65 protein-coding genes and 2 tRNA genes (2 of these 67 cut by a window edge) are annotated in these 55,428 nt (G+C 55.0%); 54 read left to right on the top strand and 13 right to left on the bottom strand.

All coding sequences use genetic code 11. The features are described 5' to 3' along the window. From H6853_08145 to H6853_08125, 5 genes are all read left to right on the top strand, one after another. Positions 1–39, top strand: the end of a protein-coding gene (locus H6853_08145; GenBank protein USO03480.1) for a L,D-transpeptidase family protein. 1,716 nt of this gene lie to the left of the window's left edge; 39 of the gene's 1,755 nt are visible here — the last part of the coding sequence; the start codon falls outside the window, past its left edge; the stop codon is at positions 37–39. 108 nt (positions 40–147) lie between these two features. After that, positions 148–759 carry a DUF882 domain-containing protein gene (locus H6853_08140; protein ID USO03479.1) on the top strand — a complete coding sequence of 204 codons (612 nt, stop codon included), beginning with the start codon at positions 148–150 and terminating at the stop codon, positions 757–759. Between the two features lie 56 nt (positions 760–815). Then, the gene (folK, locus tag H6853_08135) at positions 816–1,310 is read left to right on the top strand and encodes a 2-amino-4-hydroxy-6-hydroxymethyldihydropteridine diphosphokinase (GenBank protein ID USO03478.1); all 495 of its coding nucleotides are present in this window, start codon (positions 816–818) and stop codon (positions 1,308–1,310) included. Next, the gene (gene folP, locus H6853_08130) at positions 1,303–2,115 is read left to right on the top strand and encodes a dihydropteroate synthase (GenBank protein ID USO03477.1); all 813 of its coding nucleotides are present in this window, start codon (positions 1,303–1,305) and stop codon (positions 2,113–2,115) included. Before folK ends, folP begins: the two co-directional genes overlap by 8 nt. 56 nt (positions 2,116–2,171) lie before the next feature. Next, on the top strand, positions 2,172–2,927 hold the full coding sequence (locus H6853_08125) for a hypothetical protein (protein USO03476.1): 756 nt from the start codon (positions 2,172–2,174) through the stop codon (positions 2,925–2,927). A 3-nt stretch (positions 2,928–2,930) separates the two neighbouring features. Here the strand turns inward: H6853_08125 and H6853_08120 are convergent, their stop codons facing one another. Beyond that, complete coding sequence (locus tag H6853_08120) at positions 2,931–3,707, bottom strand: DUF108 domain-containing protein (GenBank protein ID USO03475.1); 777 nt, start codon at positions 3,705–3,707, stop codon at positions 2,931–2,933. 103 nt (positions 3,708–3,810) lie between these two features. Between H6853_08120 and recO the strand changes: the two genes are divergently transcribed. Further along, positions 3,811–4,569 carry a DNA repair protein RecO gene (gene recO / locus H6853_08115; protein ID USO03474.1) on the top strand — a complete coding sequence of 253 codons (759 nt, stop codon included), beginning with the start codon at positions 3,811–3,813 and terminating at the stop codon, positions 4,567–4,569. 104 nt (positions 4,570–4,673) lie between these two features. Further along, positions 4,674–6,911, top strand: a complete 2,238-nt coding sequence (parC, locus tag H6853_08110; GenBank protein ID USO03473.1) for a DNA topoisomerase IV subunit A — start codon at positions 4,674–4,676, stop codon at positions 6,909–6,911. A 16-nt stretch (positions 6,912–6,927) separates the two neighbouring features. Here the strand turns inward: parC and H6853_08105 are convergent, their stop codons facing one another. The 4 genes from H6853_08105 to hemB all read right to left on the bottom strand — a co-directional run bounded on the left by H6853_08105 (position 6,928) and on the right by hemB (position 10,817). Continuing rightward, complete coding sequence (locus H6853_08105) at positions 6,928–7,590, bottom strand: class I SAM-dependent methyltransferase (GenBank protein ID USO03472.1); 663 nt, start codon at positions 7,588–7,590, stop codon at positions 6,928–6,930. A gap of 89 nt (positions 7,591–7,679) precedes the next feature. Then, positions 7,680–8,672, bottom strand: a complete 993-nt coding sequence (gene motB, locus H6853_08100; GenBank protein ID USO03471.1) for a flagellar motor protein MotB — start codon at positions 8,670–8,672, stop codon at positions 7,680–7,682. A gap of 3 nt (positions 8,673–8,675) precedes the next feature. Beyond that, positions 8,676–9,569: a flagellar motor stator protein MotA gene (gene motA / locus H6853_08095; protein ID USO03470.1), complete on the bottom strand. Its 894-nt coding sequence runs from the start codon at positions 9,567–9,569 to the stop codon at positions 8,676–8,678. Positions 9,570–9,722: 153 nt separating this feature from the next. Further along, entirely contained in the window at positions 9,723–10,817 is a 1,095-nt protein-coding gene (hemB, locus tag H6853_08090; GenBank protein USO03469.1) for a porphobilinogen synthase, read from the bottom strand. Between the two features lie 198 nt (positions 10,818–11,015). Here hemB and H6853_08085 point away from each other — a divergent pair, with 198 nt between their 5' ends. Further along, positions 11,016–11,486: a winged helix-turn-helix transcriptional regulator gene (locus H6853_08085; protein USO03468.1), complete on the top strand. Its 471-nt coding sequence runs from the start codon at positions 11,016–11,018 to the stop codon at positions 11,484–11,486. Here H6853_08085 and H6853_08080 read toward each other — a convergent pair. Then, positions 11,458–11,937: a hypothetical protein gene (locus H6853_08080; protein USO03467.1), complete on the bottom strand. Its 480-nt coding sequence runs from the start codon at positions 11,935–11,937 to the stop codon at positions 11,458–11,460. The two genes, H6853_08085 and H6853_08080, sit on opposite strands and share 29 nt — an antisense overlap. 192 nt (positions 11,938–12,129) lie before the next feature. Here H6853_08080 and H6853_08075 point away from each other — a divergent pair, with 192 nt between their 5' ends. Then, a complete protein-coding gene (locus tag H6853_08075) occupies positions 12,130–13,086 on the top strand; it encodes a hypothetical protein (protein ID USO03466.1) in 957 nt (318 codons plus the stop codon). On the opposite strand, the gene H6853_08070 is transcribed toward H6853_08075, so the two are convergent. Further along, on the bottom strand, positions 13,087–14,268 hold the full coding sequence (locus tag H6853_08070) for an acyl-CoA dehydrogenase (GenBank protein ID USO03465.1): 1,182 nt from the start codon (positions 14,266–14,268) through the stop codon (positions 13,087–13,089). A 16-nt stretch (positions 14,269–14,284) separates the two neighbouring features. On the opposite strand from H6853_08070, the gene H6853_08065 reads away from it, so the two are divergent. From H6853_08065 to H6853_08015, 11 genes are all read left to right on the top strand, one after another. Further along, positions 14,285–14,488 carry a hypothetical protein gene (locus tag H6853_08065; protein USO04647.1) on the top strand — a complete coding sequence of 68 codons (204 nt, stop codon included), beginning with the start codon at positions 14,285–14,287 and terminating at the stop codon, positions 14,486–14,488. Positions 14,489–14,511: 23 nt separating this feature from the next. Then, positions 14,512–14,955: a ribose 5-phosphate isomerase B gene (gene rpiB / locus H6853_08060; protein ID USO03464.1), complete on the top strand. Its 444-nt coding sequence runs from the start codon at positions 14,512–14,514 to the stop codon at positions 14,953–14,955. A 20-nt stretch (positions 14,956–14,975) separates the two neighbouring features. Continuing rightward, entirely contained in the window at positions 14,976–16,265 is a 1,290-nt protein-coding gene (locus H6853_08055) for a serine hydroxymethyltransferase (protein USO04646.1), read from the top strand. A gap of 10 nt (positions 16,266–16,275) precedes the next feature. Next, positions 16,276–16,755, top strand: coding sequence for a transcriptional repressor NrdR (gene nrdR / locus H6853_08050; protein ID USO03463.1), 480 nt, complete (start codon positions 16,276–16,278; stop codon positions 16,753–16,755). Between the two features lie 39 nt (positions 16,756–16,794). After that, positions 16,795–17,871 carry a bifunctional diaminohydroxyphosphoribosylaminopyrimidine deaminase/5-amino-6-(5-phosphoribosylamino)uracil reductase RibD gene (ribD, locus tag H6853_08045; GenBank protein ID USO04645.1) on the top strand — a complete coding sequence of 359 codons (1,077 nt, stop codon included), beginning with the start codon at positions 16,795–16,797 and terminating at the stop codon, positions 17,869–17,871. A 10-nt stretch (positions 17,872–17,881) separates the two neighbouring features. Further along, positions 17,882–18,481: a riboflavin synthase gene (locus H6853_08040; GenBank protein ID USO03462.1), complete on the top strand. Its 600-nt coding sequence runs from the start codon at positions 17,882–17,884 to the stop codon at positions 18,479–18,481. After that, positions 18,478–19,614, top strand: a complete 1,137-nt coding sequence (gene ribB / locus H6853_08035) for a 3,4-dihydroxy-2-butanone-4-phosphate synthase (protein USO03461.1) — start codon at positions 18,478–18,480, stop codon at positions 19,612–19,614. The genes H6853_08040 and ribB overlap by 4 nt, the downstream gene beginning before the upstream one ends. After that, complete coding sequence (locus tag H6853_08030; GenBank protein USO03460.1) at positions 19,611–20,102, top strand: 6,7-dimethyl-8-ribityllumazine synthase; 492 nt, start codon at positions 19,611–19,613, stop codon at positions 20,100–20,102. Before ribB ends, H6853_08030 begins: the two co-directional genes overlap by 4 nt. Position 20,103: 1 nt before the next feature. After that, complete coding sequence (nusB, locus tag H6853_08025; protein ID USO03459.1) at positions 20,104–20,568, top strand: transcription antitermination factor NusB; 465 nt, start codon at positions 20,104–20,106, stop codon at positions 20,566–20,568. 104 nt (positions 20,569–20,672) lie between these two features. Continuing rightward, positions 20,673–21,167, top strand: a complete 495-nt coding sequence (locus tag H6853_08020; protein USO03458.1) for a flagellar basal body-associated FliL family protein — start codon at positions 20,673–20,675, stop codon at positions 21,165–21,167. A 242-nt stretch (positions 21,168–21,409) separates the two neighbouring features. After that, positions 21,410–23,509 (top strand): sodium-translocating pyrophosphatase, encoded by a 2,100-nt coding sequence (locus tag H6853_08015; GenBank protein ID USO03457.1) that lies wholly within the window; start codon positions 21,410–21,412, stop codon positions 23,507–23,509. Between the two features lie 162 nt (positions 23,510–23,671). Here the strand turns inward: H6853_08015 and H6853_08010 are convergent, their stop codons facing one another. After that, positions 23,672–24,163 carry a hypothetical protein gene (locus tag H6853_08010; GenBank protein ID USO03456.1) on the bottom strand — a complete coding sequence of 164 codons (492 nt, stop codon included), beginning with the start codon at positions 24,161–24,163 and terminating at the stop codon, positions 23,672–23,674. Positions 24,164–24,236: 73 nt separating this feature from the next. Beyond that, positions 24,237–24,701, bottom strand: coding sequence for an outer membrane protein assembly factor BamE (locus H6853_08005; protein USO03455.1), 465 nt, complete (start codon positions 24,699–24,701; stop codon positions 24,237–24,239). Positions 24,702–24,757: 56 nt separating this feature from the next. Here H6853_08005 and H6853_08000 point away from each other — a divergent pair, with 56 nt between their 5' ends. From H6853_08000 to H6853_07970, 7 genes are all read left to right on the top strand, one after another. Then, on the top strand, positions 24,758–25,267 hold the full coding sequence (locus H6853_08000) for a ubiquinol-cytochrome C chaperone family protein (protein ID USO03454.1): 510 nt from the start codon (positions 24,758–24,760) through the stop codon (positions 25,265–25,267). Continuing rightward, positions 25,260–25,850, top strand: coding sequence for a DUF177 domain-containing protein (locus H6853_07995; GenBank protein USO03453.1), 591 nt, complete (start codon positions 25,260–25,262; stop codon positions 25,848–25,850). Before H6853_08000 ends, H6853_07995 begins: the two co-directional genes overlap by 8 nt. A 74-nt stretch (positions 25,851–25,924) precedes the next feature. Beyond that, entirely contained in the window at positions 25,925–26,104 is a 180-nt protein-coding gene (locus H6853_07990; protein USO03452.1) for a 50S ribosomal protein L32, read from the top strand. A 94-nt stretch (positions 26,105–26,198) separates the two neighbouring features. Next, complete coding sequence (plsX, locus tag H6853_07985; GenBank protein ID USO03451.1) at positions 26,199–27,251, top strand: phosphate acyltransferase PlsX; 1,053 nt, start codon at positions 26,199–26,201, stop codon at positions 27,249–27,251. Between the two features lie 20 nt (positions 27,252–27,271). After that, positions 27,272–28,222 (top strand): ketoacyl-ACP synthase III, encoded by a 951-nt coding sequence (locus H6853_07980; protein USO04644.1) that lies wholly within the window; start codon positions 27,272–27,274, stop codon positions 28,220–28,222. Between the two features lie 117 nt (positions 28,223–28,339). After that, positions 28,340–28,663 (top strand): integration host factor subunit alpha, encoded by a 324-nt coding sequence (locus tag H6853_07975; protein ID USO03450.1) that lies wholly within the window; start codon positions 28,340–28,342, stop codon positions 28,661–28,663. A 142-nt stretch (positions 28,664–28,805) separates the two neighbouring features. Next, positions 28,806–29,258, top strand: coding sequence for a MerR family transcriptional regulator (locus H6853_07970; GenBank protein ID USO04643.1), 453 nt, complete (start codon positions 28,806–28,808; stop codon positions 29,256–29,258). 56 nt (positions 29,259–29,314) lie between these two features. On the opposite strand, the gene H6853_07965 is transcribed toward H6853_07970, so the two are convergent. After that, positions 29,315–29,572: a hypothetical protein gene (locus H6853_07965; protein ID USO03449.1), complete on the bottom strand. Its 258-nt coding sequence runs from the start codon at positions 29,570–29,572 to the stop codon at positions 29,315–29,317. A gap of 153 nt (positions 29,573–29,725) precedes the next feature. On the opposite strand from H6853_07965, the gene H6853_07960 reads away from it, so the two are divergent. The 9 genes from H6853_07960 (at position 29,726) to H6853_07920 (ending at position 35,349) form a co-directional block, all read left to right on the top strand. After that, positions 29,726–29,803 (top strand) — tRNA-Pro (locus tag H6853_07960). A 78-nt stretch (positions 29,804–29,881) separates the two neighbouring features. After that, positions 29,882–30,199, top strand: a complete 318-nt coding sequence (locus H6853_07955; protein ID USO03448.1) for a divalent-cation tolerance protein CutA — start codon at positions 29,882–29,884, stop codon at positions 30,197–30,199. A 111-nt stretch (positions 30,200–30,310) separates the two neighbouring features. Then, positions 30,311–30,772, top strand: coding sequence for a 50S ribosomal protein L13 (rplM, locus tag H6853_07950; protein ID USO03447.1), 462 nt, complete (start codon positions 30,311–30,313; stop codon positions 30,770–30,772). 84 nt (positions 30,773–30,856) lie between these two features. Beyond that, positions 30,857–31,312: a 30S ribosomal protein S9 gene (gene rpsI / locus H6853_07945; GenBank protein USO04642.1), complete on the top strand. Its 456-nt coding sequence runs from the start codon at positions 30,857–30,859 to the stop codon at positions 31,310–31,312. 132 nt (positions 31,313–31,444) lie between these two features. Then, positions 31,445–32,110 (top strand): hypothetical protein, encoded by a 666-nt coding sequence (locus tag H6853_07940; GenBank protein ID USO03446.1) that lies wholly within the window; start codon positions 31,445–31,447, stop codon positions 32,108–32,110. An 18-nt stretch (positions 32,111–32,128) separates the two neighbouring features. Further along, a complete protein-coding gene (locus H6853_07935) occupies positions 32,129–32,794 on the top strand; it encodes a hypothetical protein (GenBank protein ID USO03445.1) in 666 nt (221 codons plus the stop codon). A 104-nt stretch (positions 32,795–32,898) separates the two neighbouring features. Next, a complete protein-coding gene (locus H6853_07930; protein USO03444.1) occupies positions 32,899–33,963 on the top strand; it encodes an aldo/keto reductase in 1,065 nt (354 codons plus the stop codon). A 77-nt stretch (positions 33,964–34,040) separates the two neighbouring features. After that, positions 34,041–34,700 (top strand): hypothetical protein, encoded by a 660-nt coding sequence (locus tag H6853_07925; protein USO03443.1) that lies wholly within the window; start codon positions 34,041–34,043, stop codon positions 34,698–34,700. A 139-nt stretch (positions 34,701–34,839) separates the two neighbouring features. Further along, on the top strand, positions 34,840–35,349 hold the full coding sequence (locus H6853_07920) for a gamma carbonic anhydrase family protein (GenBank protein USO03442.1): 510 nt from the start codon (positions 34,840–34,842) through the stop codon (positions 35,347–35,349). On the opposite strand, the gene phaC is transcribed toward H6853_07920, so the two are convergent. After that, positions 35,346–37,145, bottom strand: coding sequence for a class I poly(R)-hydroxyalkanoic acid synthase (gene phaC, locus H6853_07915; GenBank protein USO03441.1), 1,800 nt, complete (start codon positions 37,143–37,145; stop codon positions 35,346–35,348). The two genes, H6853_07920 and phaC, sit on opposite strands and share 4 nt — an antisense overlap. Before the next feature lie 113 nt (positions 37,146–37,258). Between phaC and H6853_07910 the strand changes: the two genes are divergently transcribed. From H6853_07910 to H6853_07885, 6 genes are all read left to right on the top strand, one after another. Continuing rightward, positions 37,259–37,942, top strand: coding sequence for an OmpA family protein (locus H6853_07910; protein ID USO03440.1), 684 nt, complete (start codon positions 37,259–37,261; stop codon positions 37,940–37,942). Beyond that, entirely contained in the window at positions 37,942–39,234 is a 1,293-nt protein-coding gene (locus H6853_07905; protein USO03439.1) for a homoserine dehydrogenase, read from the top strand. Before H6853_07910 ends, H6853_07905 begins: the two co-directional genes overlap by 1 nt. Positions 39,235–39,338: 104 nt before the next feature. Continuing rightward, complete coding sequence (gene glpX, locus H6853_07900; protein USO04641.1) at positions 39,339–40,313, top strand: class II fructose-bisphosphatase; 975 nt, start codon at positions 39,339–39,341, stop codon at positions 40,311–40,313. Between the two features lie 32 nt (positions 40,314–40,345). Then, on the top strand, positions 40,346–42,172 hold the full coding sequence (gene recJ / locus H6853_07895) for a single-stranded-DNA-specific exonuclease RecJ (protein USO03438.1): 1,827 nt from the start codon (positions 40,346–40,348) through the stop codon (positions 42,170–42,172). 114 nt (positions 42,173–42,286) lie between these two features. Beyond that, positions 42,287–43,408, top strand: a complete 1,122-nt coding sequence (gene ald, locus H6853_07890) for an alanine dehydrogenase (GenBank protein ID USO04640.1) — start codon at positions 42,287–42,289, stop codon at positions 43,406–43,408. A gap of 86 nt (positions 43,409–43,494) precedes the next feature. Continuing rightward, a tRNA-Asp gene (locus tag H6853_07885) sits at positions 43,495–43,571 on the top strand. 220 nt (positions 43,572–43,791) lie between these two features. On the opposite strand, the gene H6853_07880 is transcribed toward H6853_07885, so the two are convergent. Next, positions 43,792–44,454 (bottom strand): hypothetical protein, encoded by a 663-nt coding sequence (locus H6853_07880; protein USO03437.1) that lies wholly within the window; start codon positions 44,452–44,454, stop codon positions 43,792–43,794. 165 nt (positions 44,455–44,619) lie between these two features. On the opposite strand from H6853_07880, the gene H6853_07875 reads away from it, so the two are divergent. The 7 genes from H6853_07875 (at position 44,620) to nuoF (ending at position 50,144) form a co-directional block, all read left to right on the top strand. After that, positions 44,620–44,991 carry an NADH-quinone oxidoreductase subunit A gene (locus tag H6853_07875; GenBank protein USO03436.1) on the top strand — a complete coding sequence of 124 codons (372 nt, stop codon included), beginning with the start codon at positions 44,620–44,622 and terminating at the stop codon, positions 44,989–44,991. Between the two features lie 64 nt (positions 44,992–45,055). Continuing rightward, positions 45,056–45,571, top strand: coding sequence for an NADH-quinone oxidoreductase subunit B (locus tag H6853_07870; protein ID USO04639.1), 516 nt, complete (start codon positions 45,056–45,058; stop codon positions 45,569–45,571). A 74-nt stretch (positions 45,572–45,645) separates the two neighbouring features. Beyond that, on the top strand, positions 45,646–46,245 hold the full coding sequence (locus H6853_07865; GenBank protein USO03435.1) for a twin-arginine translocation signal domain-containing protein: 600 nt from the start codon (positions 45,646–45,648) through the stop codon (positions 46,243–46,245). An 86-nt stretch (positions 46,246–46,331) separates the two neighbouring features. Continuing rightward, complete coding sequence (locus H6853_07860; protein USO03434.1) at positions 46,332–46,991, top strand: NADH-quinone oxidoreductase subunit C; 660 nt, start codon at positions 46,332–46,334, stop codon at positions 46,989–46,991. After that, on the top strand, positions 46,984–48,207 hold the full coding sequence (locus H6853_07855; protein ID USO03433.1) for an NADH-quinone oxidoreductase subunit D: 1,224 nt from the start codon (positions 46,984–46,986) through the stop codon (positions 48,205–48,207). The genes H6853_07860 and H6853_07855 overlap by 8 nt, the downstream gene beginning before the upstream one ends. Continuing rightward, positions 48,204–48,857: an NADH-quinone oxidoreductase subunit NuoE gene (nuoE, locus tag H6853_07850; protein ID USO03432.1), complete on the top strand. Its 654-nt coding sequence runs from the start codon at positions 48,204–48,206 to the stop codon at positions 48,855–48,857. The genes H6853_07855 and nuoE overlap by 4 nt, the downstream gene beginning before the upstream one ends. Beyond that, positions 48,858–50,144, top strand: a complete 1,287-nt coding sequence (nuoF, locus tag H6853_07845) for an NADH-quinone oxidoreductase subunit NuoF (protein ID USO03431.1) — start codon at positions 48,858–48,860, stop codon at positions 50,142–50,144. A gap of 199 nt (positions 50,145–50,343) precedes the next feature. Here nuoF and H6853_07840 read toward each other — a convergent pair whose 3' ends face one another. Continuing rightward, entirely contained in the window at positions 50,344–51,747 is a 1,404-nt protein-coding gene (locus H6853_07840; GenBank protein ID USO03430.1) for a polyhydroxyalkanoate depolymerase, read from the bottom strand. Positions 51,748–51,775: 28 nt separating this feature from the next. On the opposite strand from H6853_07840, the gene H6853_07835 reads away from it, so the two are divergent. The 5 genes from H6853_07835 to upp form a co-directional block, all read left to right on the top strand. Continuing rightward, on the top strand, positions 51,776–52,861 hold the full coding sequence (locus tag H6853_07835; protein USO03429.1) for a cobalamin biosynthesis protein: 1,086 nt from the start codon (positions 51,776–51,778) through the stop codon (positions 52,859–52,861). Positions 52,862–52,926: 65 nt separating this feature from the next. Continuing rightward, positions 52,927–53,217 carry a 50S ribosomal protein L28 gene (rpmB, locus tag H6853_07830; protein USO03428.1) on the top strand — a complete coding sequence of 97 codons (291 nt, stop codon included), beginning with the start codon at positions 52,927–52,929 and terminating at the stop codon, positions 53,215–53,217. A gap of 186 nt (positions 53,218–53,403) precedes the next feature. Further along, positions 53,404–53,688 (top strand): sel1 repeat family protein, encoded by a 285-nt coding sequence (locus H6853_07825; protein USO03427.1) that lies wholly within the window; start codon positions 53,404–53,406, stop codon positions 53,686–53,688. A 42-nt stretch (positions 53,689–53,730) separates the two neighbouring features. Further along, entirely contained in the window at positions 53,731–54,927 is a 1,197-nt protein-coding gene (tgt, locus tag H6853_07820) for a tRNA guanosine(34) transglycosylase Tgt (protein ID USO03426.1), read from the top strand. Between the two features lie 3 nt (positions 54,928–54,930). Then, positions 54,931–55,428 carry the 5' portion of a uracil phosphoribosyltransferase gene (upp, locus tag H6853_07815; GenBank protein ID USO03425.1) on the top strand. The gene runs 156 nt beyond the window's last position, so the window shows 498 of its 654 coding nt (coding positions 1–498); the start codon lies at positions 54,931–54,933; its stop codon lies beyond the right edge, outside the window.

The following is a 55,428-nucleotide window of genomic DNA, read 5'->3' as shown; positions in this document are numbered from 1 at the left end:
AAAAAGTCGGGCCTTGAACTGGGCAGCGTAAACCAGTAGAATACCCCCCGTGCAGGGGTTCTTTGACTCTTTCGTCTTTTTTCGCTATGAACCCTTCCTTGCGGATAGAACATCCGCTTTTTTTTCAACAGATGAAGAGTGTTTTTTATGACGATTTCAGATCAGGGTTCTTTGCCCGAAGATGATAAATGTTTAATCACGCGCCGCGCGCTTTTGTCTACAGGCGTAAAAGTTGCCCTGGGCGCCGCCATCGTTCCTTCCGTCGCCAGCCCCGTAGCGGCATCGGTGTTCGGGAGCAATAAAGAAATTACACGCGGAAGCCGCCGCATCTCTTTCCGCAATGTGCATACGGGGGAGATGTTCTCCGGCGTCTATCGCGTGGGGGACAAATACCTTCCAGACGCTTTCGAACAGATCAATGTGGTCCTGCGCGATTTCCGCAGTGACGATGTTTTCCCGATTGATCCGCGCGTTATCGATATTATCTATACCGTGCATGAAATGACGGATCAGAAGCAGCCCTACGAGGTTCTTTCCGCTTACCGCTGCCCGAAAACAAACTCCATGCTGCGGCGGGCGAGTTCGGGCGTTGCCAAGACATCCCTGCACATGACCGGGCAGGCGATTGACTTGCGTCTGCCGGGCGTTGCAAGCACGAATATCCGGGACATTGCCAAAAGCCTGAAAGCCGGCGGGGTAGGATATTACCGTAAAAGCAATTTTGTCCATATCGATTCCGGCGGGGTCAGAAGCTGGTAGCTTGCCAGTTTTTGCCAGAAGCTTATGATGGGCCTCCTTGAAAAAAGGAGGCCTTTTTGATTCTGATCGCTCTTGGCGCAAATTTATCCGGTGCGTATGGCGTGCCCGCGCAAACGCTGCGCGCGGCCGAGGCGGAAATGAGGCGGCGGGGCCTCGATATTCTGGCCTCTTCCCATATCTGGAAAAGCGCGCCGGTTCCTTTCGACGCCGCGCAGCCCTGGTATTATAACGCGGTCGTATCCGTCCGGACGTCCCTTTCGCCGCAGGCGTTGCTGGCCCTTCTTCTGGAGATAGAGCGGGATTTCGGGCGCGTGCGCTCCGTTAAAAACGCGGCCCGGACGCTGGATCTGGATCTGATTGCCTATCACGATGAAATCCTGACAGGCCCTGACCTTGTTTTGCCGCATCCGCGTATGAGCGAGAGGGCTTTCGTTCTGCGGCCTCTGGCCGAGATCGCGCCGGAATGGGTGCATCCCGTCTCGCATAAAAGTCTTTCTGACCTTATTTCGGGCCTTCCGGAATCCCAGGAAATAGAGGTGGCGGATGATTGATTTAAAGCAGGGGCCCGTTTTGATGGGAATTGTCAATGTCACGCCGGACAGTTTTTCGGACGGCGGGAATTTTCTGGCACCGGAAAAGGCCGTTGCACAGGGGCTCAAATTATATCGGGAGGGCGCGGAAATTCTGGATATCGGCGGGGAATCGACCCGTCCGGGCGCCCAGAAAGTCTCGCCGGAAGAGGAGCTGTCCCGGGTTTTGCCCGTGATCGAAGGGCTTAAAGATTGCGGCGCGCTCCTGTCGGTGGATACCCGCAATGCCGGCACGATGAAGGCGGCGCTGGCCGCCGGGGCCGGGATGGTCAACGATGTGAGCGCCCTGACGCATGATCCGGCGGCGCTGGACGTCGTGGCGGAACACGAAGCTTTTGTCTGCCTGATGCATATGAAGGGAACGCCGGAGCATATGCAGGAAGCACCCGCTTACAAGGATGTGGTGCAGGAGGTCTATGATTACCTGGCCGGGCGGATCGAGATTTGCCTGACGGCGGGGATTGCCCGGAACAGGATCGTTATCGATCCGGGAATAGGGTTCGGCAAGACATTAGAACACAACCTGAAATTATTGAAAAATATAAATAAATTCCAGGGGCTGGGCGCGGCGGTGATGCTGGGGGCGTCGCGAAAGAGCTTCATTGAGAAGCTCATCCCGAAGACGCCGGTAGAGGAGCGTTTGGCAGGCTCCCTGACAGCAGCGCTTTGGGGCCTCCGGCAGGGCGTGCAGGTTTTCCGCGTGCATGATGTTGCCCAGACAAGGCAGGCTTTTACCGTTTTTCAGGTGATTTCAGCAAAAGATTGAAGAACTGCTCCCTGTATAGTATAGTTATGTGAAACAATACCGGGGTGGAACTGTTTATGAGCTCTTTCAGGCAATATGCGGCCGTCGCAACCATGGCCTTTACCGCAGCCGCTTCAGGCGCGGACGAAGGCATCGGCAGCGGCCTGACCATTGACAAGGTTGCGAGCGATCTTGCCTTGCCGATGGGCGATTATGCGCGGTATTTTAATCGCGGGATGAACGTCACCATCAGCGAGAAATGTGCGGTGGATGAAGCCGATCCGGACACGATTCATTGTAAAGTCAGCGCCCGCAATCTGGAAGGTCTTCTGGTGTCCAAACAAACCCAGAGCTATTCCGTGACAGGGGACGGTGCGTTGAAAATCTCGACCACGCTCGATCAGGGCGGGAAATGGGGAAAATACGATACGAATCACTGGGATACAGCCAGAGAAAAGTCTGCTTCTTCTTTCGATGGGGAACACTCGACCGTCGGAACGGCCATGAAGGCGGACGGGCTTTCGATCGCGAACGGACGTCTTTTCCCGCAAAATAACGATTTCAGAGCGGAAGCGCAGGGCCGCAGCGCTGTCGAGGTGAGCTCCGTCCTTCCGGTCAATGACAAGAGGGCGTTTTCCCTGAGCATGGAATTCGATCGCTCGACCACAAGCGTGACGTTTGCAACGGCAACGCATGTTTCTTTTGGCGACGGCGTGGCCACCGTCGGGGCGCCGGAAGTGTCCCGGCAGTGGCAGGGCCGCGACAAGCATCTTTTCAATCAATACCGCGACATGGCAGGGACGGGAGGTCCGGGCTTCGGAAGCCGGGAGTAAGGCTTACGCCCCCGCAATTTTTGCGTTTTGTTTCTTCAGCCACGCCACGATGGAATAGCCCGCGAGCATGGAGCTTTTGGGATTGGCGGGATCAGGCGTGTTTTCGACCTTCGAGGTAATGGTGCTGCGCTCGCCGGAGACGGTGATTTCATGAGAGTTGCCGCGTATATCCGGATCGGCCCAGACTTCCACGCGTGTTTTTTCGGGGCCGATTCCCGCAAGGCTCAAGCTGGCGGCGACATTGACATTGGCGGGAAAGGCCCTGGCGGCCTCCAGCGCATTGCCTTCGAAAAGTTTCGTTTTTTCCGTGATCGCGTCCAGATCGATTTGTTCCTGTACCACATAGGGCGCCCCGGTAAAGCCTTTGGGAGGCTTGGTCGAGCGGATTTTTGCGCTTTGAATACCCGCGCAGTTCAGGGCCGATACGGCATCAAGACCCGATAACGCGCCGGAGGGCACGATAATGCGGCCCTCGCTTCCGGCCGCCCATGTTTCGATTTCCGGATACAGAAGGAGGGCGGCGGCACTGATCAAGACAAGGCGCTTGTTTTTTTTCAAAACGATTCGCGCCAGCTTCGGCACCTCTTTGGGCGGAAGGCACTCAATCACGAGGTCCGCTTTTTCAGCCAGCTCTTCAAAATCCATAAGCGGCACATCAAAAGGCGGTTTACGGATGTCGGAAATCCCGATCAATTCATACCCGTCAATCCCTTCGACGAGGGCCCCGGCCACGATTCCGCCCAGCGCGCCGCAACCTGCAATTCCTGTTTTTATTGTCATGTCTTTTTTTAACATGAAGCGAAACAAAGCCAAGAGAAGATAACAAATTTTTTATTTTCGTGTTCTGCGTGGCACCTTTTCCTCTTCGTGTTAAAAAGGAGAAATGGAATCATGGTCCGATCAAGGGATTGTCCTGCATGCCCGCCCGCACGGTGAAAACGGCGCGATTGTCGCGCTGCTGACCTGCGAGCATGGCCGTCACGCGGGCTATGTGCATGGCGGGCGGTCTTCGAAAAAACGGGGCATGCTGGAGCCGGGCTCTTTAATCAAGGCGCAGTGGCAATCCCGCGTTGAAGAGAATCTAGGCTCTTACACGGTAGAGCAGGAAAGGGGGATTCCTCCTTTCCTGATGGATGACCCTTTGAAGCTTGGCGCGCTTTTGTCGGCCTGCAGCCTGTGCGACGCGGCCCTGCCGGAGCGGGAGGGGCATCCGGGCCTTTTCCACGGATTCCAGGCGTTGATGACGGCGCTGGAAGAGGAGCATTGGGGGCCGGTTTACGTGATGTGGGAACTGGCCTTTTTGAAGGAGCTGGGCTTTGGGCTGGAGCTGAGCAAATGTGCAGGGGGCGGGGATGCAGGGCAGCTTACCCATATCAGCCCGAAATCCGGCCGCGCGGTGAGCGCCGAAAAAGCAGAGCCTTACAAAGACAGGCTTTTGGAACTGCCGGATTTTTTGAAGCCGCAAGGAGGCCCCGGTGCGCCGGAGGAGGTTTTGAAGGGGCTAAGAATGACGGGCTATTTTCTGGAGCACTGGGCGTTTGCCCATCATACCAAAGGCGTGCCGGAAGCCCGCCTGAGATTCGCGGAGAGGTTTCGGAAAACGATTTCACCGTCAGTGCGAGCCGAAGGCGAAGCAATCTAAAAAAGAAAACACTGGATTGCCGCGTCGCCTTTCAGGATCCCCGCAATGACGAAATACAAAAAACCCTTGGCTTTTCCGGTGCCGTGGCGGTAAACAGATAGGCCATGGGTAAAAAGGGACAAGCCGTAGAGCAGCATATTGTAGATGAGGGGATCGAGGGGATTCTCTCCGAGCGGTACTTGTCCTACGCGCTTTCCACGATTATGAGCCGGTCCCTGCCGGACGTGCGCGACGGGATGAAGCCCGTGCACCGCCGTCTCCTTTATGCCATGTATCAGTTGCAGCTCAAGCCCGAAAGCGCGCCGAAAAAATGCGCCCGCGTGGTCGGGGACGTGATCGGTAAATACCATCCGCACGGGGATAGTTCCGTTTATGATGCGCTGGTGCGGCTGGCGCAGGATTTTGCCGTGCGCTATCCGCTGATCGACGGGCAGGGGAATTTCGGGAATATCGACGGGGATAACGCCGCCGCGATGCGTTACACGGAAAGCCGCCTGACGCAGGTCGCGCAGCTTCTTTTAAACGGCATAGACGAAGACGCCGTCGATTTCCGCGAAACCTATGACGGCAGCGAAAACGAACCGGTCGTCCTGCCTGGCGGGTTTCCCAATCTTCTCGCAAACGGCTCTTCCGGGATCGCCGTGGGGATGGCCACCAATATTCCCCCTTTTAATGCGGCCGAGCTGTGTGAAGCCTGTCTGGAAATGCTCGAAAGCGACATCGACGAAAAGGGGCTTGTGAAGATTATCAAGGGGCCGGATTTTCCCACGGGCGGCATACTGGTGGAGCCGAAAGAGAATATCATGGCCGCCTATCGAAGCGGGAAGGGCGCGTTCCGGCTGCGGGCCAAATGGGAAAAAGAGGACCTGAAGCAAGGGCAATACCAGATCGTGGTTACCGAGATTCCCTATCAGGTTCAAAAATCCAAACTGATCGAAAAAATTGCGGACCAGATCAACGCCAAAAAACTGCCGATGCTGGAGGATGTCCGCGATGAATCGGCGGAAGACATTCGTCTGGTCCTTGTGCCGCGCAGCCGGAATGTGGAACCGGAACTTCTCATGGAAGCGATGTTCCGTAACTGCGACCTGGAAACGCGCTTTAACATGAATATGAATGTGCTGGATCACGGCATTACCCCGCGCGTGATGAGCCTGAAAGACGTGTTGCAGGCATGGCTGGACCATCAGCAGGAGGTCCTCGTCCGGCGCTCGTCCTACCGCCTTGAAAAAGTGCTGCGCCGGATCGAAGTGCTGGAAGGATTTCTGACCGTCTACCTGAATATCGACAAGGTCATCAAGATTATCCGCACCAAGGACAAGCCGAAAGAGGAACTGATAAAGGCTTTCGGACTTACGGAGGTACAGGCCGAAGCCATCCTCAATATGCGCTTGCGCTCCTTGAACAAGTTGCAGGAGATTGAACTCAGGGGCGAGCATGACGCACTTTCCAAAGAGCGGGACGACCTCCAGAAACTGCTGAAATCCGAAGCGCGGCAGTGGAGCGCCATCAAAAAACAGATCAGGGATATCCAGAAAATATTCGGCAAGGACACGGCGCTTGGCAAACGGCGGACGAAAATCGGCGCTGCGCCTGCGCCGGTCGATATTGAAAATCTCGAAGAAGCGATGATCGAAAAAGAACCCGTCACGGTGATCTGTTCTTCCAAAGGCTGGATCCGCGGCATGAAAGGGCACGGATTAAACACCGGCGACCTGAAATATAAAGACGGGGATCGCGGGCGCTTTGTGCTGGAAGCCCAGACCACGGACAAGATTGTGGTCTTTGGCTCGAACGGGCGTTTTTATACCATCGGCGGCGATAAACTGCCACCGGGCCGGGGCTATGGGGAGCCGCTGCGCCTGATGGTCGATCTGCCCAATGACGCCGACATCGTAGACATGAAGGTTTACGATCCCAACGTTAAAATGGTTGTTGCCGCCGATGACGGGCGCGGCTTTGTCGTGAAGATGGAAGACGTTCTGGCCCAGACCAAAAACGGAAAACAAATTCTCAACGTCTCCGGCAAGGCGGAGGCGAAGCTCTGCTGTCCGATCGGGGAAGGGCACGACCATATCGCCGTCATCGGTAAAAACCGGAAAATGATCGTCTTCGACCTTGCCGAAATTCCGGAAATGTCCAAAGGCAAGGGCGTGATTTTACAGCGCTATAAAGAGGGCGGCCTGTCCGATCTGAAAACCTTTAAATGGGAAGACGGGCTGTCCTTCAAATACGGCAGCGGCGAAACATTTGTCGGGGATCTGAACCCCTGGGCGGGCAACCGCGCGCAGGCCGGACGCCTCCCCCCCAACGGTTTCCCGAAGAGTAATAAGTTTGGGTAAGAAAGATTTTCTGACGTTATCGTTTTAACGCCGCGGCAAAACATAAGCTGTTATTTTTGCCGTTCTTACTCCTGTCCGCTTCAAGGCCGCAATATCTGCGCTCAATATCAAATGTAAGTCCGGCCTTTTTTGCAGCCTCAATATAACCATCTAATGTGTGAAGGGGGTAAGTAATTTTTACCTGTTCGTCAAATAAAGTGATTGAAATTGTTCCGTCGTCATTTCGGGGTTCTTCCTGATCCAGATCCGGATCAGAAATAACGGCATAAAATTTTCCACCGGGTTTCAAGACTCTTGCCACTTCATTAAAGGCTCTTTTCAGGTCGTCGCAGTAATGAAGAGAAAAACGGGCCGTGGCTACATCAACGCTGTTGTCATCCAAAGGAATATTTTCAAAGAATCCATCTTTAATTGCAACGGCAGATGACGCGCGTTCTAACGCAATTTGGCGGGAACTGTCAGACGGTTCTATTCCCGTTATATTTGAAAACCCCATCTCTTCAAATGTTCTGATGTCCTTTCCGTCTCCACAACCAATGTCTGCTATCGTTGCGTTACGAGGGTGCAGAGACACTCGTTCTTTTAAATAAAGCCTGCCAGGATCGTTTGCAGCAAAATTGTCAGAGAGTTTGGAGTGCTTTTGACTTACATCCAAAGTGTATGCGGAAGAGCATTTCATGCGAGACCCCTTTGTTTTTTAATTCCATAACATATAGTTTCTGGAGGGGGTGTCAATAGAGTCGCACTAAGTTATCGTAGCTTTGAAGTCTAAGGAAATTCAACACTTCCGGAAGAGCGTTGGTAGAGTTTTCTTTTCTCTTTTATTTCTTTGTGTTTCACCGCTTCGTTGCTGCGGTTGGCGCCTTCCTGCGTGGTGAGTTCCTGCCGCAGGAGGATGATGGAAATCCGGCGGTTGCGCGCATCCGCCGGGTCGTCGGAAAAGAGATGATCCTTGTCGGCCTTGCCCAGAACATTATTGACGCGGGATTTGGGCACGCCGGCATCGAGAAGAACGCGGCGGGAGGAATTGGCCCGGTCCGCGGACAGCTCCCAGTTCGTATAGGTGGCGCCCGCGCCATAAGCGACGCCGTCCGTATGGCCGCGAATGGAAAGCTCGTTGGGCGTTCCCAAAATGATTTTGGCTACTTTCTGCATGAGTTTGGTCGTTTTTTCATACATCTGGGCGCTGCCCGACGGGAACATGGAGGCGCCGTCCTGATCGACGATCTGAATGCGCAGGCCCTCGGGCGTGATGTCCATCATGATATTTTTGGCCAGGTCCTGAAGGTCCGGCGTTCCCTGAATGGCCTGATTGATGGCGCTTTCCGTTTTTTTGAATTCCTCATCCTCGCGCTTTTTGATTTCCGCGCGAAGTTTTTCTTCCTCGATCTTTGTGGGATCGTTGATGGTGTCCGGCGGATTGCTGCCTGCTCTGACAGCAGGAACGTCCGGCGAAGGCGGGGGGACGGGTTCTTTCTGGCTTATCATGGCGCCTTCCGGCGACACGGTCAGTCCGCCGAGCAAACCGCCTGCGCCGTCATCGCTCTTGCTGACCATCGGGGTGGGGTCGAAATATTCGGCAATCCCCTCTTTTTGCTCTTTCGTGGTGACGTTCAGGAGCCACAGCAGCAGGAAGAACGCCATCATGGCGGTCACGAAATCCGCATAGGCCACTTTCCATGCGCCGCCGTGATGGCCGCCGGCAACCTTTTTGACCTTTTTGATGATAATGGGGCGGAGTTCGTCCTGTTTATCAGACATGGCTTAGGCCGTCGGGCTGGGGAGTTCGTTGAGCTTCTCTTCCAGTTCAAGGAAGGAGGACTGGACATCATGCGGGAGGAACTTCCGTGAAAATTCAACGGCCACTTGCGGCGGCGCGCCGTTCAGGAAGGCAATAACCCCCACTTTGATACATCTGTAATACATCACTTCCGTTTCCCCGCGATGCGTCATCGCGCCCGCAATCGGAGCGACCATTCCATAGGAAAGCCACACCCCGAGAAAGGTTCCCACGAGCGCACCCCCGATCATTTTACCCAGAATCTCGGGCGGTTCGCTGATAGAGGCCATGGTCTTGATCACCCCCAGAACCGCAGCCACAATCCCCAGTGCGGGAATACCGTCTGCCATGGTCTGGACGGCGTGCCCCGGATGCCCTTCGTGATGCGCGATGGTTTCAATCTCTTCATCCATCAGCGCTTCGATCTGGTGGGGGTCTTCATTCCCCAGAGAGATAATCCGCAAATAATCGCATAAAAAGGTCACGGCATGGTGGTTGTTGTGAAAGCTCGGAAACTGTTTGAACATCTCGCTTTCATGGGGGTTTTCAATGTGCTGTTCCAGGGACAGCCATCCCTTTGTGCGCGCGATTTTAAACACGGAATAAAGCGTGCAGAGTAAATCCACATAATCGTCCTTGCTGTAGGCGGAGGGCTTTTTGAGGGCGGCCCCGAGTTGCTTGAGCGCCATTTTGACAACATCCATCGGGTTGGCGACAAGGAAAGCCGCCACGGCACAGCCGAAGATGATGATAAATTCTCCCGGCATGGCGGGAAGGATCGCGTGGGTAATCAGAGCGATGGCTTTGTCAACGCCCGCAGCCACCATCAGGCCGCCAAAGGTACAAACAAAAACGAGAAGCAGCCCTAGAAACTTCATGGCAGGAAGATACCCTTCTTTAGCTTGTTTTAAGCAGGTAAGAGAAACGCAAAAAAGAAAACGCAGCAGACACCGGCAGGGATTCGAAAATCCTTACCTGTTATTTATCGCCCGTTTTGCGCGTTTTTTCAAGGGAGACGCTTGTTTAAAAACCTATTTATCCAATAACCGGCAGGCGTCAAGGCTGCCATAGGTCAGGATCATGTCGGCGCCTGCGCGCTTGAAGGCCAGAAGGCTTTCCATCAGGGCGTCTTCGTAATTCAGCGCCCCTGCCGCCGCCGCATGTTTCAGCATCGCGTATTCGCCGCTGACCTGGTACACGGCCAGGGGAATGTCCGTTTTCTGCCGCAAACGCGCCAGAACGTCCAGATAGGGCATTCCCGGTTTGACCATCAGGATATCCGCGCCTTCCTGCTCATCCAGCAGGGCGTCGCGCAGCGCTTCACGGCCGTTGGCCGGGTCCATCTGGTATGTTTTGCGGTCTTTGCGGACATTCGGGATGTGGCCGAGAGAGCAACCCGCCGCCTCCCGGAACGGGCCGTAGAAAACGGAGGCGAATTTCGCCGCATAAGCCATGATGGGCACATGAGAAAAGCCCGCCATGTCGAGGGTATGGCGAATGGCGGATATCTGCCCGTCCATCATGCCAGACGGCGCAATCATGTCGGCGCCGGCCTCGGCGGAGATGACGGCCTGCATGGAGATATTCTCCAGTGTCGCGTCGTTATCCACATCGCCGCGCGCATCCAGCGGGCCGCAATGGCCGTGATCCGTATATTCGCAAAAACAGGTGTCGGCGATGACGGTCATTTCCGGCGCGGCCTGCTTGGCGCGGTCAATGATGCGGGAAAGAAGCCCGCCGGGAGTCATCGAGTCGCTGCCCGTGTGGTCTTTGTGGTGCGACACGCCAAAAAGCATCAGGGCGCGCACGCCGGCGGCGGCCGAGTCCTTTACAACTTTCTCCAGAGATTTCTCGGTTTCGCGAAAAACGCCCGGCATGGCGCCGATGGGCAGCCGCTGGTCTATCTCTTCCTCGACAAAGAGGGGGTAAACCAGATCTTCCTTGCGAACGTGGTTTTCGCGCACCATATCGCGCAGGGAATCGCTCTGGCGCAGGCGGCGCATCCGCACATGCGGAAACGTTCTGGAGGTCAAAGGCTTCATTTTGAGTGCTTCGGCATGGGATTTCGCTTCGGCGGCGCTTTGGGCCCTGCCTGTCTGATCGGGAAGAGACGATAAAGTCTTCATGGTGCTGCCTTTCGAGAATAGCTTTCAGGGCGACAGATTATTCACGCCGCGCCGTAATGTAAAGCCCTTGAGGACGCGGCATGCTTGCGCGGAGGACAAGATTTCGTTAATCTTTTACCCGTATCATTAAGTTTGCGCCTGTCAACCGGCGTGTCCACCAGCGTATTCTTGAAACAAACCAATTGCCGGAGTATCCAAGTGACAACACCATATTTTGAAGCTATCCAGAGAATCGAGCGCCTGCACCGGTATTTTCTGGATGTGGTCAAAGCGGAAATCGACCGTAAGGGGATTCGGGACGTCAACAACGTCCAGTGCATGATTCTTTACAATATCGGGCATGACGAAATGACCGTCGGGGAACTGACGCTGCGCGGCTATTATCTTGGGTCGAACGTGTCTTATAACGTCAAGAAGATGAGCGAGAACGGCTATATCGAGCAGGAACGCTCCGTTCACGACAAACGCTCCATCCGCGTGAAGCTGTCCGATAAGGGCAAGGATCTCTACCAGATGCTTTCCGACATGTTCGAACGGCATGAAAAAAAGATTGAAGGCACCGAACTGACCCCGGAACGCATTACCGAATGCATCAAGGCCATGGACATGTTCGAGCGGTTCTGGACCTCCCAGACCCAGTTTACAGGGCTGGCATCTTTGGACGATTAGCGCCCGCAGGGACCTCGACGCCGCATATTTTTTCCAGTTCTGCTTCGCCTCTTGCCCACAGGTATTTGAGAGCGATTGCAGAGGGCTTATATTTCCCTGCAAGGGGCCGGTATCTCAACCCAAGGTCGGCAATTGATTTTTGTGCGCCCTCATAGGAAAGTTCTACGGCGATGACAGGGTCCTGTTCCGGCGGGATGGCGACAAAATAGGGCTTTCCGAAGGCCCTGTGCGTGCAGACAAGCTGCGTCAGAACCGTTTGTTCGGGGTCTTCAAAACGGGCGCAGGCGGCCTTGCATACCGTTGCCGAGAAGAACGCTTTCCTGAAATCTTTAAGGCTAAGGAGGGTATAGGCATTTCCGGGAACGGCAAAAGTCCGCGGATTTTTTCTTTGTGCCGCGAGATTTTCAAAAACGCTGCTTATGCGCATCACTGTTTCGAGGACTTTGTTCATTTTCAGGCTCCGTTTGTAAATTTTATGGAAATATATAGCCTTGCCGGAAAAAGTCAACCTTTTCTGCAACGCTGGAAACCCTCTCCCAGGTTTTTTATTGACATAAAATTATATTGTTTGTAGAACGGGTTGGTTTTATGTCTATAGGAGGGTGTTGTGTCCGGATTATCATTGTTAAAAAGAGCTTTTGTTATGACGACTTGTGCCGTCTCTGCCTTGTCCGTCGCGGGATGTGCAAGCACGGACGTCTTGGACAGTATGTTTAAGACGGACAAGGAGCCGGAAGAGGTTCTTTCGTCCTTTTTCCGGTTAAAGGGAGAAGAGAAAAAAATTCTGGAGGCGCCTGATCTGGGGGCTCATGAAAAAATTGTGGCATTGCTGGATAAGGGCAAGGAGATCCACGATTTAACATCGCAAATGGATCCGGGCACGATTTCTATCGGCCTGGCGGTTCAGGAAGCGCATCTCAACAATCTCGGAGCAAAGCATCGTAAAATCAATCCGGACGACCAGGGCTTTCTGGAGAACGAAATCCGGTTTTTTAATACCAAGACGAATATCGCCACGGGGTTGCAGCTTCCCCTGCCGCATGTCTGGCTGGTGGAGGATTTGTCAACGAAGGTCGGTTACCCCGCTTTGTATGGGGGGTTTGGCGACGTGATCATGATCGACTCGAGCATGACGCCGGAACATATGAGCGCCGCTCTTGCCGCGGAGTTCGGGTCCCGCGCCACCAACAGGCTCTATGAAGCGGAAATAGCCTCGCGGATCGGGTATGACACGGTATTGAGCGTGATGGAAAAGGGGCAGTACACAGACGAAATGACGCAGGCGTTCAAGTTAGCGGCAGGCGTTCAAAGGGAATGCGAACTGACGGAAAACGTCATCGCGGCGAATCTTGTCGGCCCGAAGGATTACCAGCGCCTTATGCTGGAAATGTACGCGGACAATCCAACGTTTGGATACAACCCGGAGAACCTGATAGACGAACAGGATTTCATCGATCATTTCGAGATTATGGACCATCCAAGCCCGAAAATGGTGGCCGAGGCTATAAACCGTCTGGATAAGGACGGGTATTTCAACGCCATGCGACTGCCGAAGTCGAAATATAGCTGCGACGCGCCTTTCCGTCCGGCTGTGAAGTAACTAAGGCTGTCCGAAGGCCTGCAGCCCCGTCTGGGCTTTCCCGAGGATCAGGGCGTGGATGTCGTGCGTGCCTTCATAGGTGTTAACGGCCTCCAGATTCATCATGTGGCGGATCACGTGATATTCATCTGAAATGCCGTTGCCGCCCAGCATGTCGCGCGCGGTGCGGGCGATATCCAGCGCCTTGCCGCAATTGTTGCGTTTCAGGAGCGAAATGGGTTCATTTCCGCCTTTTTCCCGATCCCTCAAATTGCCCAGCCGCCAGGCGCCGATCAGCCCCAGCGTAATTTCGGTCTGCATATCGGCCAGTTTTTTCTGGATGAGCTGCTGCCCGCCCAACGGTTTGCCGAAAATGTGCCGGTCCATCACGTAATCCCGTGCGATATGCCAGCAGCTTTCCGCCGCGCCCATGACGCCCCAGCAAATGCCGTAGCGCGCCGAATTCAGGCACATAAAGGGGGATTTAATGCCTTCGGCCTTGGGCAGCCTGTTTTCTTCGGGGACGAAGACGTCGTCCATCATGATCCCGCCGGTAACAGAAGCCCGCAGGGAAAATTTGCCTTCGATTTTGGGAGCTTCGAGCCCCTTCATGCCTTTTTCAAGAAGAAGGCCGATGATCTCGCCCCCGTCATCCTTGGCCCAGACCACAAAAACATTTGCGACAGGGGAATTGGTAATCCACTGTTTGGCCCCGGAAAGCCTGTAACCGCCATCCGTTTTCCTGGCGCGGGTTTTCATGGATGAGGGGTCGGAACCGCCATCCGGTTCGGTTAAACCAAAACATCCGATAAATTCGCCAGAGGCCAGTTTCGGCAGGAATTTTTCCTTCTGCGTATCCGAGCCAAAGGCGTAAATCGGATACATGACAAGCGAAGACTGGACCGACAAGGCCGAGCGGTAGGCCGAATCGACCGCCTCCACTTCCCGCGCGATCAGCCCGTAGGAAACCTGGGAAACGCCGGGGCAGCCATAGCCCTCGATGGTCGGACCGAGAAGGCCGAGCTTTCCCATCTCTTTCAGGATGTCCGGGTCGAAATGCTCGTGCCGGTTGGCTTCGATAATTCCGGGCAGGAGAGTCTTTTGCGCGAAGCCGTGGGCGCTGTCGCGAATCATGCGTTCTTCCTCGGTCAGCAAATCATTGAGGAGAAGCGGGTCTTTCCAGTCGAATTCTGCTTTTTTCATGGCTATATATAAACACATGAAAGACGCGCCGTTAAGAGACCGTGAAGTTATTATCGAGTTTTTCCCTGTCGGGAATTATGTGCGCGTGGCTGCGATGGATACGAAAACCCTGACGGAAATTTCCATTCAGGGCCCCAAGAGCGCGTCGGAAGAGATTTTAAAGCGCAACGCGCTCAGGCGGCTCGAATATGTTTTGCGTAAAAAAGGATTGATTGAGTAGGGTAGAGTTCCTATACAAAGGGTATGGTTTTAAAGGTGGCAATCGCAAGCGATCACGCGGGTTTTGCGCTGAAAGAGTTTCTGAAAGAGAAATTCGATTCTCTGGATGCCGAATGGGTCGATCTGGGGACGGACGGGCCGGATTCCGTCGATTATCCGGATTTCGGCTATAAAGTTGCCGATTATGTGGCCGGAGGGCGCGCGCCGTTCGGCGTGGCGATCTGCGGCAGCGGAATCGGGATTTCCATTGCGGCGAACCGGAACCCGAAAGTCAGGGCGGCCCTGTGCAGGGATTCAAACATGGCGGCCCTGTCCCGGCAGCATAACGACGCCAATGTCCTGTGTCTGGGCGAACGGCTGACGCCGCCGGAAGAGGCGCTGGAGATTTTGAGAACATTTTTAACAACGGATTTTGAAGGCGGCCGGCATGCCGCCCGTGTGGAAAAATTAGGAAAGGAAACAAGATGAGCAATGCAGCGGAGAAAACGATGACAGATGACAGCTATTTCAGCGGGGACGTAAAGGACACAGACCCCGAAATATTCAAAGCGCTGAACGCCGAACTGGAGCGCCAGCAAAACCAGATCGAGTTAATCGCGTCCGAGAATATTGTCTCCAAGGCGGTTCTTCAGACGCAGGGCTCTGTTTTGACCAATAAATACGCGGAAGGCTATCCGGGAAAACGTTATTATCAGGGCTGCGCGCATGTGGATGTCACCGAGAGCCTGGCGATCGAGCGGGCCAAGAAAATCTTCGGCTGTCAGTTCGCCAATGTGCAGCCCCATTCCGGCGCGCAGGCCAATCAGGGTGTCTTTCAGGCGCTGCTCGAGCCGGGCGACACATTTTTGGGGATGTCGCTGGCGTCCGGCGGGCATTTGACCCACGGCGCGGCGCCGAACCAGTCGGGCAAATGGTTTAACGCCGTTCAGTACGGCGTGCGCAAGGAAGACGGATTGATCGATTATGACGAGGTGGAACGTCTGGCAGACGAGCACAAGCCCAAGCTGATTTTGGCCGGGGCATCCGCTTATCCGCGTGTGATCGACTGGAAACGTTTTCGGAAAATTGCCGATAAAGTCGGCGCGTACCTGATGGTGGATATGGCGCATTACGCGGGGCTGGTTGCCGGCGGGTCTTATCCGTCGCCGGTTCCGCACGCGCATGTGACCACGACCACCACACACAAAACGCTGCGCGGCCCGCGCGGCGGGATGATCCTGACCAATGACGAGGAGATTGCGAAGAAACTGAACTCCGCCATTTTCCCCGGCCTGCAGGGCGGCCCGCTGGAACATGTGATCGCGGCCAAGGCTGTTGCGTTTGGCGAAGTGTTAAGGCCAGAGTTTAAAAATTATGCGCAATCTATTGTAAGCAATGCAAAAATCCTTGCCGAAACTTTGATTGGCGGGGGGCTGGATATTGTCTCCGGCGGGACGGATTCCCATATTGTTCTGGTGGATTTGCGCCCCAAAGGCCTGACCGGAAAAGTTGTGGATGAAGCGCTGGAGCATGCGGGCATTACCTGCAACAAGAACGCGGTGCCGTTTGACCCTGAAAAGCCTTTCGTGACATCCGGCGTGCGTCTGGGGACGCCGGCCGGCACCACACGCGGCTTCGGCCCTGTGGAGTGGAAAGAGATCGGCGCGCTTATTCTTGAGGTGCTGGACGGGCTGGTGGCCAACGGTCCGGAAGGCAACGGCGATGTTGAGGCCGCTGTCAAAGCCAAGGTGAAGGCGCTGTGCGCCCGCTTCCCGATCTACGATCAGGCCGTTTCCTAGGGCTTGACACATGCACTGCCCGTTTTGCGGAAATGAGGAAACGCAGGTGAAGGATTCCCGCCCCACGGATGACGGGGCGGCGATCCGGCGCAGGCGGTCCTGTTCGTCCTGCGGGGGGCGGTTTACGACGTTCGAGCGGATCCAGCTCCGCGACCTGATGGTCGTCAAGGCGGGCGGGGATACGCAGCCCTTCGACCGCGAGAAAATCACCCGGTCCATCCGCGTGGCGCTGCGCAAACGCCCGATCAGCGAAGAGCAGATCGAAAAAGCCGTGAACGGCATCGTCCGGCAGCTTGAAAGCTATGGCGAGCCGGAAATTCCCTCCCGCGAGATTGGCGGGTTCGTGATGAACGCGCTGGTGGAGCTCGATATAGTCGGCTATATCCGTTACGCCTCCGTGTACAAGGATTTCCGCGACCCGGAAGACTTCAACGCCTTTCTGGACGAAGTGCAGAGTTTGCAGGTGGAAAAAAAGCGCGTGGCGGAATAAGCTCTTCCCGATATGCCGCATTATAACGATATTCATTACATGCGCTCGGCGCTGGGCCTTGCCCGGACGGGGCTTGGGCGGGTGGCGCCGAATCCGTCCGTGGGATGCGTGATCGCGAAAGACGGGATAGTGCTGGGACGGGCGCGCACGGCAGACGGCGGGCGTCCGCATGCGGAAACGATCGCGCTGGAACAGGCGGGCGCCGCGGCCGGAGGAGCGGATGTCTACGTTACGCTGGAGCCTTGCGCGCATGAGGGCGCAACAGGATCCTGCGCGCAAAGGCTTGTACAGGCCGGCGTGAAGCGTGCCGTGATTGCCGCGCCCGATCCCGATCCCCGCACAAACGGGAAGGGGCGCGACATTCTCCGGCAGGCAGGTATTGAGGTTGAAACCGGCCTTTGCATGGAAGAAGCGCAGGAAATCAACCGCGGGTTTATTCTTTCCCAAACGGCGCGGCGGCCTTTGATAACGCTGAAAACGGCTACGACGCTGGATGCCAGAATTGCAAGCGCCTCCGGTGAATCACAATGGATTACGAGCGCATTTTCGCGTCAATACGGCCATCTGGAAAGGGCCAGGCATGACGGCGTTGCCGTGGGGATAGGAACCGTTCTTGCAGATAATCCACGTCTCACATCGCGTCTTTCGGGGGTCGGCAGCACCCCTGTAAGGATCGTTTTTGATACGCATTTGCGTTTTTCTCCCGAGTCGCGACTTCTGAAAGACTTATCCACAGCGCCTTTGTGGATAATTTGCCGGGTTGACGCAAATCCTGAAAAAGAAGCGCAGCTTGAAGCAAAAGGGGTCAGGGTCGTGCCGGTGCCGGTTGACAACGACGGCCACTGCGATTTGCCCGCCGCGTTTACACAGCTTTGCACGATGGGGCTGACCCGTGTGCTGGTCGAGGGCGGCGCGGGGCTTGTGAGTTCCTGCTTAAAGGCCGGGCTGTATGACCGCCTGCTCTGGTTTCGGGCGGCATCCCTGTTGGGGGCCGACGGAAAAGCGGCTGTGGATAACCTCGGGATTTATGCCCTGAAGGATCGTCTGGAGCTAAACAGAACGGAAATTCGCTTTCTTGGCGCGGATTTACTGGAAATTTATACCGGAACCGCCTAAGGTACGCGCCATGTTTACAGGCATTGTAAAAGAAATCGGCTGTGTCGCCCGCGTGGAAGAAAAGCGGGGCGGCGTGCGCCTGTATATCCGCTCCGGCCTTGATCTGGACGCCGTGGAGATCGGGGCGTCCATCGCGTGCGGGGGATGCTGCCTGACCGTTGTGGATAAAGGGGAAGAGGGATTCGCGGCGGATGTGTCCGCCGAAAGCCTCTCCAAAACAACAATCGGGACATGGGCGGAAGGCAAAAAAATCAATCTGGAGCCCGCGCTGCGCACAGGGGATGAAATCGGCGGGCATCTGGTGACCGGACATGTGGACGGGCTGGCCGTCGTTGAAGACATCCGGGAAGACGGGGAGTCTCACCGCCTGACCCTTCGAATCCCTAAGGAACTGGCGGGTTACATTGCCTCTAAAGGGTCAGTGACCCTCGATGGCGTGTCATTAACCGTAAACGAGGTGCAGGGGGCCCGTTTTGGCGTCAATATCATTCCTCACACATGGGCGCACACATCGTTAGGGGGGCTGAAACCGGGAGACAGCCTCCATGTCGAGATTGATGTGCTGGCCCGTTATGTCGCCCGCATACTGGAAGAAAGGGGCGCGGCATGACGAAGGCAGTTTTAAAACGGACGATAAAAGATGCGCGGTTGTCCGAGGAGGACCAAGGCTTTTTATCTTCCATCGAAGATATTGTCGAAGATGTCCGCAACGGCAGGCCCGTTATTATCGTGGATGACGAAGACCGCGAAAATGAAGGGGATTTGATTATCGCCGCCCAGATGGCCACGCCGGAAAACATCAACTTCCTTGCCAAACACGGGCGGGGGCTGATTTGCCTGCCCATGGAAAACGCCATGGTGGAGCGTCTGGGCCTGCCGATGATGGGGCGCGGGGACAACACCCACCATCGCACGGCCTTTACCGTTTCCATCGAGGCCAGGGAAGGCGTGACGACAGGGATTTCCGCTTCCGACCGGGCCAAAACCATCCAGGCCGCGATCCATCCGCAAAGCGGCCCAAGCGATATTGCCACGCCGGGGCACGTCTTTCCGCTTCTGGCGAAGGAGGGCGGGGTTCTGATCCGCTCCGGCCACACGGAAGCCGCCGTGGATCTCGCCCGCATGGCCGGATTTTCGGGGGCGGGCGTCATTTGTGAAATTATGAACGACGACGGCACCATGGCCCGCCTGCCGGATCTTGTGTCTTTCGCGCAGTTGCACGGGCTGAAAATCGGCACCATTGCCGATTTGATCGCGCATCGGCGGTGCAAGGAAAAGCTCATTAAAAAGATAACAGAAGAAGATTTTACAAGCACTTATGGCGGAAAGTTCAGGTTACATCTATACGCAAATACGGTGCAGTACGCCGAACATATCGCCCTGGTAAAAGGGGAGACAGACCCCGAAAAGCCGACGCTCGTGCGCATGCACGCCATGAACGTGCTGAGCGATGTGCTGGGCGGGGGCGACCCTGTGCTGGAAAAATCCATGAAGATGATAGAGGAAGAAGGCGCGGGCGTCCTTGTTTTGCTCCGCGAACCCGATCCGCACGCCTTGTCCCGCCGCCTGCAGAAGAAAGAAGACAAGGCCGCAAACCCTTACCTGCGCAATTACGGTATCGGCGCCCAGATTTTGCTTGATTTGGGGATCAGGAAAATGGTTCTTCTTACCAACAGCCCCAAGGCCGTTGTGGGGCTGGAAGGGTATGATTTACACATCGCGGATTACAGGAACATCTTATGAGCCAGCAGCCTAACGCCGATTTTAAGGAAGCGCCGCACATCATGGTGATCGAGGCCCGTTTTTACGAAGATGTCTCGGACAAGCTTGCGGAGGGCGCTCTTGCCGCGCTGGAAAAAGCGGGGGCGACGTATGAGCGCTACGCTGTGCCGGGGGCGCTCGAAATACCCGCAGCCATCGGTTTCGCGGTGCGGGGGCTGGATTTTTATACGGCCCGCAAGCGCTTTGATGCCTATGTCGCGCTGGGGTGCGTCATCCGGGGGGAAACGTCCCATTACGATACGGTGTCCGAAGAAAGCGCGCGCGGCCTGATGGATCTATCCATCCGGCACACATTATGTATCGGCAACGGTATCCTGACATGCGAAAACAAGGCGCAGGCCATGGTCCGCGCCGACCCGGAACAAAAGGACAAGGGCGGGGACGCCGCCCGTGCCGCCCTTGAGATGCTTTCCCTTAAGTCCCGTTTCGGGATTTACCCGCGCAGTTGAGATGATGAAAAAATCCCCCTCCTCAAAAGCCAGGCGAAGCGCCGCGCGTCTGATGGCCGTCCAGGCGGTCTATCAAATGTTTATGAACGGCCATGATTCCAAAAGCATTGTGGAGGAATATCTCCAGCACCGCAGCGGGATGGATGTGGAGGGCGAGGAGATGATCAAACCCGATCCCGACCTGTTTCAAACCTTAACAAATGGTGTGGCGCAGCACAGGGCGGAGCTGGAAAAAATAATCAAGGCCGCCCGCGCCGGCAGGGAGGATGAACAAAAAGCAAAAACGGAGCTGCTTCTGGGGGCCGTTTTGTTTTGCGGGGCGTATGAGCTGAAATTCCACCAGGATATTGATTTTCCTATCATTATTTCCGACTACCTGGAGGTTTCCAAAGCCTTCTATGACGGGAAAGAGCCGGCTTTGGTCAACGCGGTCCTTGACAAGGTGCGGCAGGCCGTCCGCGCGTGACGCGAAAATAGATACAATTGTTCCTATAAAACATCCTCTTTTAACCCTTTTTCCTTAAGATAAGTATCTGGGGCACACGCTAATCCTGGCGGGGGAAATATTCCATGAAGATGATATTGATCGGTCTGGTTGCACTTTTGGTGCTCGGCGGCGGCGCGGCCGGCGTTTATTTCTATTTCATGCAGCCTGCTGAAGCTTCCGCAGGGCCGGTTGACGAGCATGCGCAGGCGCAGGCCGAAGCCGAACACGCCGAAAAACTGGAGCAGGGCACGACCGATACGGTCGAATTTGTTGATTTGAAGCCCATGATTTTGCCGATTATCGGCGAAAACGGCGTGTCCCAGACCGTTACGCTGGTGGTGACGCTTGAAGTCGCTAAAGGGGAGTCCGCCGCAGAGATCGAGAAAATGTCTCCCCGTCTTAAAGATGCCTATCTTCAGGACATGTACGGGGTTTTAAACCGCACGGCTTCTATGGAAGGCGGCGTGCTGGACGTGAAAAAGATCAAGGCCCGTCTGAATGAAGTCACAAAGCAGGTCATGGGCGAAGGCAAGGTGAACGATGTCCTTCTTCAGGTGGTGCAGCAGCGCCCCATATAAAGATTTAAAGATTTTTTCAGTTTTTCCTCCAAAAACCCGGGGTTTCTTTCCAGAGAATCCCGGGTTTTCCTTATTTGATGCGGCTTTTTGCAGGGATTTGCCGGAAATGACCGTTCAAACGGGCATGTAAAGAGGCTCTTGCTTTGGGCTTCGAAATTGTGCAAGGTCCTTTCCAATTATTTCGGCGGGAGATGACGCTAAGGTCCTTTCGCAGGGAAACAAAAACAACTCGAGGGAAAAAGATGATTGAAGTTTATCTCATGATTGCCTGCGCTGTGCTGGCATCTCTTATTTTCGGGCAGATATGGACGCGGCAGGTGATGTCCTCAGATGCCGGGAACGACCGTATGCAGGGAATTGCATCGGCTATTCAGGAAGGGGCGAAAGCCTATCTGAACCGCCAGTATAAAGCCATTTCGATGGTGGGCGTTGTTGTGACGGCAGGGCTTTACTTCCTGCTGGGGCTTCATGTCGCCGGCGGATTTGTGATCGGCGCCGTTTTATCAGGCGTGGCCGGTTATATCGGCATGAATGTGTCCGTCCGCGCCAACGTCCGTACCGCGCAGGCCGCCAGCGAGAGTCTCGCTTCAGGGCTGGATATCGCGTTCAAATCCGGCGCCGTAACGGGTATGCTGGTCGTCGGGCTTGGGCTTCTGGGCGTGTCCGCCTATTTTTACTACCTGAACGATGTCAGGGGGTTTGAACTGCGCCAGTCTCTGGAAGGGCTTGTCGGGCTCGGGTTCGGCGCCTCCCTTATTTCCATCTTTGCCCGTCTGGGCGGCGGTATCTTTACCAAAGGGGCTGACGTTGGCGGAGACCTTGTCGGAAAAATCGAAGCCGGCATTCCGGAAGACGATCCGCGGAACCCCGCAACGATTGCCGATAACGTCGGCGACAATGTCGGGGACTGTGCCGGTATGGCTGCCGACCTGTTTGAGACCTACGCCGTGACGGTTGTTGCGACGATGCTGATTGCGTTCAACGTGTTCGACGAAGCTTCGGTTGCCGCGATGATGATGCTTCCGCTGATGATCGGCGCGATGTGCATTATCGGCTGTATTTTTGGCACGGCCTTCGTGAAGCTCGGCAAGAGCGAAAACATCATGGGCGCCCTGTACAAGGGCTTTATCGGCAGCGCGTTTTTCTCGCTCGGTTTGATGGCGATGATGATGGCCAATATCGGAACGGACGTTGAATTCACGATGGTCGGCGGGAAGACGCTTTCCACGCTGGACCTGTTCTACTGCGTCCTGACCGGGCTCGGTGTGACAGCCTTGATCGTCTGGGTGACGGAATATTACACAGGAACGGAGCACCGCCCTGTGCGCAGCGTCGCAAAGGCATCCGAAACGGGTCACGGCACGAACGTGATTCAGGGACTGGCCATTTCCATGGAAGCGACGGCCCTGCCTGTGATTATCATCTGCGGCGGGATCTATATCGCGTTCACCGTGGCGGGTCTGTTCGGGATCGCGATTGCCGCAACGACCATGCTGTCTCTGGCCGGAATGGTGGTGGCGCTGGATGCGTTCGGCCCCGTGACGGACAATGCCGGCGGTATTGCCGAAATGTCGGAATTGCCGAAGAACGTGCGTAAAACGACAGACGCGCTGGACGCGGTAGGGAATACGACCAAGGCCGTGACCAAGGGCTATGCCATTGGCTCCGCCGGTCTGGCTGCGCTGGTTCTCTTTGCGGCTTACACCGAAGAGATCAAGCATTACCTGCCGGATCTGGCGGAAATCACCTTCCCGCTTCAGGCCCCTTACGTTGTGATCGGCCTGTTCATCGGAGGGATGTTGCCTTACCTGTTCAGCGCCATGTCCATGACGGCTGTGGGGCGGGCGGCTGCCAGCGTGGTGATCGAAGTGCGCCGCCAGTTCAAGGAGATCCCCGGGATCATGGAAGGAAAAGGCAAGCCGGAATACGGCCGGGCCGTGGACCTTCTGACGAAAGCGGCCATTCGTGAAATGGTTGTGCCGTCTTTGCTTCCCGTGCTGGCTCCTGCTGTTTTGTTCGGCGCCATCTATTACCTGAGCGGTGAGATGGTTCCGGCGTTTCAGGCGCTGGGCGGCATGCTTCTGGGCACGATCGTAACGGGGATTTTCGTGGCTGTGTCCATGACCTCCGGCGGCGGGGCCTGGGACAACGCCAAGAAAGTGATCGAAGACGGCAATTACGGCGGCAAAGGGTCCGAAGCCCATAAAGCGGCCGTAACAGGCGACACGGTCGGCGACCCGTACAAAGATACGGCCGGCCCTGCCGTGAACCCGCTGATCAAAATCACCAACATTGTCGCTATTTTGCTGGTGGCGATTGTGGCGCACCTGATCGGCGCTTAGAGCCCGTACGTCATTGCGAGGCCGCCAGGCCGAAGCAATCTATAGCCAAAAGGCACAAAACTGGATTGCTTCGTCGCTTCGCTTCTCGCAATGACGACAGGAAAAAGAACAAGAAAAAGCCCCGCTTTAAGCGGGGCTTTTTTTAAATGGAATTGCCTATTTTTATTGAGGTCTGGCTTCAGTGTTGTTCTCTTTTTTCCTTCGCAGACTTTCCGCGTAGCGTTGACGCAGGTCACCCGGAAGAGATTTAAACATCCCCTGTGCAATCGTTTCCGCTGCCTTTTCCATTGTAAATTCTTTATGTCCTTCAGGGCATATCAGACGATCACTTATGGTGCCACAGGTGAAGGTCTTTGTGCCGGTACTGGTAACAAAAAATATGACGGCAGAGTTTCCTCGAACGCCCCCGCAACAAAACTCGATGGTTTTGTATTTATCGTCTGATGTATGAATTTTGTCCTTTTTATAAAAAATTTTGGAATTTGCTATTTCCATATAAGGTCTTTCTTCTTCAGGGATACGGTCTTCAATATCCGCTAAAATACCGGCCATCATGTCTGTTATTTTGGCAAGGTCATCATATTCGCCTTTTGCGGCGGTCTTAAAATGATCTAACGCCGATAGCTGTTGGCCCTCATTACTCTCTGTACTCATAAAACTCTCCTGTGATTTGTTTTGAAAACATATAAGGAAGCCCTATGTTTATGTCAACAGGGGCTGAGGAGGTCTACATCCCCGGTTTGGTATCTTTGGGGGCGTTGAATTTCCCCATATTGCCCAGAAGCTGTTCCATGATGGTCACTTCATTGCCGCCTGTGTGGGTTTTGCGGCGCACGCGGGGCACGTCCACGCGCTCCGCATCAATTTCCTGAATCGTTTTTACAATGCCGTCCGCGTCAAAAGCCACGACCACGACTTTTTCGTCCACGACCTTGGGATCGAAGAAAGCCTTTTTCTCCGTTTTTTGCCCGATATAGTACCAGACCGTATCGTCGAAGGGGGACGTCGTCGTCGGGGAGCCGAGCGACTTCAGGACGTTCTGCCGCGTGCTGACTCCCGGCGTGACTTCGGCCATGCGGTAATCTTCCACCATGTTTCCGCGGGCGGCCTGCGTGGGAGAGCACGCGCCCAAAGGCGTTCCAAGGGCGGTTGCCAAAGCCAGAAGGCAAACTGTTCTGTTTAATTTTTTCATGAATAAAGTTATAAAGGTTCCCGCTTTCGCGGGGAAGACATAAAAGGAAAAAATCTATGATTTTCGAATCTATGATTTTCAGCAGGGGACGGAAAAAACGCGCCATAAAAGCGCAGGCGCAGAAACGGTACGCCGAAGCCGCCTCGGAGGCGCGCCGGCCCGTTTTTTATGAAAGATACGGCGTGCCGGACAGTTTCGACGGGCGGTTTGAGATGCTGTGCCTTCAAGTCTTTCTTGCCTTGCGCGATATCCGGGACGATAAAGAGCTTTCGCAGGCTTTGTTTGACGAGATGTTCGTTCATATGGACCAGACCCTGCGCGAAACCGGCGTGGGGGATTTGAGCATGCGAAAGCATATGAAGCGCATGATGGAAGGCTTTCACGGACGCGCGCTGGCCTATGAAGCCGGCCTGCTTGAGGGCGGCCTGGAAGCGGCTTTGGAACGGAACGTTTACGGGACGGCAGAAAAGCCCGCGCCTGAGCAGGTCCGTTCTTTGGCGCAATATGTGCGCGCGGCCGCATCGGAGGAAGAGGTAACGGAAAAAAAGGAGATAAGGCGTGCCTAAAAGCAAAAGGGATTTACCGGAAAACGAGTGGTCGTTTTTTGTGAAGGTAGAAGATGTTTCGGACCGGCCGGAAGTGTTTTCGCTGGAGGCGGACGAGGAGTCGCGCGCCGCGCTGGCCCGCCGCTTCAATATCCCGTCGATTGAAAGCCTTTGCGCGCAGGCCACCGTCAGCCCGGTTGCCGGCGCTTTTCACGTTACCGGCCATTTAAAGGCCAAAATCGTCCAGTCTTGCATCGTGACCGCAGAGCCCGTGACGAGCGAGATAGAAGAGGATTTCGAGGGATGGTTCGCAGACAGGAGCCAGACCATTTCTTTTGCGGCGGCCAAAAAAGAGCGCGAAATACAAACGGCGCATTCGGAGGTCGAGATTCTGGATGAAAGCGAAGATCCGGAGCCGGTTATCGGTGGCCGGATTGATCTGGGAGAGCTGGCGGCCCAGCATTTATCCCTGGCGATTCCTCCTTATCCGCGTCAGGAAGGTGCGCGTTATGACTATGGCGATGAAGAGGAGGGCGCCCGCGAGGCGTCGCCGTTACGCAAAAATCCCTTCGAAGCGCTGAAAGACTGGAAGGAAAAGCGCTAGTTACCTTTTTTCCTTGCGGTTTTTGGGGTTTTAGGTTATCTAGGCGGCCTGAATTTAAACGAAGGAGCCGAAAGATGGCCGTTCCAAAGAGAAAAACAACCCCGTCCAAAAGGGGATCCCGCCGGGCGCACGATGCGCTGAAAGCCGCCAACTGGGTTGAGGATTCCCATACGGGCGAGTCTGTGCGCCGTCACCATATCGACCTGAAAACCGGCATGTATAAGGGCCGCCAGGTTATCGAAGGCAAGGAATAAAATATCCCTGCGTTCATGTGCAGCGTTCGTTTGCGCCCGTGATTGGTTAATGGTTTAATGCTATGCCCATCAACAACCAGATGCCGAAAAAATCATGACTCACCATCAGACAATTGCACTGGACGCGATGGGCGGGGATTTTGGTCCCGAAGTTGTCATTCCTGCGGCCTGTGCGGCGCTCACGCGTCTGGAAGGCACGCATTTCCTCTTTTTCGGCGATGAGCGGAAAATCAACCCGGAAATCCGGAAATATCCTGCCTTGCTCGGCGTTTCGGAAGTCATTCATACGGACAAAGCCATTTTAAGCAGCGACAAGCCTTCCGTCGCGTTGCGCGGCGGCAAAGGCTCCAGCATGCGCCTGGCCATCGAATCCGTGCAGGAAGGCCGGGCAGACGCGGTTGTTTCTGCCGGGAATACGGGGGCTTTGATGGCGCTGTCCAAGGTGCTTTTGAAATGTTTGCCCGGGATTTCCCGCCCCGCCATTGCCAGCCTTTTCCCGACCGAGCGCGGCCAGACGGTGATGCTGGATCTGGGGGCCAACCTGGCCTGCGATGCGGAGATGCTGGCCCAGTTCGCGGTTTTGGGGTCCGTTTACGCCCGCGTCGTGATGGGAATTGGAAATCCGAGCGTGGGGCTTTTGAATGTCGGGACGGAGGAGATGAAAGGACATGAAGAGGTCCGTGCCGCTGCCGGCATTCTTTCCAACATCGAATTTCCCGGCGAATATAAAGGCTTTGTGGAAGGCGACGACATCGCAAAAGGCACGGTGGATGTTGTCGTGACGGACGGGTTTACGGGCAATGTCGCGCTGAAAACGGCCGAAGGGGTCGGAAAGCTGACCTCCCACTTTCTAAGGGATGCGTTTAAGTCCTCTCCGCTGTCGATGCTGGGCTACGTCCTGGCGGCGCGCGCGATGGGGCAGATGAAAAACCGCGTGGACCCGCGCAAATATAACGGCGGGATGTTTCTGGGGGTGGACGGCGTTTGCGTCAAAAGCCACGGCGGCAGCGATAAAATCGGGACGGAAAATGCCATTCTCGTGGCGGCGGACCTGCTGAAAAACGGTTTTAACAAACGCGTGGCGTATGAAATCGAACAGGTGATGAATCAGGAATCTTTCTTTTCCCCTATTGCCTCGGACGCGTGAATTATCTTATGTCTGTGCCCATGAAATCCATTATCGCCGGAACCGGTTCCTATCTCCCCGGGAAAATTCTGACCAATGCCGATCTTGAAAAGATGGTCGACACGAACGATGCGTGGATCGTCCAGCGCAGCGGCATTCGGGAACGCCGGATTGCCGCGAAAGACGAAACGACCGGCGATATGGCGGTCAAGGCCGCCCGGAAAGCGCTGGAGGCCGCCGGCTGCGCGCCGGAAGAGATTGGCGGGGTCATTGTGGCCACCACCACGCCGGACCGGGTTTTCCCGGCGGTTGCCGTGAAGGTGCAGGCGGAGCTGGGGATTCCGCCGGGGATCGCTTTTGACGTGCAGGCGGTTTGCACAGGCTTTATCTATGCCTTGAGCGTGGCCGACAATTTCATCCGTCTGGGGCAGGCCAAAAAGATTCTGGTGATCGGGGCGGAAAAAATGTCTTCCATCGTGGACTGGAAAGACCGCGGCACCTGCGTTTTGTTCGCCGACGGCGCGGGCGCCGTGGTTCTGGAAGGGAAAGAAGAGGCGGGGGACGGCGTCAAAGGCCAGGGCATCCACTCCACACATCTTTACGCCAACGGGAACCAGCGCGAGATGCTTTATACCGATGAAATGCGTCATATCGTGATGCACGGGCGGGAGGTTTTTAAATACGCCGTGACCTATATGGCCGATATCGTCGCCGAGGTCCTCGAAAAAAACAAAATAAAGCCGGAGGAAATCGACTGGCTGGTGCCACATCAGGCCAATATCCGTATTATCGAATTCACCGCCAAAAAGCTCGATATGCCGATGGATAAGGTCGTGGTGACAATCGATAAGCACGGCAACACCTCTGCGGCCTCCATTCCCCTGACGCTGGACGAGGCGGTGCGAGACGGGCGGGTGAAGCGCGGCGACCTTCTTTTGATGGACGCGATGGGCGGGGGGCTGACTTGGGGCGCCGCACTGGTGCGGTATTAGGAAAATCTTTTACCCCTTTGAAAAGAATCAATTTTTTGTGATTAAAGTTCGGTCTGTTTCTTGACGCTGCAAGTCGCAGGGGATAGGCTGACGGGAGTACAACAAAGGAATAAAGCAATGGCTGATCGGACACTGACGCGCGCAGATTTAACGGAATCCGTTTATGAACAGGTGGGGCTTTCCCGCAACGAGTCGGCGGATCTGGTCGAACAGGTTCTGGATGAAGTTTCCAACACACTGATTTCCGGCGAGGGAGTCAAAATTTCTTCTTTCGGAAGCTTTTCCATCCGGGAAAAGGGGGAGCGCGTCGGACGAAATCCAAGAACCGGTGTAGAAGTTCCGATTTCGCCGCGCAAGGTTCTTGTCTTCCGGGCTTCCCATGTTCTAAAAGATAAAATCAGCCGGGGCCCGCGGGGGAGCGAAGCCCGGACGAAGTTCTAGAAACAAAATTAAATAATTTAAGAGAAACGAAAGACAAAAAATGATTACAGCCCATCCCACGCGGTCTTCTTCCTTAAGGTCCATGCAGCAGGAAGAGGTGCAGACCTCTCCGAAAGTCCAGTCTGTTTCGGGGCATGCGGAGATGGCCGGCCGGGTTTCCGACTCGTCGCAGAATGCGTCTTCCCGTTCCAAAAAATCCGCAACGGCGTTCCGGACGATCAGCGAAGTGGCCAAGGCGCTTGATGTGCAGCAGCATGTGCTGCGGTTCTGGGAAACGAAATTTTCGCAGGTGCGTCCGATGAAACGCGGCGGCGGACGGCGTTACTATCGTCCGGAGGACGTGGCGCTGCTCAAGCATATCCATCACTTGCTCTACACGGAAGGTTATACGATCAAGGGGGTCCAGAAGCTTTTGAAAGGGCAGGGAAAACAACAGATCGTGGCGGCTTCTGAAAGCAAGACGCAGGCGTCCCCGCCGAAGCTTGTGTCTTCCCAACAAACCGGCGGAAGCTCTGCCGCGCCTTCCTCGGGGCAACGCGCCGTTCTGGAAACCATGCTGGCAGAGCTGAAAGCCCTGCGCGACATGCTTGATTAGGCGAAGCGGCGTTCTCTCCTGCAATCCTCTACATTTCCGGGGTAGAAGACGTTCTTTTAAGAGCGGCGCAGTGAAGGAAATTCCCGGCCAAGCGTTCGGAGCGCTGCCGCAGTTCCCGTATTGCACTTTTTTGTCGCCGTTTCAAAAAGTTCTGCGAGCGCTTTGCCCCTCTTGTCGGCTGATGAGCCGTCACATGGCAGACTGGAGAGGAACAGTTGAAAAGATTCTTGTCTGTCTTTAATTTTTGTTCCGTGCAGGAAATGTTTACGGGCATATTTTACGCCCTCATCAGAAGATTTCTCGGATATTTCCATGAACTTTCTAATCCGTGATATAGCTGTTCCTCGACCGTGTGTCATTTTTCCCTCTGTCTTTGTTTTTTAAAATTTTCCATAAACTACACTTTTTTTTACCTTTGTAAAGAATTGATTTTAAAAGCCAACTCCTGTAACTGTTTTTCTTCAAGGCGGGGTGTGGCGCAGTCTGGTTAGCGCGTACGGCTGGGGGCCGTGAGGCCGGAGGTTCGAATCCTCTCACCCCGACCATCCGCTTTCGCTTACGCTACAGCGCGATTAGCGAGAAGGGTGCCTGCTAACTTCGACCTCCCACCCTCGGGGCAGATCATGAAAAAATTTTTCGTCTATATAACGGCAGGCAGCAGGGAAGAAGCGCAAAAAATCGCGGAACATCTGATAGAGGCGCGTCTGGCGGCCTGTGTGAACGTGTTGCCGGAGATGTCCTCTGTTTACCGCTGGGAGGGGAAGGTTTGCCGGGAGCGGGAGGTTGCCCTGATCGCCAAGACAACGGAAAACAAGCTGGAAGATCTCACGGCGGCGGTCAAATCTATCCATAGCTATGACGTGCCCTGCATTGTGGCGCTTCCGATTGAGGGAGGATATGCCCCGTTCCTGAATTGGATCGAGCAGGAGTTGCCCGATTAGGGTATTGGAGTACCTTACCTTTATCCTTCTGTTTTTATATGATTTTTCTTGACTGGGCGTTCGTTTTTGCGCATAACACCCCCAGTTTCGAAGATGTAAGGAAAAAACGATATGAAAACCTATTCAGCCAAACCTTCCGAGGTGGACAAGAAGTGGGTCGTTGTAGATGCCGAAGGCCTTGTCCTTGGCCGTCTTGCGGCGATTGTGGCCACGCGGCTCCGCGGAAAGCACAAACCCCTTTATACGCCGCATATCGATTGCGGAGACAATATCATCGTCATCAATGCCGACAAGGTCCGCCTGACGGGAAACAAAGCCCAGAGCGATATTTTCTACTGGCACACAGGGTATCCGGGCGGCATCAAGGGGCGTTCCAAAGGCGAAATCCTGAAAGGAGAGCATCCCGAGCGCGTGGTTGAAAAGGCCGTCGAACGGATGATTCCGCGTGGCGCGCTGGGGCATCAGGTAATGAAAAACCTGAAAGTCTACGCCGGATCCGAACATCCGCATGCCGCGCAAAATCCTGAAATTCTGGATATTGCGTCGATGAACCCAAAAAACAAGAGGGCTTAACAAATGGCTGACAAAAAAGAAGAAAAGACAAAAGCCGCACCGGTGAAAGATCTCAAGGATCTGGCAAAAACGGTTGTGGCGGATATGGCCGAGGTCAAGGCCGAAGCGAAAACGGATGCGGAACCTGTAAAGCGTGAGCCGAAAATGGATGCTCTGGGCCGCGCCTATGCCACAGGCCGCCGGAAAGAATCCGTTGCGCGTGTCTGGCTGAAAAGAGGAAAAGGGCAGGTTGTCGTGAACGGCAAACCGCAGGACCAGTATTTTGGCCGTCAAACGCAGCTTTTGATCCTGAACCAGCCTTTCCTGGTTGCAGGCCGCGTAGGAGAATTCGACGTGATGTGCACAGTGAAGGGGGGCGGGCTCTCCGGTCAGGCGGGCGCGATCCGGCACGGCATTTCACGCGCCCTGGAGAATTTCGAACCGGACCTGCGTCCGGCGCTGAAAAAGGCCGGCATGCTTGCCCGTGACGCCCGTATGGTCGAACGGAAGAAAATCGGCAAGCACAAAGCCCGCCGTTCCAAACAATGGGCGAAGCGTTAGGCCGGCGCCAAAACGGTTTTCAGATATCGAATACAGGAAACGGGCCCCGGAAGGGGCCTGTTTTTTAGGTTGACGCCGGAGCGGTTTAGTTTTATGGAATATGTTTTGAGGTATGGAAGGAGAAGCGTTGCGATGTCAACGAGTGGTTCACCGAAGCAAGTGGTCGAAATTGATCCGCGCATTTTAAAAGATGCGGTTAGAAGTTTTATTCCTGTTCTGTTTGCTATTCAGGTAGCTTCTCTCGGAGACGTGCTGAAGATAAAAAGAAAAGTGGAAAAGCCGGATTCGGGGAGGAGTATTACAGACAAATTTTCCGACACGGCTGATCTTAAAGGAATGGTAAAAGCGGCCGTTGCGGCAAGGGTTTTAAGTGCTGCGGCGGAAGTTTTCAGCGGTCTTAGGGACGCGGAGAATGTCATCGCACAAATAAACGGCCTGAATCAAAAAATGCTTTCTGAAGCTATAGATTCGAATCAGCCGAAGAAACATATCTCCAAAATAGACGGCTTGGCCGGGCGTGAATATCGTGAATATGTGCAAACACATCCGGCAAATGAGGAAGAGAGGGCAGAGCGCAGCAGGGCAGCATGGCAATACATTAAAAAGCTATGTGAAATCCTGGCGGAAGGCACGCCTGCGACGACGGCGAAGGCGCGTCTGGAGAGGGCAACGACTGTAGATGTTTCTATAATCCAATCTGCAATAGAAGATTTCCAGTACCTTCTTTTATGGAGCGTTGATACCGTTTCTTCACTTCCGAATCCTGCCGTTGCTCCTGCTATGCGTCCTGACGGATAGAAAGGGAAAGCGTTTGATATGGACTCTGCGGATTCAAGGTACGACGTTTTTAAAATAGACCCGGCGGTTTTTACGGACGCGGTCACCAAGTTTTTGCCTGTTTTATCCTCTCTTCTCGGGCAGTGGCAGAAAGAGATGCGTGAGATATTTCCCGGCCTTGGGCAAAATGTCCCGGGATCAGGTCTTCAGGGCGTTTTTTCCGGGCATGCCGATCCTGTGGCCTATCTTAAACTGAGAATACAGGCGGATATTTTACGGGACGCGACAAACATTTTTACAGGTTTTGTCAGCGCAAAGGACGTTGTTGAAAAAATAAATAAACTGAATACGGATCTTGTTGTGGAAACGGCCTGTTCGTCACGGTCAATCGACTATACAGCAAAAATGGCCGGTTTCGCGGGGGCCGTATATGAACAGACGCAGGCGCAAACTGCGGAAGAAAAGGAATTTCAAAGAAACCTTTCCCGGAAATGCATTCAAAACATATGCTGCGCTTTGACGGTTTGCGCGCCGAAAGTCATCACTATGGCGGCATCAAACGGTGCGTCTCCTGTAGGGTTAGTGGGACTGGAAACGGGCATTGTGCAGCCGGCCTTGAAGGAATTTCGCAGCCGCCTTTTGAAGGGCGCGGACGCCCTTTATTCAAAACCGGGGACGGATCCGCAGCCGCCGCGTTTCCATTAATATTTCGAGCAGGTTTCCGGCGGCCGGAAAAAAAGAAAGCGGAAAAGGAGCCTTTTCAAAAGGCTCTTTTTCTTTTATGGGTACGGGTGCAAAGGAGGCGCAGAATGAAATATTCAAATCTGGGAACGAGCGGCCTGAAGGTGTCACGCGTGTGTCTGGGCACGATGACATGGGGCCAGCAAAACAGCGAGGCGCAGGGCCACGAACAGATGGATTACGCGCTGGAGCGGGAAATCAATTTCTTCGATACGGCCGAGCTTTATGCGGTTCCTATCAGCGAGCCCACCTCCGGGCGCACGGAGGAAATTATCGGCACGTGGTTTCAAAAGAGCAGAAAGCGCGAAAAGGTTATTCTGGCCACGAAGGTCGCCGGACCCGGTATTTCGTGGATCAGGGGTGGGGAGCCTTTGACGGGCCAAAGTGTTCGCACAGCGGTTGAAGGGTCTTTAAAGCGCCTGCAGACGGATTATATCGATGTGTACCAGCTCCACTGGCCCAACCGGCCTATCCCGCATTTCGGGCATAACCATGCCGGAGTGATTGATTTTGCGGCGGAGGATACGGCTGAAATCGAAGACAATCTTCTTGATATTCTGGAAGCTCTTGGCAAAATCGTGAAGGAAGGAAAGGTCCGGCATACAGGGCTTTCGGACGATACGGCGTGGGGGATCATGAAATATAACGAACTGGCCAAAGCCCATGGCCTGCCGCGGATGGTGTCTATCCAGAATGAATTCAGTCTGCTGGACCGCTCCGACGATCCCTATGTGGCGGAAACCTGCGTACGCGAGAACGTGGCTTATCTGCCGTGGTCGCCTTTGGCTTCTGGAATGATAAGCGGGAAATATCAAAATGGCGCACGGCCGGAAAATGCACGATGGGCTGTTGCAACGAGAGTGCGGCCGGAAGGATTCGATGCTTTCCGGAGTTCTGTGCAGGCCCACGCCGCCGTGGACGCGTATATCGCCGTGGCGAAAAAACACGGGCTGGACGTGTGCCAGATGGCGCTCAAATTCATAGATAAGCAAAATTTTGTGACCTCCACGATTATCGGGGCAACCTCCATGGCGCAGCTCACAAGCAATATAGATGCGTTTGACATGGACCTGCCGGACGAGGTCATGGCCGACATCGATGCGGTTTACAGGAAATATCCAATCCCGTATTAACCTCTTTTGTCGTTGACGTAAAACGGGACAGAGACTATGAAAAGTGTTTTGTTCATAAACAATGGAAGGATTTCACTATGTTAATAATTGGTTCGGCGGACGAAAAAGTTAGTATCGACCCGGATATTTTTAAAGATACGGTTGCGGATTTCCTTCCTGTTTTGGCCACGCTTCAAGAAATAGCGGCGACAAGTCTGGACAGGGCGGAAACTGAGATAGAAAATACACCGCAGGTGATACTGACGGATAGATTTTCCAGATGGGGCAATCCTGAAGAAGTCGTTAAAATGACGTTTGTGAAAGCCGTTTCGGAAAGGGCGCAAAGCATCTTTGGTCCCCTTGGAAATGCGGCCGATCCTGTTTCCGATATAAACACCTTGAACGGGAACATTATCGATGAAGTTTTGAAGACGCAGCAGCCGCGGGATTTCGTTTCCAAAATGCTCGATTTGGTTGGAAAGGACTATGTGGACGTTTGTGCGCGAACCCCGCAGGAAAAGGCCGAACAAAGGCGTGTTTGTACGCAGTATATAAAGGATATATGCACCGTTCTCACAGAAGGCGCGCCGACGACAATGGGAAAGGCTTCCCGAATGGGGGCAAGTGTCCGCCATCTTGCGATTGCAGAGGAAGCTTTGGATGCGTTCAGGAAGGATCTTTTGAGCAAGGTAGAAAGGGCCTGCCTGCCACCGGCACCGGCCGCAGACCGGGGAGGGTTTCAGCCTAAAGGCCTTTAATTCTTTTTGTCATTGCGAGCGACCAGCGGGAGCGCGGCAATCCAGAGCCTAAAGGGAATATTCTACCATCAAGGGCGCAAGTGGATTGCTTCGTCATTTCATTCCTCGCAATGACGGCTTGAGTTTGTTAAATTCCGGAATGGTCAATATTCTTCCCTACCGCGATATTTTACCCAAAATCGGCAAGGGTGTCTTTGTCGCGCCGACAGCCTCCGTCATCGGGGACGTGGAGATCGGTGAAGGCAGCTCGATCTGGTTCGGCTGCACGCTTCGGGGGGACGTGCATGAAATCCGCATCGGGCGGCGCACGAACATTCAGGACGGCAGCGTCATTCACACCACGCGCAAAGTCTCCGGCACTTACATCGGAGACGATGTCACGGTGGGGCATATGGCGCTTCTCCATGCCTGCAGGATAGGAAGCCGCGCTTTTATCGGGATGGGGGCCGTCGTGATGGATCAGGCCGTGGTGGAGGACGAAGCCATGGTGGCCGCCGGCGCTCTTTTAACGCCGGGCAAGCATGTGCCATCAGGCCAGCTTTGGGGCGGAAGCCCCGCCCGCTATATGCGGGACATTACGCCGGAGGAACTGGCTTTTTTCACCGTGTCCGCCAATAACTACGTCGAACTGGCCAGAGAGTATCTTTAGATTTTTTTCTTCACGTAGCTGCCGGGCGCAGGTTCAATGCCCTTTGCAGGCTTGCGGGCTTCAACTTCCGGCCCGGTAAAATCCTTCACCCATTTTTGCCAGTGCGGCCACCAGGAGCCTTTCGCTTTTTTTGTATTTTTCATCCAGTCTTCGGCGTTTTTGAGCAGCGTGCCGGAGGTTTCGTATCCGTATTTGTTTTTCGCCGGCGGATTCACCACGCCGTTTACATGACCGGAGCCGGACAGGACAAACGTGACGGGACCGCTAAAAAGTCTGGCGCCGTCATAGGTGGCCTGCCATGGGGCAATATGGTCCTCGAAGGTGGAGAGGAAGTAGGAAGGCGTTTTGATCTTGCTGATATCAAGAGGGGTTTCATCCATCCGGATGCCGTCCGGGCGCACAAGCGCGTTTTCAATATACATTTTACGCAGGTAAAAGCTGAACATGGCTTTGGGCATGTTTGTGGAATCGTTGTTCCAGTAAAGCAGGTCGAAGGGAAACGGCTCCTTGCCCATCAGGTAGTTGTTGATGACAAAAGACCAGATCAGGTCGTTGGCGCGCAGGGCGCTGAAGGTTCTTTGCAGCGTTTTTCCCTCCATCAGGCCCGTCTTTTCCATTTTCCTGTTAATGTCGTTCAACTGGTCTTCGCCGATGAAGAGCTTTAGTTCGCCGGCCTTTTCAAAGTCGATCAACGTGGTAAAGAAGGTCGCCGAAACAATTTTTTCCTTTTCTCTTTTTTCTGCCATCCAGGCCAGGGTCATCGCCAGTAAGGTGCCCCCGATACAATAACCGATTGCGTTGACGTCTTTTTCGCCGGTCGCTTTTTTGATCTGGCGCAGGGATTCGATTACGCCGGCCTGCATATAATCTTCAAAACGCGTCTGGGACATGTTCGGGCCGGGATTGACCCAGGAGATCATAAAGACGGTGTGGCCCTGCCGCACAAGCCAGTTTACAAGAGAGTTTTCGGGGGTCAGGTCCAGGATGTAATATTTGTTGATCCAGGGTGGCACGATCAAAAGAGGGCGTTTAAAGACCTTTTCGGTTTGCGGCGCGTACTGGATAAGCTGCATAAGGTCGTTCTGGAAGATAACGCGGCCTTTGGTCGCGGCAATGTTCCTGCCGATTTCGAAGGCGTCTTCGTCCGTCGTGCTGATATTGATCTGCCCTTTCCCGCGGGCCATATCTTCCAGAAGGTTCTGGAATCCCCGCACCAGATTTTCGCCGCCGGTTTTCAGTGTTTCTTCCAGCACTTCGGGATTGGTCAGAAGAAAATTGCTCGGGGCCATGGCGTCGGTCACCTGCCGTGTGTAAAAATCAAGCCGTTTCATTTCCTCAGGGCTCATTCCTTCGGTTTCGTGCAGGCTCTCCAGCATCCAGTCTTTCGTCATCAGGTAGGATTGCTTGATAAAATCAAACAGGAGGGTGCTTTCCCAGCTTTCGTCGCGGAAACGGCGGTCTCCGGCCCCGGGTTTGTAGAGGTCGGAAACGGGTTCCCCCTTGGCGCGCAACAAGGCGTTTTGCCAGAGGCCCATCCACTGCGTCCAGTAATCCGTTTGCAGCTTGATCAGCTTTTGCGGGTCCGACATCAGGGCCTTCATAAAGGCCGCGTAAGAGTCCTGAATGTTTAACGGCGAAGATGTCGTGTTCAGAGGAAGGGGACCGTTTTCTTTCATATAATCCTGAAGGAGCGGCCCCATTTTCTGAAAGGATTCCGCCATGATCCGTCCCAAAGCCACAGGATCAAACGGGGCTTTGGGGTCCTGAACGGTTTTTTCCTTTTTTTTCGCAGACATCGCAAAGGGGAATCTGCCTGAGAGAAGAGGGAAAAGCAACAAAAAGCGATCTTGCATTTTCGGGACGTTTCGGCCACATTGGGGCAATATTTTTACGGGTTTGGGAGAGTGTTTTGAAACGTCATTTTAAAATTTTAGCAATTTTGGGAGTGGCCTGTGTTCTGTCCGGCTGTTCGTCCTACCGGTCCGGCGGCATAACGCAGGAGCAGGGGCTTGCGCCGATGGAAACGCCGCCGTTGAAAACGGCGCAGGACCCTGATCTGATGATGAAGATGCAAGGGCCGGCCACGCAACAGAGCCGCTATATCAGCGCGTCGATGGCCGCAGGCGGCGTGGTGGCGCCGCAGGATTCCCGCGTCACGGTTTTTCCCGTCGATAGCTATCAGGCGCCATGGTCTTCCGGGGCTTCGGACTCTCCTTATGGCTATGCGGCGGATTTTCCGGCGCAGCCAGCCGGCGGGTGGCATGTTTATTTCGACCACGGGTCTTCGTCGCTGAACAGAGAAAGCCGTCAGGTTCTGGAGCAGGTGGCGCAGGACGCAATGTTCGCGCCCGTCGAGCGGGTTACGGTTGAAGGGCATGCGAGCGCCCGCTCGGAAAGTCCCGATCCTGTGCAGGGGCGTATTTTGAATTTGAAAGAGTCGATGAACCGGTCTTATGAGGTTTCCAAAAACCTGATCCGGCAGGGCGTGCCGCCGGAAAAAATCAAAACGGTCAGCTGGGGGGACAGCAATCTGGCTCCGGGGATAAGCGAAGCCGAAGCGCGCCGTGTTGATATTTTCGCCGGAGAGCGTTAGTGCCGGAGGCTCTGCGTATCGGGATTGCGGGCCTTGGAACCGTCGGGGGCGGGCTGGTCCGGCTTCTTCAGAAAAACGGGGCGCAGATTGCCGCGCGCGCGGGGCGGCCGATCGAAATCACCCACGTCAATGCCAGAGACAAGGCGAAGGATCGCGGAGTTGATCTGTCCGCCTATCAATGGGTGGATAATCCTCTGGAGCTTGCGGATAAGGGCGGGCCGGATATTGTTGTCGAGCTGATCGGCGGGAGCGAAGGGGTTGCCAAAGAACTGGTCGAAAAGTCCTTATCTGCCGGAAAGCATGTCGTGACGGCCAATAAAGCGCTGCTGGCGCATCACGGGATGGCGCTGGCGGCCCTTGCGGAAGAGACGGGGGCGTGCCTGAACTACGAAGCCGCCGCGGCGGGCGGAATCCCCATTATAAAATCTTTGCGGGAGGGGTTTGCGGCCAACAATATCGAAAGCCTTTACGGTATTTTGAACGGCACCTGCAACTATATCCTGACACAAATGCGCGAAAGCGGCAGGGCGTTTGAAGACGTTTTGCGCGAAGCGCAGGAAAAAGGCTATGCCGAAGCGGATCCTTCCTTTGATATAGACGGGGTGGACACCGCCCACAAACTTTGCCTTTTGACCGCGCTGGCCTACGGCGTGCGGCCCGATATCGAAGCGCTAAAAATCACGGGGATCCGGAAAATTTCCGCGCTGGATATTTCTTTTGTGGAAGAGCTTGGCTACCGGGTCAAGCTTTTGGGAATCGCGCAGCGCCTGAACGGAAAAATCATGCAAACGGTCGAACCCTGTCTCGTGCCCAGGAAAAATTCCCTGGCTTTTGTCGGCGGCGTTTTTAATGCCGTTTTTACCAAAGGCGATTTTGCCGGAGCGTCCATGGTGACGGGGCGCGGCGCGGGGGCCGGACCGACAGCGTCTTCTGTGGCGGCCGATCTTATTGATCTGGCGCGCGGTATTCATCTGCCGGTGTTCGGCGTTTCCTCCGGCGCCTTGCAAAAAGCGGAGTGGGTCGAAGAGAAGGATATTGTGAACTGCTATTACCTTCACTTTTACGTTCACGACAAACCGGGAGTCATCGCCGATTTATCCGCTATTCTCAAAAAATACGATATTTCAATCGAACGCTTCATTCAGCCCGGACAGGGGGGGGAAGCGTCCGTTTCGATTGTCATGGTCACGCACGAAACGGATAAAGCTTCGATGCGCAGGGCGATAGAAGAAATGAAAGAATTGTCCGCGCTGACGCAAGAGCCTGTGTGTTTACGTATTGAACGTATTTAATCAATCCTTTATAGCTTCTTCATGTTCCGAAATTAACAGGCAGGTGTTTTATGGCGGCAGACAGTTCTTTTCCTTTTGCACATTCCGCAGGCGAGGCGTTTTCCATGGACAGGAACCTCGCGCTGGAGGCTGTGCGTGTTACGGAGGCGGCGGCTTTGGCGGCCTCCAGAACCGTCGGGCGCGGCGATGAAAAAGCCGCAGATGCGGCGGCCGTCGATGCCATGCGGGAGGCGCTCAATTCGCTGGCCATTCGCGGCACGGTCGTGATCGGCGAAGGCGAGCGCGATGAAGCGCCGATGCTTTATATCGGGGAAAAGGTCGGAAACGGACATGGGCCCAAGGTAGATATTGCGCTGGATCCGCTGGAGGGAACCACCATTACGGCCCGGGGCGGGCAAAACGCGATTGCCGTGATGGCGATGGCGGATGAAGGCGGGTTTTTGAACGCGCCGGATACCTATATGGAGAAAATCGCCGTCGGCGCGGGAATCCCCGCAGATGTTCTGGATCTGGATGCGCCGATCGAGGACGTGCTCAAGAAGGTCGCCAGGGCCAAAGGCGCAAAAACAAGCGATTTGCTGGTCTGCATTCTGGACCGTCCGCGCCATGAAACGCTTATTCGGGACGTCCGCGCCGCCGGCGCGCGTATCAGCCTGATACAGGACGGGGATGTCAGCGCCGTGATTGCGACGAACGAACCCGAAAGCGGCATTGATCTTTATGTCGGAACCGGCGGGGCGCCCGAAGGGGTGCTGGCCGCCGCCGCTCTGCAATGCATCGGCGGGGCGATGCTGGGGCGTCTGGTTTTCCGCAGCGATGAGGAACGCGCACGGGCCGACAAATGGGGCGTTACCGATTACGACAAGATTTACACGACGGATGATCTGGCCAAGCCGGACAATGTGATGTTTGCGGCCACGGGCGTGACAAACGGCACGATGTTGCCGGGTGTGCGGCGCTATCCGGGCGGGGCAAAAACCTATTCTATCGTGATGCGGTCCAAATCCGGCACGATGCGCAATATCGAAGCGGTCCACAATTTTAAGCGCAAGAGCGGTTTTGATGCAATGGACGGGTAATTTCTGGCACCTGTTTGTGCTACAAAGGACGAATGTCCGATTCTGTTCTTGATGTTCAAAAATCCCTGAATGAGGCGCGCTGGTCGTTTTTGCCTGTGGATGAGGCGGCGGTGGCCCGCATGTCCCAGAATTACGGCCTGCCGGAGTTCGTAGCACGCATGTTGACGCTGCGCGGGGTGACGCCGGACTCCGTTGAGGCGTTTTTGTATCCGACGCTGCAGAAAAACTTCCCCGATCCTTTTGATATGGCGGGCATGCGCGCCTTTGCCGAAGATCTGGCAGACGCTGTTATGCAGGGGCGGAAAATCGGAATTTTTGCCGATTTTGACGTGGACGGCGCAACGTCTGCGGCGGTCCTGATCCGCTTTTTCAGGGCGCTGGGGCAGGAGCCGCCGGTCTATATTCCCGATCGCCTGAGCGAAGGATACGGTCCCAACGCAAAGGCATTTGAAAGCCTGAAAGAGCAGGGGGCGGAGATTGTCCTGATTGCCGATTGCGGCATTACGGCCTTTGAACCGATTACGCGGGCGCGTGAGATGGGGCTGGAAATAACCGTTTTCGACCATCATGAAGCCGAAGAAACGCTTCCCGATGCCAATCATATCATCAACCCCAAACGGAAGGACGACATATCGGGACTGGACATGCTCGCGGCGTGCGGGGTGAGCTTTATGGCCTGCGTGGCGATCAATAACGTTTTGCGGGAGAAGGGCTATTACAGCGACAGGAACCTGCCTGAACCAAAACTGAAACAATGGCTCGATATTGTGGCGCTTGGAACCGTATGTGACATGGTGCCGCTCACGGGGGCGAGCCGCCTTTTTGTCCGGGTGGGATTCGAACAGATTTCCAGCAGCGATAACCCGGGGATCAGGGCGCTGTGCGAAGTGTCCAAAATTGAAGGCGCGCCCACGGTGCAGCATGCGGGGTGGTCTTTGGGGCCGCGCATCAATGCGGGCTCCCGGGTGCATAAATCCGATCTGGGGGCGAGATTGCTCTCCAGCGACGATCTGGAAGAAGCGCGCTCTATCGCCTGGACGCTCGAAAAATGCAACGAGGAGCGCAAGGAAATCCAGTCCGCCATGATGAAGGAAGCCATCGCCCGCGTGGAACGGGAAGGGCTGGAGCGCCATCCTGTGATTGTGGTGGATTCGCCGGAGGGTCATCCGGGGCTCAGCGGTCTGGTGGCGGGCCGCCTGAAAGAACGCTTTGGCAAGCCGGCCATTGTCGTCACTTATACGAAGAACGCGGAAGGTTTGCCGGAAGGGCGCGGATCGGGCCGCTCTGTCGCCGGTGTCAATATGGCGCAGGCTTTTATCGCGGCGCGCAATGACGGTTTGCTGATTAACGGCGGCGGACACGCAATGGCGGGCGGTTTTTCGCTGGAGCCGGACCGGCTTCCGGCCTTTACGGAATTTTTATACCAAAACTTCAAAAAACAATTAGAGTGTATTGATTTAACAAAAGAAACAGTCGTTGACGGCGTGGCTTCGGTTCAGGGGGCGCAATTGGAGTTCATTAAAATTCTGGAAGGAAATGTGGGGCCTTTCGGCGTGGGAAATGCGGAGCCTGTTTTTGCGCTGGCCAATGTGCGGGTTCACAGCGTCGATGTGCTGAAAGAAAAGCACATCCGCGCGCTGGTCAGCGACTGGGAGGGCGGAACGCGCATGAAGACAATGTTGTTTGGCGGGGTCGGGACTCCTCTGGGAGAGGCCCTGCTCAAAAAGTCCCGCCAGCCGTTTCATTTGCTCGGAAAATTCCAGATCAACCGGTGGCAGGGCAGGGAGAGCGTCGAGTTTCATATCTCCGACGGGGTTTTGATGATGGGCGAAGAGACGTTGCAAGAGAGCGCGGCGTAGCCACGTTTCAGAAAAAACCGTTTTTTTGTGCGTTGCATGTAGGCAAGGGGCAGGGCGGCTGCTAGATTACCCCCGGTTTTCACCCTGAGTTCATCCTGTAAGGAGGTAATGAATATGATTGTCGGCGTTCCCAAAGAAATCAAACCGCAAGAGCATCGTGTCGGGCTGGTGCCCGCTTCCGTCAAAGAATTTGTCGCCCACGGTCATCAGGTTCTGGTCGAGACGCAGGCCGGAGGGGGGATTAACTACACGGACGACGACTACAAGGCCGCCGGCGCGGAGGTTATAAGCACCGCAAAAGAAATATTCGACCGGGCGGATATGATTATCAAGGTCAAAGAGCCGCAGCCGCAGGAATGCAAGATGTTGCGGGAAGACCAGGTCCTTTTCACCTATCTTCACCTGGCCGCAGACGCGCAGCAGACACAGGGGCTTATTGACTCCGGATGTGTGGCGATTGCCTATGAAACCGTTACGGGGCCGGGCGGAAAAGGGTTGCCGCTTCTGGCGCCCATGAGCGAGATCGCGGGCCGTTTGTCCATTCAGGTCGGCGGGGCCTATCTTTTGAAGCATCTGGGCGGGCGGGGCCGTCTGATCGGCGGTTCTCCGGGGGTCGAGCCCGCCAATGTCGTCGTCATCGGCGGCGGTGTCTCAGGGTACCATGCTGCGCAAATGGCGGTGGGGATGCAGGCCAATGTGGTTATCCTTGAAAAAAATCACGATCATATCCGGCGGCTGGACCAGCATTTCGGCAGCCGCGCCCGGGTGATCCAGTCCAGTTGCGATTCCCTGGAGCGTTATGTTCTGGATGCCGACCTCGTGGTGGGGGCGGTGCTTATTCCGGGGGCCGCCGCGCCGAAGCTTGTGACCAAAGACATGATCCGGAACATGCGTCCGGGCGCCGTGGTGGTGGATATCGCGATCGATCAGGGGGGATGTTTTGAAACCTCTCATGCCACCACGCACAGCGATCCGGTCTATACGGTGGACGAGGTCATCCATTACTGCGTGGCGAATATGCCCGGCGCGGTGCCGATGACATCGGCGCAGGCGCTGAACAACGCCGTCCTGCCTTATGCGCTGGAGCTTGCGGATAAGGGCTGGAAACGGGCGCTGGCCGATAATCCGTCTTTGATGGAAGGGCTGAATGTCTGCAAGGGCGAGATTACGCATCAGGGCGTGGCCGAGTCTTTGGGGTTGCCCTTTAACCCGGAACCTGCGGAATTGGCGGCTTAAAAGACAAAATTCCGGAATTGGGACGCAAGAGCGTGAAAAGATGTTGCTTTTTCGTCCTCTATTCCCTAAAACCGGAAGCCTGAATTGCGGGTGTAGCTCAGTTGGTTAGAGCGCTGGCCTGTCACGCCGGAGGTCGCGGGTTCAAGTCCCGTCACTCGCGCCATTCATTTTTGCTTCTTATATTACAAAAGCTTGCCGCCCCTCATTTTTCAAGAATGTCTGTTTTTCGTCATTGCGAAGGAGCGTAGCGACTGAAGCAATACAGAGCCAAAAGGCAGGTTTCTGGATTGCCGCGCCGCCCGCCTTTGCTAAAAGCTCCGGCGCGGCGGCTCGTAATGACGGGACGGATACCCTGATTTTTTGTTTTACGCAAACGAAGATGTTTATGCGGGGATGAGTCCCGAGGCTTTCGCCATTTTTATGGCCGCTCTGATTTTTTCAGGCATGGGCATCCTGTCCGCCGGCAGCCGTTCAACGGGAATGCAGGAAACGCCTTTGTGTTCCTCTGCCCAGATTTTGCTGACTTTTGCAAACACATGGTAAAGCCGCCGCGTGGGTTCATAAATGGCAATGTCTTTATCCGATAACGTTAAAACATCGCTGTGCGATGACGTGTCGCAGGGCTTGTTTTTATCAAGCTGTACGAGTGTCACGGGCTTTCTCATGAAGGCATAGGCGTCCTCCGGCGTAAATTCCGTCGTATCGATATCAAACCCGACGAGGCATTCCCCTTTTCCGGGAGGTTTCTCAAGGGCCGGATCGACAAGTTTTGTAATGCGGTCCTCAAGCGCGTCCGGGTCGATATGAAAAGCCTTCAGGGCGTCCGCCAGCCCTTCGCCTTCTTTAAATACGTGAAGATTCCCGCCCGGCACCCGTTTGAAATTATCCCCGGTAAGTTTTAAGGGAGCGTCCGGCGCGGTTTTTTTAGCACTCCACCAGAAGACCGTTTTAAAGCATTCAGACTGAAATTTACTTAGAGAATCAACCTGAGACTGAACTTCTTTCAGGAGTTCGGCTTGATCTTGGGGTTTTAAATAAAAAAACATAAGAAAATACCGTGTTCTATAAAAATTCTATAAATTAGAAAAGGCTTATAAATTAGTTTCCAGATTATTTCAACGGAATAATTTGTGATGGGAGTCTGATGTTTTCAGTGATAAGTTGTTTTTCGGGCTTAACAGTTTGCACTTAAGACTTTACAATCCGGCATCATGGCGTCTGACGATTTCCTTTTAAATTACCTGCCCATCCTGATTTTTATCGGGATTGCGGCTGTTGTGTCCTGCGGCGCGCTTGTGCTGTCCGTTCTGGCGGGGAGCCATCATCCCGACGAAGACAAGCTGTCCGCCTACGAATGCGGATTCGACGCTTTTGACGATGCCCGCCGGAAATTCGACGTCCGGTTTTATCTTGTGGCGATTCTCTTCATTATCTTCGATCTTGAGATTGCCTTTTTGTTTCCGTGGGCGGTGACGCTTGGCGATATCGGCCTTTTCGGTTTCTGGTCCATGATGGTTTTTCTGGGTGTTTTAACGGTCGGCTTTATCTATGAGTGGAAGAAGGGCGGCCTGGATTGGGAATAAAAGCATGAGTCATGACCGTAAAGTGATCGCCGCGCCGCGCGTGCCTTTGACGACCCGTGTTCCGATGCCGCCCGCCCCGGAACAGGATGTGGTGCCGCAGGCGATTGCGGCGCAATTAAAGGATAAGGGGTTTTTGCTCACGCAGACCGACCATCTCTTCGACTGGGCGCGGACGGGGTCCATGTGGCCCATGACCTTTGGCCTTGCCTGCTGCGCGGTGGAGATGATCCATTCCTATATGAGCCGGTACGATCTCGACCGTTTCGGCATTATTCCCCGGCCTTCGCCGCGGCAATCCGATGTGATGATCGTGGCGGGGACGTTAACCAATAAAATGGCGCCCGCGCTGCGGAAGGTCTACGACCAGATGCCGGAGCCGCGCTGGGTCATTTCCATGGGTTCCTGCGCCAACGGGGGCGGATATTACCACCATTCCTATTCCGTGGTGCGCGGGTGCGACCGTGTGGTGCCCGTGGACATCTATGTGCCGGGCTGCCCGCCAACGGCCGAAGCCCTTGTTTACGGGCTTCTCCAGCTCCAAAGGAAGATCCAGCGCGAAGACACCCGTCTGCGCCGATAATATATTGACATAAAACATAAGTTTCCTTTATAATTGTTGTCAGTTTTAATGAATGGACGCGAAAGGGTGTTGTTATGGGGATAACCAGAAGAAATTTTTTGAAATTTTCGGCCGGTGCAGCCGCTGCCGTAATGGCTCCCGTCCCGCTTACCGGCGCTTTTGCCGGCGCGTCCGCCAAGTATGAACATCCGAACGAGTTTGCAAAAAAATTACGGGACGTTCCTGTCGAGGACTGGGGCAAAAGAGGTTTTTCGCAACAGATTCAGGCTTATGACGACAAGGACAAGGGTAAGCTCTACGACAAGCTGGAAAGAGAAATCGGTGTCAGGGAGAAGGCAACGACCAGATTTATGGATCAGATAGAACGCAGCGCCGAAAATGGAAGCTTGTCGGATAGCCGGTACGATAAGGCGGCAGAGATTGAACCTGCCGAATTTGCAGAGATTGCAAAGGAGCACGTGAATAACGCCATGAAATATCAGGATGACCCGACGGATGAAAACCGCGATATTCTGACCCACCAGCGCGAGGCGCTGAACCAGAGACTTGAAGAGGCAAAAGAAGGCGTTCTTTCAAGATACAAGGATGCAATTTATCAACAGCCGGAGGTGACGCCGGATCCTGCCCTCAGATCGGCAGCGATAATGCGGCCTACGGAAAACCTGACGGTTTAACCGGGAAAACAATAAATATCCTTTGAAAGGGGTGGCAAGACCTCTTATGATACCGCGTAAGAAACAACGCGGTATTTTTTTACGCCATGCCCCACAATGAATCCCTGAAAGACCTGGCCGAGCATATTGAAGAGAGTTTAGACGAAGCCGTCCAGAGTTTTCACTTTGCCGGAAATGAGCTGTGCCTTCATGTGCGCCGCGACGATATCGTCGGGGTGTTGCAGTTCCTGCGCGACGACGGCGAATGCCAGTTCAGGATTCTGGTCGATATTTGCGGGGTGGACGAACCTGAAAACAAGGAACGTTTTGAGGTCGTTTACAATCTTTTGTCCCTGTCGATGAATCAGCGCGTGCGCCTGAAGGTCCGGACGGATGAAAATACGCCGGTGCCGTCCGTTACGTCCGTATTCAGCAATGCCGGATGGCTGGAGCGCGAGGTCTGGGACATGTTCGGCGTCTATTTTAGCGACCATACGGATTTGCGCCGCATTCTGACGGATTACGGGTTTGAAGGGCATCCCCTGCGCAAGGATTTTCCTCTCAGCGGGCATGTCCAGCTGCGCTACGATGAAGACCTGCGCCGCGTGGTTTACGAACCCGTTCAAATAGACCAGCCCTTCCGCGATTTCGGGGAGATTTCGCCCTGGGAGGGGCTGACGGACATCCAGCTTTCCGGCGGCGAAACGCACGCGCCCGGGCATGGCTGGACGCCCGCCAAAAAGACAGTGGGAGAAAAAGATGCCTGACTCCGCTCCGCTTGAAACGGACTCTTTAAGCGAAGAAACCAACATCAAGCCCTTTACGATGAATTTCGGGCCGCAGCATCCGGCGGCGCACGGGGTTTTGCGTCTCGTGCTGGAAATGGACGGAGAGATCGTGGAGCGGGCCGATCCGCATGTGGGGCTTCTTCACCGCGGCACGGAAAAACTGATCGAACACAGGACCTATACGCAGGCGCTGCCTTATTTCGACCGGCTGGATTACGTCTCGCCCATGAACCAGGAGCATGCCTTTGCGCTGGCCACGGAGACTCTTCTCGGGATTGCGGCGCCGGAACGGGCGCAATATATCCGCGTGTTGTTCTGCGAACTGGGCCGCATCCTCAACCATATCATGGGGATTACGACGTTCGCGCTGGATGTCGGGGCGGTGACGCCCGCTCTGTGGGGGTTTGAGGAGCGGGAAAAAGGCATGGAGTTTTACGAGCGCGTCTGCGGGGCGCGCCTGCATGCCAATTATTTCCGCACCGGCGGCGTGGCGCAGGATATGCCCGAAGGGCTGGTCGAAGATATGATGGAATGGACCAGAGCTTTTCCCAGGGTGATCGACGATCTTGAAACGCTTTTGACGGACAACCGCATCTTCAAGCAGCGCACCGTGGATATCGGCGTTGTAACGGCGGACGAAGCGCAGGACAGGGGTTTTAGCGGCCCGATGCTGCGCGGCAGCGGCATTGCGTGGGACTTGCGCAAAGCGCAGCCCTATGAAGTTTACGAGAAAATGGACTTTGATATCCCCATCGGTAAAACGGGCGATTGCTATGCCCGCTATCTGGTGCGCGTCGAGGAGACGCGCCAGTCCTTAAAGATCATGCGTCAATGTTTGAGGAAATTGCAGGAAAAGCCGAAAGGCGATGTCATGGTCAGCGATTACAAAATAGCCCCGCCGCCGCGCGCCGAAATGAAAAGCTCCATGGAGGCGATGATCCACCACTTCAAGCTTTTTACCGAAGGCTTTCATGTGCCCAAGGGACAGACTTACACGGCGGTGGAAGCGCCGAAGGGGGAGTTTGGGGTTTATCTGGTGTCCGACGGTTCGAACAGGCCCTACCGCTGCCATATCCGGGCGCCGGGGTTTGCGCATCTTCAGGCGCTGGAATTTATGAGTAAAGGCCATATGCTGGCCGATGTGGTTGCCAATATCGGCTCCATGGATATCGTGTTTGGAGAAATTGACCGGTGAAAAAACCTTATGATTTAAAGGCCGATTATCAGCCCGACAGCTTTTCTTTTAAAGATGAAAAGGCGGTGGCGGAAATTATCGCCCGCTATCCGGAAGGGCAGCAGCGCAGCGCCGTGATGCCTTTGCTGGATCTGGCGCAGCTTCAGGTCGGAGAGGAAGGCGCAAAGGCCGGACATCCTTACGGCGGCTGGATTCCGCGGGCCGCCATGGATGAAATCGCGCGGATCATCGGCCAGCCGCCGGTGAAGGTTTACGAAGTGGCGACGTTTTATTCCATGTACAATTTACAGCCCGTGGGAAAATACCTGCTTCAGGTCTGTACGACGACGCCTTGCTGGCTCTGCGGGTCCGGTCCCGTTCTCAAGGTCTGTGAGGAGCATCTGGGGCTTCATGTCGGCGAGACGACGAAAGACGGCTATTTCACCCTGATGGAGGTGGAATGCCTCGGCGCCTGCGCGAATGCGCCGATGGTGCAGATCAACGACCTGTATTACGAAGACCTTACGGAAGAGAGCATGCTGGCGATTCTGGAGAGCCTTAAAAAAGATATCGTTCCGCCTGCCGGACCGCAAAACGGGCGGCGGGGTTCCATGTCGATTGACGGGCCCACCAGCCTTAAAGAACAGGCCAAAAAAGCGGGGGCGCTCTAGATGCTCGAGGATAAAGACAGGATTTTTACCAACCTGTACGGCTTTGAGCCGGCGTCTTTGGAGGCGGCCAGGAAGCGCGGGGACTGGGACGGCACCAGGGATATCATCGCCAAGGGCCGTGCGTGGATTATTGACGAAATGAAAGCGTCCGGCCTGCGCGGGCGCGGCGGGGCCGGGTTTCCCTCCGGCCTGAAATGGTCCTTTATGCCCAAGGAAATCGGGGACCGTCCGCATTATCTGGTCATTAACGCCGATGAATCGGAGCCGGGCACCTGCAAGGACCGTGAGATCATGCGCCACGATCCGCATAAGCTGATCGAGGGTGCGCTGCTGGCCGGGTTTGCGATGGGCGCGCACCGTGCCTTTATTTACGTGCGGGGCGAATTTGCCCATGAAGCGTCCGAACTGGCGGTCGCAATCGAAGAGGCGCGCGCGGCCGGATTGCTGGGCAAGAATGCGGCCGGATCGGACTGGGATTTTGACGTGACGCTCCATCGCGGCGCGGGGGCTTATATCTGCGGAGAGGAAACCGCCCTGCTGGATTCCCTGGAAGGCAAGAAAGGCCAGCCGCGCAACAAGCCGCCTTTCCCGGCGATGTCGGGGCTTTACAGCTGCCCGACCACGATCAATAACGTGGAGACGATCGCCTGCGCGCCGACGATTTTGCGCCGGGGCGGGGAATGGTTCGCCGGGCTGGGCAAGGATGAAAAGAATACAGGGACAAAACTCTTCTGCCTGCTGGGGCATGTGAACAACCGCTGCGTGGTGGAAGAGGAAATGGGCATCCCGCTTAAAAAGCTGATTGAAAAACATGCGGGCGGCGTGCGCGGGGGCTGGGATAACCTGAAAGCCGTTATCCCGGGTGGCTCTTCCTGCCCGATGATTCCAAAAGAAGTTTGCGACACCGTTTTAATGGATTTTGACTCCCTGCGGGAAGTCCAAAGCGGCCTTGGGACGGCGGGCGTTATCGTGATGGACCGCTCCACCGATCTGATTTACGCCATTGCCCGCCTGTCCGATTTTTACGCGCATGAAAGCTGCGGCCAGTGCACGCCCTGCCGCGAGGGGACGGGCTGGATGGCGCGTGTGATGAACCGGATGGTGAGCGGCAACGCCACGCTGGAAGAAATTGATATGCTTCTGGAAGTCACAAAAGAGATTGAAGGCCATACGATTTGTGCGCTCGGCGATGCGGCCGCGTGGCCTATTCAGGGACTGATGCGCCATTTCCGTCCGGAAGTCGAGCGGCGCATTCTGGATTACCGGAAAGCGGCCAAGGCTGCGTAGGCGGCGCCTTAATACCTCCCTCTCCTATAGGGATAGGGGGGCCGCGAAGCGGGAGGGTGAGGGGTGAAAGGCCGACTGGATTGCTTCGGTCTCTACGCTCCCTCGCAATGACGGAAGAATCTCCGGAAAAGTTTGGGATCCTTCGCCTTCGGCTCAGGATGACAAAATGGGTCGTGACCCAATCTAAGCGATGAATGCTCTAATTATCATCCTTGGCAGGGACGAATCCGTTGATTTCGTGTTCCTCTTTGTCCCGCTCTTTCAGCCATTGCTTGACGACGTCAACGCCGTGTTTGTCATGGTTGAAGCGTTCCGGCGCGATGTCCGGGATCAGTTTAAGGTCTTTGGCCGGGATTTTGTCTACATCCTTATCAAAATTGCGAATGAAGTGCCGGATGCGCGGCATCACTTCGGTACGCCATTTGCGACCGTTGAAAATCCCGTAATGACCGGTTTGAAGCTGGAACCTGTGGAATTGTTTGCCCGGCGCCAGATTGCTGCATAAATCATGCGCGGCGGTTGTTTGTCCGCGGGAGGAAATATCGTCGAGTTCGCCTTCAATGGTAAACAGGGCCGTGCGTTTTATTTTCTCCGGGTTTACGTCAACGAGCTTGTGGCTCAAAGGGTCCCGCCATTTCATCTTGCCAAGGGGCAGGAGATGACGCTGAAAAACAACGTCAACGGTCTGGAGGTAGAACTCGGCGGTGATATCCATCACGGCGTTATACTCATCATAGAATTTCCGGTGTTTCTCGGCGGAACTCCCGTCTCCTTCAATCAGGTGCTGGAAGAACTCTTTGTGGGAATCCACGTGACGGTCCAGATTCATCGACATAAAGCCGCTCAGTTGCAGGAATCCGGGATAAACGCGCCGGAAGGCCCCCGGGTTGAAGGCCGGAACGGTCTGCACGACCGCACTTTCAAACCAGCTCAACGGGCGTTCTTCGGCGAGCTTGTTCACTTCCGTTTTGGAAATGCGGGTATCGATGGGCCCGCCCATCAGGGTCATGGTCAAAGGCTGGTTGGGGTCTTCTTCGCCGGCCATGAGGGACACGGCAGCCAAAACAGGCACAGCCGGCTGGCAAACCGCAATCACATGCGTTTGCGGCCCCAAAAGACTCATGAATTCACGCAGATACGTAATAAAATCATCCAGATCGAATTTCCCTTCGGCAAGCGGAACCTGGGAGGCATCGGTCCAGTCGGTGATGTAAACGTCGTGATGCGGCAGCAAGGCCTGAACCGTTCCGCGCAGCAAGGTGGCATAATGCCCGGACATCGGCGCGACGAGTAAAACCTGCGGGTCCTTGCGCTTTGTGCCGCGTTTGAAATGAAGGAGATTGCAAAAAGGCTTTTCAACGATCGTTTCTATGGAAACGGGAACTTTTTTTTCGTCAATGAGCGTGTCTTTAATCATCCAGTCCGGTTCGCCAAAGCGGCGGGTGGTGCGTTCGAACATTTCGGCGCTGGCCGCAAGCGTCCGTCCGACCTGCGTATGGGCCAGCGGGTTCCAGGGGTTAATCATGGAGGCGCGAAAAACCTCCGCGCCGATGCGGACGGGGGATAAAAGGGCATTCCGGAATTCGTATAAATGATAGAGCATCTTTCAAAGCCTTTGTTTAAACGCTACAATGTTTCATTATACACCCGGAACAGGCTTTGGTGCAGTGCAAAATTCCATTTTTGAGTATATTCAGCAAATTCATGGCCATATCTTTGATCCGGACCGTCTCCCGGTGGCAATTGCCGCCGTTTTCCTTGTGTCCTGCATAGGTATTCTGACGGGGCCGATGGGAGGGAACGCGAATCCGTTTCTCTGGCGCATTATAGAGCTGTTTTTCGGCGGAATCGGCGGGCGGCTGGACCGCGCCGACCGCACGCGCGCCGATTTGTCCTTCAGGGGCTTTATCCTGACCGTTACGGGGCTTCTGATTGCCTTGTTTATGGGCAAGTTTGCCCATTTCCTGACCCTTTATTACCCGCAATGGAAAATCATGGAAATTTTCCTGCTCAGCCTGTCTTTAACGGCCGGTGCGGTCTGGTTTGCGCTTTTTCGCCTGTTTCAGGCGCTTTCCAGCGAAAAACCGCTCAAAGGGGCCTTTTACACCATTGCGCGCTCCACCCGCACGGATATGAGCACAAGCGACGAATATACGATCACCCGCATCGGGATTGCGATGGGGGCCAGGAGTTTTGACAAGGGGCTGGTGGCGCCGGTCCTGTGGTATCTGATTGCCGGATTGCCCGGCGCCTATCTTTATATGGGGCTTGCGGCGCTGTCCTGGCGCTTCGGGAAAGAGGGGTTTACCAAAGGATTCGGCCAGATGTCCCTCACCCTTGAAAAACTGATGGGATTTGTCCCGAATCTGCTGGCCGGGATTTTGATTGCGCTGGCGGGGCTGTTTACGCCCACGGCCCGGATGAGCGACGCCCTCGCGGCCTTTAAGGCGCGGGAAGGAACGGCGCCTTATGAAGAGGGGGGCTGGGCGGTTGCTGCGATGGCTTTTGCCCTGAATGTCAGCCTTGGCGGCGCGACGAAAGACCTTGACGGCAGCGCGATCAAGCGCCGCTGGGCCGGGCCGAAAGGGGCCACGGCGCAGCTGGGGGCCAGCCATTTAAGCCGCGGGATTTACATTTCAATGATGGCCCATATCCTTCTTTTGGCCGTCCTTTGTGGTGCAATTGTCGTTTCCGGGCATGATCTTCTTGACTTTTAGGGGGGCTTTCGTTTATTTTCGCCCCGGATTTTTAGGATTTTATAAGACTTTAAAGGAATAAGCCCATGAGCCGCACGTGTATGGTAACAGGAAAAGCCGTGATGTCCGGAAATAACCGTTCTCACGCCGAAAATAAAACGCACCGTAAATTTTTGCCGAATGTGCAAAATACGAGCGTCTACAGCGAGGCTCTGGGCCGTAAAGTGTCTGTTAAGGTCTCGGCGGCGGGTTTGCGGACGCTGGACCATAAAGGCGGCATTGACGCGTTCGTCACAGGCACGGCCAAGACCAAGCTGGACCCCGCTTTGCGCAAGGTAAAAGCGCAGGTCGAAAAAGCGCTGGCCAAGAAAGCGTAGGGACGCATTGCTTTCGACGTTAAAACCCGCTGACGGCGAGCGCAGCGGGTTTTTTCACAGGCAGCGTTTTAGAATTGACATAACATTAAAGAGAGGTTAAAGTCCGTGCCTCGGAAGGACATAGTGTTAAGAGGAGAGGCCATGCTTGAAAAAGACTTGAAGCAATTTGTTGAAAGGCAGAAGTGGTTGGCTGATGCCGGTGATCCGGGTGCCCTGTATAACATGGGGGTGCTTCACCTTGTGGATTTGGATGAGGTGCAGGCCCGCAAATTTTTTGAAAAAGCCGCCGCGCAGGGCCATGAATCGGCGCAGGCCCGTCTGGATGTCCTTGACAGCAAAAGAGCCGCCGCGCGCGCTTTTGCGGAGCAGGAGGATGAAGGGGCTGCGGTCCCGGCGAAAAAAGTGTTGGTAGGCCGGGCTCACGGGACGGAAGGCCCCCCTGTGCGCCGTATTCCTGTGGCAAAGCTGTAAAGTCTCTTTGGAAAAGTCCCATCTTCTGTCATAAAGGCGCGCATGGCAGCCGATTTAAACATACATTACCCGAATTTTTCGTTTGAAATCACGCACACGGACCCGAAAAGCGGGGCCCGGACGGGCAGGCTGCGCACGCCGCACGGGACGATCAAAACGCCCAATTATATTTTCTGCGGCACCAAGGCGTCGATTAAAAATCTCTCTCCCCTTCAGATGGAGGAGGCCGGGACGGATATCATTCTGGCCAACACCTACCATTTGATGATCCAGCCCGGGGCGGACCTCATTCAAAAAATGGGGGGACTGCATAAATTTATGGGGTGGGGCGGTCCGATGCTGACGGATTCCGGCGGGTTTCAGGTTTTTTCGATGGGAAACGGCTCCTGCGCGGATGAAATCAAAGGCCGGGGCCGCACCACCAAAAAGAACCTGCTGGAAGTAACGGAAGAGGGGGCCTTCTTCCGTTCTTACCGGAACGGGGCCAAGCTGTGTTTAAATCCCGAAATCTCAATGGATTTGCAACGTAAGCTCGGGGCGGACCTCATTGTCCAGATGGACGAATGCACCGCCTATCAGGTGAGCAAGGATTACACCGCCAGATCCATGGAGATGAGCATGCGCTGGGGGGACCGCTCTCTGAAAGCGTTTGAGAAAGCGCATGACGGCACGCAAGGGCTTTACGGCGTGGTGCAGGGCGGCGTCTATGACGATTTGCGGGTGGAGAGCGCGCAATATGTGGCTTCCCGCCCGTTCTTCGCAACGGCTGTCGGCGGGTGTCTGGGCGGCACGGACGAGGAAATGTACGGCATTCTGGAGATCGTCCGTCCGCATAACCATCCCGAAAGGCCGGTCCACTTTCTGGGGATCGGGCGGATCAAGGATGTGTTCAAGTCGGTGCGCTGCGGCATTGATACGTTCGATTGCGTCATGCCCACGCGGATTGCCCGCCACGGCATGGCCCTGATGAAAGGGCGGCGCGACGAGCGCATCAATATCAACAATAACCGCTACAAGGATGACCCGGAGCCGCTGGATCCAGGCCTGAACGTTCCCGCCAGCCGCGATTATTCGAAAGCCTATATCCACCATCTCTTGAAGGCCGGGGAAATGCTGGCCTTCCAGATTTTAAGCCAGCATAATGTCGCCGTGATGAACCGCCTGATGCGGGAGGTGCGCGAGGCCGTTCGGGAAGGAACGCTGGATGCGCTGGAAAAAGAATATCTTTCGGAGCAATAAAACATGAAAAAACACAGTGATTTCAAAAACCTGCATATCGTAGATCATCCATTGGTTCAGGATAAACTATCCCGGATGCGCGATAAAAACACGCCGATGCCAGCGTTTCGCCGCCTGCTTAAAGAGATAGCGCTTTTGATGGGGTATGAGGTCACAAAGGCCCTTCCGGTCGGGTCCAAAGCCGTTGAAACGCCGCTATGCACTATGGAAGCACCGGTTTTGGAAGGCCCGCCGCCCGTGATCGTGCCGGTTTTGCGCGCAGGGCAGGGAATGGCCGAAGGGCTGATCGAACTTCTCCCCGAAAGTCCGATCGGCTATGTCGGCGTGTATCGGGATGAGCAAACGCATCGCCCCGTCGAATATCTTAAGAAACTGCCGCCTTACAGGGACGGGCAGGCTTATATCGTGGTGGATCCCATGCTTGCCACGGGGCATTCCTCGGAACATGTCTTCCGGCTTCTGGTTGAAAACGGGGTGCCGCGCGACAAAATTATTTTTATG

It is taken from the genome of Rhodospirillales bacterium (assembly GCA_023898765.1).
Classification (GTDB): domain Bacteria; phylum Pseudomonadota; class Alphaproteobacteria; order Micavibrionales; family Micavibrionaceae.
This window is presented reverse-complemented; position numbering and strand designations above follow the sequence as displayed.

Coding starts and splice junctions, on each gene's coding strand:
- H6853_07855 (USO03433.1), top strand. CDS start 46,984: ATGCCTGACTCCGCTCCGCTTGAAACGGACTCTTTAAGCGAAGAAACC.
- H6853_08070 (USO03465.1), bottom strand. CDS start 14,268: ATGAAAAAAGCAGAATTCGACTGGAAAGACCCGCTTCTCCTCAATGAT.
- H6853_08065 (USO04647.1), top strand. CDS start 14,285: ATGAAAGACGCGCCGTTAAGAGACCGTGAAGTTATTATCGAGTTTTTC.
- rplM (USO03447.1), top strand. CDS start 30,311: ATGAAAACCTATTCAGCCAAACCTTCCGAGGTGGACAAGAAGTGGGTC.
- motB (USO03471.1), bottom strand. CDS start 8,672: ATGTCTGATAAACAGGACGAACTCCGCCCCATTATCATCAAAAAGGTC.
- H6853_08020 (USO03458.1), top strand. CDS start 20,673: ATGAAGATGATATTGATCGGTCTGGTTGCACTTTTGGTGCTCGGCGGC.
- rpsI (USO04642.1), top strand. CDS start 30,857: ATGGCCGAGGTCAAGGCCGAAGCGAAAACGGATGCGGAACCTGTAAAG.
- plsX (USO03451.1), top strand. CDS start 26,199: ATGACTCACCATCAGACAATTGCACTGGACGCGATGGGCGGGGATTTT.
- H6853_08075 (USO03466.1), top strand. CDS start 12,130: ATGACGACTTGTGCCGTCTCTGCCTTGTCCGTCGCGGGATGTGCAAGC.
- H6853_08005 (USO03455.1), bottom strand. CDS start 24,701: ATGAAAAAATTAAACAGAACAGTTTGCCTTCTGGCTTTGGCAACCGCC.
- H6853_07925 (USO03443.1), top strand. CDS start 34,041: ATGTTAATAATTGGTTCGGCGGACGAAAAAGTTAGTATCGACCCGGAT.
- H6853_08015 (USO03457.1), top strand. CDS start 21,410: ATGATTGAAGTTTATCTCATGATTGCCTGCGCTGTGCTGGCATCTCTT.
- rpmB (USO03428.1), top strand. CDS start 52,927: ATGAGCCGCACGTGTATGGTAACAGGAAAAGCCGTGATGTCCGGAAAT.
- ribD (USO04645.1), top strand. CDS start 16,795: ATGCGCTCGGCGCTGGGCCTTGCCCGGACGGGGCTTGGGCGGGTGGCG.
- phaC (USO03441.1), bottom strand. CDS start 37,145: ATGTCTGCGAAAAAAAAGGAAAAAACCGTTCAGGACCCCAAAGCCCCG.
- recO (USO03474.1), top strand. CDS start 3,811: ATGGAATCATGGTCCGATCAAGGGATTGTCCTGCATGCCCGCCCGCAC.
- H6853_07870 (USO04639.1), top strand. CDS start 45,056: ATGCCGCCCGCCCCGGAACAGGATGTGGTGCCGCAGGCGATTGCGGCG.
- H6853_07970 (USO04643.1), top strand. CDS start 28,806: ATGGCCGGCCGGGTTTCCGACTCGTCGCAGAATGCGTCTTCCCGTTCC.
- H6853_07990 (USO03452.1), top strand. CDS start 25,925: ATGGCCGTTCCAAAGAGAAAAACAACCCCGTCCAAAAGGGGATCCCGC.
- H6853_07975 (USO03450.1), top strand. CDS start 28,340: ATGGCTGATCGGACACTGACGCGCGCAGATTTAACGGAATCCGTTTAT.
- motA (USO03470.1), bottom strand. CDS start 9,569: ATGAAGTTTCTAGGGCTGCTTCTCGTTTTTGTTTGTACCTTTGGCGGC.
- H6853_08080 (USO03467.1), bottom strand. CDS start 11,937: ATGAACAAAGTCCTCGAAACAGTGATGCGCATAAGCAGCGTTTTTGAA.
- H6853_08030 (USO03460.1), top strand. CDS start 19,611: ATGAGCCAGCAGCCTAACGCCGATTTTAAGGAAGCGCCGCACATCATG.
- H6853_07835 (USO03429.1), top strand. CDS start 51,776: ATGTTTCATTATACACCCGGAACAGGCTTTGGTGCAGTGCAAAATTCC.
- ribB (USO03461.1), top strand. CDS start 18,478: ATGACGAAGGCAGTTTTAAAACGGACGATAAAAGATGCGCGGTTGTCC.
- nuoF (USO03431.1), top strand. CDS start 48,858: ATGCTCGAGGATAAAGACAGGATTTTTACCAACCTGTACGGCTTTGAG.
- H6853_08040 (USO03462.1), top strand. CDS start 17,882: ATGTTTACAGGCATTGTAAAAGAAATCGGCTGTGTCGCCCGCGTGGAA.
- H6853_07880 (USO03437.1), bottom strand. CDS start 44,454: ATGTTTTTTTATTTAAAACCCCAAGATCAAGCCGAACTCCTGAAAGAA.
- tgt (USO03426.1), top strand. CDS start 53,731: ATGGCAGCCGATTTAAACATACATTACCCGAATTTTTCGTTTGAAATC.
- nrdR (USO03463.1), top strand. CDS start 16,276: ATGCACTGCCCGTTTTGCGGAAATGAGGAAACGCAGGTGAAGGATTCC.
- H6853_08140 (USO03479.1), top strand. CDS start 148: ATGACGATTTCAGATCAGGGTTCTTTGCCCGAAGATGATAAATGTTTA.
- parC (USO03473.1), top strand. CDS start 4,674: ATGGGTAAAAAGGGACAAGCCGTAGAGCAGCATATTGTAGATGAGGGG.
- H6853_07935 (USO03445.1), top strand. CDS start 32,129: ATGGACTCTGCGGATTCAAGGTACGACGTTTTTAAAATAGACCCGGCG.
- H6853_08010 (USO03456.1), bottom strand. CDS start 24,163: ATGAGTACAGAGAGTAATGAGGGCCAACAGCTATCGGCGTTAGATCAT.
- H6853_07875 (USO03436.1), top strand. CDS start 44,620: ATGGCGTCTGACGATTTCCTTTTAAATTACCTGCCCATCCTGATTTTT.
- hemB (USO03469.1), bottom strand. CDS start 10,817: ATGAAGACTTTATCGTCTCTTCCCGATCAGACAGGCAGGGCCCAAAGC.
- H6853_08120 (USO03475.1), bottom strand. CDS start 3,707: ATGACAATAAAAACAGGAATTGCAGGTTGCGGCGCGCTGGGCGGAATC.
- ald (USO04640.1), top strand. CDS start 42,287: ATGATTGTCGGCGTTCCCAAAGAAATCAAACCGCAAGAGCATCGTGTC.
- folP (USO03477.1), top strand. CDS start 1,303: ATGATTGATTTAAAGCAGGGGCCCGTTTTGATGGGAATTGTCAATGTC.
- H6853_07980 (USO04644.1), top strand. CDS start 27,272: ATGAAATCCATTATCGCCGGAACCGGTTCCTATCTCCCCGGGAAAATT.
- nusB (USO03459.1), top strand. CDS start 20,104: ATGATGAAAAAATCCCCCTCCTCAAAAGCCAGGCGAAGCGCCGCGCGT.
- H6853_07940 (USO03446.1), top strand. CDS start 31,445: ATGTCAACGAGTGGTTCACCGAAGCAAGTGGTCGAAATTGATCCGCGC.
- H6853_08125 (USO03476.1), top strand. CDS start 2,172: ATGAGCTCTTTCAGGCAATATGCGGCCGTCGCAACCATGGCCTTTACC.
- H6853_07860 (USO03434.1), top strand. CDS start 46,332: ATGCCCCACAATGAATCCCTGAAAGACCTGGCCGAGCATATTGAAGAG.
- H6853_08105 (USO03472.1), bottom strand. CDS start 7,590: ATGAAATGCTCTTCCGCATACACTTTGGATGTAAGTCAAAAGCACTCC.
- recJ (USO03438.1), top strand. CDS start 40,346: ATGTCCGATTCTGTTCTTGATGTTCAAAAATCCCTGAATGAGGCGCGC.
- H6853_08000 (USO03454.1), top strand. CDS start 24,758: ATGATTTTCGAATCTATGATTTTCAGCAGGGGACGGAAAAAACGCGCC.
- H6853_07955 (USO03448.1), top strand. CDS start 29,882: ATGAAAAAATTTTTCGTCTATATAACGGCAGGCAGCAGGGAAGAAGCG.
- glpX (USO04641.1), top strand. CDS start 39,339: ATGGACAGGAACCTCGCGCTGGAGGCTGTGCGTGTTACGGAGGCGGCG.
- H6853_07965 (USO03449.1), bottom strand. CDS start 29,572: ATGGAAATATCCGAGAAATCTTCTGATGAGGGCGTAAAATATGCCCGT.
- rpiB (USO03464.1), top strand. CDS start 14,512: ATGGTTTTAAAGGTGGCAATCGCAAGCGATCACGCGGGTTTTGCGCTG.
- H6853_07865 (USO03435.1), top strand. CDS start 45,646: ATGGGGATAACCAGAAGAAATTTTTTGAAATTTTCGGCCGGTGCAGCC.
- H6853_08055 (USO04646.1), top strand. CDS start 14,976: ATGACAGATGACAGCTATTTCAGCGGGGACGTAAAGGACACAGACCCC.
- H6853_07930 (USO03444.1), top strand. CDS start 32,899: ATGAAATATTCAAATCTGGGAACGAGCGGCCTGAAGGTGTCACGCGTG.
- H6853_07840 (USO03430.1), bottom strand. CDS start 51,747: ATGCTCTATCATTTATACGAATTCCGGAATGCCCTTTTATCCCCCGTC.
- H6853_07920 (USO03442.1), top strand. CDS start 34,840: ATGGTCAATATTCTTCCCTACCGCGATATTTTACCCAAAATCGGCAAG.